Genomic DNA, 54914 nt, shown 5'->3' with positions numbered 1-54914 from the left:
CCGGCGGCCGAGGCCAACTGAGGGTCCGGATCGTGGAATTACCGGTGTAGATGGCACGCACCTTCTCTAGGGTGGCCGGATCCAGAGCCGAAGAGCCGTAGGAGAGCCGCGCCATGACCGTCACCGAGCCAGCCCCGACCCTCGCCGACAGAGCCTCCGTCCCGCCGCTCGCCGCGCGCGCCCGCAGCGTGGGCGGTTCGCCGGTGCGGGACATCCTCGCGGTCACCGCGCGCCCCGAGGTGATCAACTTCGCGGGCGGGCTGCCGGCGCCGGAGCTCTTCGACCGCGAGGGCATAGCGGCGGCCTTCGAGGAGGTCCTGGCGCAGAGCCCGGAGCGGGCGCTGCAGTACTCCACGACGGAGGGCGAGCCGACGCTCCGCGCCGCCCTGGCCGCGCGCGTCACCGGCCGGGGCCTGCCCACCGACCCCGACGACCTGCTGATCACCACCGGTTCCCAGCAGGCCCTGTCCCTCCTCGCCACCGCGCTGCTCGAACCCGGTGACACGGTCCTCGTCGAAGACCCCTGTTATCTGGCGGCACTTCAGGTCTTCGGCCTCGCGGGCGCGCGCGTGGTCGCCGTGCCGGGGGACGCGGACGGGGTGGATCCGGCCGCGCTGGAGGAGGCGGTGCGCCGCGAGCGCCCGAAGCTGCTCTACCTCGTCCCCACCTTCCAGAACCCCACCGGCCGCACGATGCCCGCGCCGCGCCGCGCGGAGATCGCCGCCGTGGCCGCCCGCGCGGGCCTGTGGATCGTCGAGGACGACCCGTACGGCGAACTGCGCTACGACGGCGAGCACGCCCCCTGGATCGCCTCCCTCCCCGGAGCCGAGGACCGCACGGTCCTGCTCGGCTCCCTCTCCAAGGTCATGGCACCCGGCCTGCGCCTCGGCTGGCTGCGCGCCCCGGCCGGGCTGCGCCGGGCGTGCGCGGTCGCCAAGCAGGCGGCGGACCTGCACACCCCGACGCTCAACCAGCTCGCCGCCGCCCGCTACCTCGACGTCCTGGACGCGCACGTCGCGCGGGTCCGGTCGGTCTACGGCGCCCGCCGGGACGCCATGCTGGCGGGCCTGCCCGGCGCCCTGCCGGCCGGCTCGCGGTGGAGCCGGCCCGAGGGCGGGATGTTCCTGTGGGTCCGGCTGCCGGAGTCGTACGACACGGTCGCCCTGCTGCCGCGGGTGGTCGAGCAGAACGTGGCGTACGTCCCCGGCGCGCCCTTCTACGCCGGCACCCCCGACCCTGCCACGCTCCGCCTGTGCTTCGTCACCCAGACACCGGAGGAGATCGCGGAGGGGCTGCGGAGGCTGGGGCGGGGACTGGAGCAGGGCCTCAGCGGCTGAGCCCCGTCCGGGGGCAGCCGCACCGGCAGGCCCCGGTGATCAGTCCCACCAGAAGGTCCAGACGGTCTCACCGAGCAGTGCCTTCGCGTACGCGCGCAGGCTGTCGGAGTTGAAGTTGTCCGGGCAGAACGCGTAGTGCTCCGCCGCCACCGCCTCGGCGTCCTCCTGGGTGGCGGGCGGGGCGGCGACGGACACGACCAGGGTGTCGAAGCCGAGTCCCACCACCCGTATGCCGAAGCGGTCCTCCCAGGAGCGCAGGACCGCGCACAGCCGGGCCACGTCGTTGTCGTGGTTCAGCGGGCCGGTCCAGCCGATCGCCGCCGGGATGTCGGCGGACCGGCGGGCCGGGACCAGGGCGAGGTGCGCCTCCCTGAACCATCGGGACGCGTCGTCCGTCAGCACGTCCGCCACCTGGGCGGCCCGGGTGTCCGGCTCGGCGGAGAGGTGCGCCCCGGGCGCGAGCCCGGGCCACTCGTCCCCGAACGGCTCGATCTCGTCCCCCGCCCCCTCCTCGGTCCAGTCCTCCCAGTACTCGGCGAGGACGTCCTCGGCGTCGTGATCGCCCGGGTACGACATCAACTGGGGCGACAACTCCCAGTCCGCGGGCCCGCCCTGGCTGCCGCCGACCTCGACGAGCACCGGCAGCAGACCGACCCGGGCGCCGGGTGCGCCCAGCGCCTTCCAGGTGCCCGGCGCGGCCGGCTTCTCGGCGTGCCACAGCAGGGGTTCGTGCCAGGGGCCGTCGTCCGTCGCGTCGACAAGCCGTCCAGGAGGGAGCTGCAGCCCCAGTGAACGCCCGCTGGGGTCGGTGGCCAGTGTGGGCAGCGGGTTGGGAAGAGTCGCCATGCCTGCGACTGTAGGGGGACCCACTGACAATCCCGTTACCGAATACCGGCACGATGAACCTGTGGCCCCCGTGGCCCCTCTTAAGAGGCGGTGCGGTGACGGGAAGGACGGATACGAAACGTGCGGCTCGGGAATAGCCCGGTGCGGTGGCACATCGTGCTGCTCACGCTGTGGACGGCCGTCTGGTTCGTGGTGGCGGAACGCCACGCGGCCGTGTCCTGGCACTATCTGCGCGAGGGCGAGCAGCTGCTCTTCGGCCAGCGGGGCGGCGGTGGTCTGGCCCTCTACGCCAACCACCCCGAGCTCCAGATCGGTCCCGTCAGCTTCCTGGTGGCTGGGCTCTTCGCACCCTTCCCCGCCGCGATGGGCGAGAAACTCGCGGACGCGTTCATGTCGGGCCTCGGCCTGTACATGCTGGTCCTGATCGGCCGGGCGGCAGCGGACTACAACCGGGGCACGGGCCTGAACCACAAACGCCTCCAGCAACGGGTCCTGGTGGCCGGGGCCGCCTTCATCCCGATGTGGGTGGAGGTCTCGGTCCGCTTCGCCCACCTCGACGACGTCCTCGCCCTGTTCTTCACGACGCTGGCGGTCCGCGCGCTGGTGCGGGGAAACGCGACGGCGGTGGGGGTCTTCCTGGCGCTGGCGGTGGACTCGAAACCCTGGGCCGTGGGATTCCTGCCCCTGCTGCTGGCCCTGCCCCGTCAGTCCCGGCTGCGCTCGGCGGCCTGGGCCTTCGGCCTGGTGGCGGTGGCCTGGCTGCCCTTCTACCTGACCCACCTGAACACGTTCGCCGCGGCCCGCTTCACCATCCCCAACCAGCCGGCGTCCGCCCTGCGCTGGTTCGGCGTGAACGACCCCGCGACCCCGCCGTGGGACCGCCCCGCCCAGATGGCCCTGGGCGTGGCCCTGGGCTCCCTGGCCGTACGCCGCAACCGCTGGCCGGCGGTGGTCTTCCTCGCCGTCGACGCCCGCATCATGCTGGACCCGAGCGTGTACACGTACTACAACGCCTCGGTCCTCCTCGGCACCCTCCTGTGGGACTCGATCGGCCAACGCCGCCTTGTCCCGTGGGTCAGCTGGATCGCCCTCCTCTCCCTGTACGGCAGCGCCCTGGTGATCCCGTCGGATTCGACCCAGGGGTTGATCAGGCTGGCCTTCTGCGTCGGGGCGGCGGCGTATGTGCTGCTGTGGCCCCAACGAACGCCACGGGGGAGACGGGGCCGACGGTCACGCCACCCGGGCGCGGACGGGGACGGGGGGAACGAGATGCGGGAGCGGCCGGTGGGAGGGGCTGTTCTCTGACTTCTCTGAAGGCTGAGGGCTTGTGGGGATTCGTTTCCGGGGGGATCGGGGTGGATCGGGGTGGACCGGCAACGATTGGCAGGTCTGAGCCACTCACCACCCCCTGACCCTGGCGGTCTGCCCCCACCCCTGGCCCAGATCTTCCACTTACCTGGACGATCCGGACGAGGGCGGGCGCGGGCTGTTGCTCGTGTCGGCGCCGGCCGACAAGGGTCACGTCCGCGGGAGTGGTGTATCGACGGCCACTCGGTGATCTCTTCTTTGAGGCTATGCGGTGAGTTCCGTCGGGATGACTGTGTCGTCGGTTTCTGACTCGATCGGGTGGAGGCGGGCCTTGGCCAGCAGGTCGAGTCCCATGTAGCGGCGGGCTTCGGTCCACTCGTCGTTCTGCTCGGCCAGCACCGCGCCGACCAGGCGGATCAGGGCGGTGCGGTCGGGGAAGATGCCGACCACGTCGGTGCGGCGGCGGATCTCCTTGTTGAGCCGTTCCTGCGGATTGTTCGACCAGATCTGCCGCCAGATCTCGCGCGGGAACGCGGTGAACGCCAGCACATCGCCCTGAGCGGCGTCCAAGTGGGCTGCCGCCTTGGGGAACTTGGCCTCCAATGCGTCCAGGACGTGCCGCATCTGGGACTGGACTGCATCGATGTCGGGTTGTTCGAAGACGGTCCGCAGCAGCGTGGCCACCCACGGCTGGGCCGACTTGGGCACCTGGCTCAGCAACGCGCGGGCGTAGTGAGTACGACATCGCTGCCAGCTCGCGCCGGGCAGGGTGGCCCCGATCGCGTTGACCAGGCCCATGTGCGCGTCTGAGATGACCAGTTGGACGCCCGATAGGCCGCGGGCGATCAGGGAGCGCAGGAAGGCCAGCCAGCCGGCGCCGTCCTCGGCAGTGGCCACGTCCAGGCCGAGAATCTCACGGTGCCCATCGGCGTTGACGCCGACCGCGATCAGCGCGTGGACGTTGATGATGCGGCCGCCCTCGCGAACCTTCTGCGTGAGCGCGTCCACCCAGACGAACGCGTAGGGGCCGGCGTCCAGGGGCCGGTTGCGGAACGCGGCGACCTGTTCGTCGAGATGCTTGGCCATGGCGCTGACCTGGGACTTCGACAGCTGGGTGACGCCCAGGCTCTCGGCGAGCTTCTCCACTCGGCGGGTGGAGACGCCGAGCAGATAGGCGGTGGCGACCACGCTGATGAGGGCCTGCTCAGCCCGGCGGCGACGCTCCAGCAGCCAGTGCGGGAAGTAACTGCCCTGACGCAGCTTGGGAACGGCGAGTTCGACGGTGCCCGCGCGGGTGTCCCACTCGCGAAGGCGATACCCGTTGCGATGGTTGACTCGCTCGTCGCTGACCTGCCCGTATTCAGCATTGCAGAGGGCATCGGCCTCGGCGGACATGAGCGCGTCCGCGAACGTCTTGACCATCGCGCGCAGCAGATCGGGACTCGCCGCTGCGAGGTTGTCCTCCGCGAGGGCGTGCAGGGGCAGACTGTCGGGTGCGGTCATCGTGCTGATCTCCTTCGTGACTCGACATCTCGAAGATCAGCCGGTGGCCGTTCATCTATGCGGGCGTCACCCCGACGCGGGAGCAAACCCCCGGATCAGGTCGAACCCGTACACCACTTCCCAGGACGCAACCGCCGACAAGTGGGGCGTCGGGGAACGGCACCCCGGCAAGCTGGTGTGGTGCGAGTTCGTCGTATCCCAGGCCGCTAGACCAGCGTCGTGATGCAGAACGGGTGACCGGCCGGGTCCAGCAGCACCCGCCACCGCTCCGGCTGCGGCTGGAACTCGGGCTTGATCGCGCCCAGTTCGAGCAACCGCTTCTCGGCGAGGTCCAGGTCGTCCACGCCCAACTCGATGTGCGCCTGCTTCTCCTGCGCCGGGTCCGGCCAGGTCGGCCGGCGGTAGTCGGCGAGGCGGTTGAAGCCGAGGCCGGCGGCGCCCTCCTTGCCGAGCAGGACGAAGTCGTCGGTGGAGTACAGGACCGGGAAGCCGAGCAACTCGCCGTAGAAGCGGGCCATTTCGGAGGGGTCGGCGCAGTCGAAGGTCACGGCGGCGTAGCGGAAGGCGGGGGCGGAAGTGGTGTCGTTCGTCGTCATGGGGAGCACGCTAGGACATGACCAGGACAGTTACGGTCCTGGTTGTGCGAGACTCCTGATGTGATCGGCGCCTCCGCCCGCCTCCTGCGACTGCTGTCCCTCCTCTCCGCCCGCCCGTCCTGGACCTGCGCCGAACTGGCGGACCGCATGGAGGTCACGGATCGGACGGTCCGCCGGGATGTCGCGCGGCTCCGGGAACTCGGTTACACGGTGGACTCCGAGGTCGGCCCCTGGGGCGGTTACCGGCTGCGTGCCGGCTCCCGCCTGCCGCCGCTGATCCTGGACGACGAGGAGGCGCTGGCCGTGGCGGTGGGGCTGAGTGAGGCGGCGCTGGGCGGCGATCAGGCGGCCCTTTCCGCGATGCTGAAGCTGCGCCAGGTCCTGCCCCGGCGCATCGCGGACCGCCTCGGCGAGCTGGACGACACCTTCGTACGACTCCCGGGCGCCGAGGGCCCGCAGATCAGCCCCGGCCTGCTGCTGGAGCTGGCGGCAGCGTGCCGGAGCGGGGAGCGGGCCCGGCTGTCGTACACGGACGGGGAGGGCCGGACGACGGTCCGGGACATCGACCCGTACCGTCTGGTCCACACCGGCCGGCGCTGGTACTTCGTCGCGCGGGACGTGGCCCGGGGCCAGTGGCGCACCTTTCGCGCCGACCGCGTCGACCGCCTCCAGCTCACCGGCCAACCGGCGGACCTCACCGACGCCCCTGACCCGGCCCACCTGGTCTCCCGCAACATCGCCAACGGCCCCTATCCGCTGACGGCCACCATCCGCCTCCCCGTCCCCCTGGGGGAGGCCCTCCGTCTCATCCCCGCCACGATCGGCACCCACCATCCCGACGGCCCGGACGCGACGACGGTCGACGTCGGCGGCCCGGACGCGGACGGCCTGGCCCGCTATCTACTGGGCTTGGGGACGCCGTTGCGGGTCCTCGGCCCGGACGCCGTACGGCAGGCCCTGGTGCGACGGGCCCGGGAGCTTGTCGTGGCCAACGAGCGAGACGGGGACGAGCCCTCCGGCTAGCCGTTGTCAGATGGCGTACGCCCCTGTGGCCGGCCTTCCGTGTTCCCGCGCGTACGGGGTCAAGGCCACGATCCCGGTTCCGCGCACTATGGTGCCCGCCCCCAAGCCGAAGGGCTTACGCCCAGTTGCCGTGCCAGCTCCGGCGCGAGGTAGGGGGCGAGGTCCGCCCATTCCTCCTCGTTGTCCGGCGTGATGCCTTCCTCGATGCAGGCGGCGTGCTCTTCCGGCAGGGGTGCCCCCAGTGTGTACTGCGCGTCGGCCTCCTCCCAGGAGCCGCTGCAGCGGCGCACGACGTCGCCGTTCTCCGCGACGAGCCAGCCCGAACCGCCGCCCTGTTCACCGAAGTAGTACGCCTGGGCCTTGCCGTAGCGGCGGCTCAGTTCCGTGACGACGCGCAGCACGTCCTCCGCGCGCTCCTGGTCGACGGGGTTGCACCAGGGGCCGAGGACCAGGGTCCACCCATCGACTTCCGGGGTGACGTAGACCCTGCCGTACTCGAAGCCTTCGTCGCTGTCCTGAGCCCCTACGCTCTGCCCCAGCGCGAACGTGGCCGGCCGCGCCTCGAAGAGGTCGAGCAGTTCCACGATTCCCTGCTGATCGCCGCCAGGGACGGCGATCCAGGAAGTGAAGCAGACGTCCAGGGGCCGGGCCCGGTCGTCCAGCAGTTTGATGCGGATCAGCCGCTCCACGACGGCACGGTCCGCCGCCGACAGCGCCTCCTCGCCGCCGACCGCGGCGAGCACCGACAGCGCGCGTGCCCGCAGCTTTCCCGGACCGCGCTCGCGCAGCTGCCGCAGCGGCTCCACGACACCCGGCCCCAGCATGCTCAGTACCCACGTCGCTCGTTGGAGCACGTCCCGGTCCGGGTCAGCGAGCAGCGGAATCAATGCGTTGATCACCAGCCCGTAGTCCACGTCGGGATTCGGCTTCCTGCCGTAGGCGACCGAGCAGGCGGACTGGATGCCGTAGGCGGCGGACTCCCGTACGGAGGCGGAGGGATGGTTCAGTGCCTCGATGTAGCGGTCGACCGTGCCGAACGACGAGAAGACGCGGCTGAGGCGACGGCGCGGCTCCTCAGCCGATGCTGAGGCCAGGGCTGTCAGCACCTCGTCATAGGCATGCTGCGGAAGCACGTTCCTACCAAATGCCGTCGAGGACCTCTTCGAGTACCAGGTTCCACTGGGACTCGTCATCCTGAAAAGGCAAGGCATCGAATTCGGAGATCCGAGACCGGAGGCTCTCTGCTCGCGCTTCCAGTTCGGTTTCTTCGCCCCGTTCATCCCGTTCGTGCTGGAGGAACTGCTGGAACAGATGTAGGGAGTAGACCAGTGACTCGACATCCGTGTGGAGTTCGGCGTAGGAGTCCAGGGGTTCACCTTCGCCGAATGCGTAGACCTTGCCGGTTTCGGGGTCCAATGCAATGAGAGAGGCTGCGAAATAAGCCAGTACGAGCCAGTTTCGGCATTCCTCGGGCAACGGTCCGTCTTCAGGGCTGAACCACTCGGTCAGGCTGATCGATTCGTCCTGGCCGACGCTGGCCTTCGACTTGAACCAGTTGGTGTGCGGCAACCCCACCTGGCTGAGAAACAGCGCGGTCCGCTCGTCGAGCAGGTTGTCTGCCGAGTCAAACCGAGGGAAGTAGACGACTCCCGTCAGCCCGAATGATTCCAGCACTTCATTCGATGAGACGGCGAAACTCATGCGAGCACCTTCCAGGTCACGTCAGTTGGGGAGGTTTTTTCTAGCGTCCGTGATGTAGTCTCAGCTCTTCCATGTATGCCTTGTGTTCCTTGTCTCGGACATGACGTGGAAGTGACTGGTCGTACCTGTTGTAGTGATGCACTGTCGTGGTGGCAGGGAACCGTAGATTCAACCAGCGGTCGCAACTGGGCTTCTTCTGGCATGGCTCACGCTCGGTGAAAACCTCTTGGAGCCCGGACTGGGTCTTCCTATGCAGCAGCGGATACCCGATGGAGCGCTCGGAATGCATACCGTCCTCGCTGTATCCGACGAGGATGCTTGTACCTCGGCCGTCGGGGTCAATATACCGGCCTGCGGCATAGTTGTTTCCGTCGTAGTCGTTCCTGGCGTACCGGGCAAGCTGCGTTGCCTGGCCGAGCTCATCGGTATAAGGGTCGACCTTTGTCGAACGAACCTTCCCTGCATGGGAGTTCGGTACCTTCGTTTCATCCTGGTCTCGTCGGGTCTGGGGACGCCAGGCCCGTCCGTTGGCATCGAGAACCCCGTGCAGCCGGTGCCGGTCTGTGCTGTCGAGGGGATGGAGGTTGCCGTCGGAATGCAGACGCTGCACGCTGCCGTCGGTGTGCAGCAGGTAAGTGCGGACGTCTTTGGCCTGCTCTCCTACCTCGTGGTCGATGTCCTTGTGCAGCTGCGAGACTGCCTTCGCGCGCTTCGGGACCGTCTCCGTGAGGTGCTTTCCGATCTTTTTGAGGGCCTGCTCGCAACCCTCCAGCGCGCCGTGCGCCACCGAGTCGATGGTCTGGGTGAAAGGGTCCTTACCCTTGGTGCGCCCGAACAGGCCCTTGGCCCGACCGAGCGGGGCCGCGCTGCTCAGGTGGAGTTCGCTGCCGTGGAAGGCGAGTTTGCCGGCGCCCTTCTCGAACTCCTCGTGATCGATGAAGAGGTCGGCTCCCGCGCCCGGACCGCCGGCACCACCTGAGGCGGAGGCCAGTTCCATATTGCCGCCGCCCCCTGCCGAGGCCAGCTTCATGCCGCCGTGCCCGTGGCCGTGCCCGCCGTCGGCGCCGCCGCTTGTGCCACCGCCCGCGCCGGTCGGGGAGGGCGGCAAGGTGAACGCATCCTCCGCCAGATTCAGGACCGCGTCCTGGATCATCGCCTCCAGCTTGGCGTTGACCGGTTCGGTGACCTTGGCCATCAGCTCGTTCACGATCTGGTTGGCCGCGTCGTCGATGATGCGTTTCACCAGCTGCCGCATGGCGGTGATCTCGGCCGCACCGAGGAGTGCGGACAGGCCTCCGGTGATGAACGCCGCGCCGAGCGAGAGGCCCACCGACCCGGCCATGACGGCGAGTTCGGCCTCGGCCTTCGTCTTCATGCCGAAGATGACGTCCGCGACCACGTCCAGGGCGTCGGCGAACAGTCGGGCCAGCTCCGGGATCTTGTCCAGGTGGCCGGCCTTGACCTGGTTCCAGTGGGTCTGCATGGAGTGGACGGCCCAGCCGTGCGAGGAGGCGAGGATGGCCTCCACCGTCTTGTGCGCGTCCGCTCCGCGGCCCTCGAACTTGTCGGCGAACTCCCGCATGGCGTCGGCCATGTGGCGGTAGTCGTCCTCGTCGACGTTCGGGAAGTGGATGCCGATGTAGTCCAGAACCTGGTCCAGCCAGCCCGGGATCGTGTAGCCCATCCCCCGTGACGCCCCCTCGTTCTCGTGATCATCATACGAGTACGAAAACCATAACGGGGGCTGGGAGTTGACAGGCAAGGGTGACTGACGGGTCTATGGCATGACTGTGACAACCGCAGTCGTCTTCAGACGGGACGCAGGCACGCCAGCATCTCGTCCGTGCCGACCAGAAGTGCGCCGGTGCCGGTCAGCGCCAGTGAGTGCACCGGGGCTCCGGGCCAGTAGCTGCGGACCATGCCGTTCTCGTCCAAGGCGTGGTGTTCGACCAGGCCGTCCGCCCAGCCGATGGCCAGCACCGGCGGACCGTCTGCGCCTGTGGTTCCGGCCGCCGCCAGCGCCGTCACCGGGCACGGCCGTGACCGGACGGGGGAGGCGAGCGGCTCGGCGCCCGGGCCCCACGCCCGTACCGTTCCGTCGTAGCCGCCGCTGTAGACCAGTGGGATGCCCGGTCCGTCCTCGGGTACGGTGAGGCGCAGGGCTGCCACACCTGTGACCTCTCCCTCGTGCAGTCGGACCGTGAAAGATCTTGGCTCCGCTTTGACTTCTGCGTCGACTTGCGAGTCGACTTCCACGAAGGCGTGTACTCGGCCTGCCCTATCTCCGACGGCAAGCAATTGTTCACAGGCCGCCAATGCCGTGGCTTGACTGCCCAGTTGCGCTCGCGCGGCCTGCGCCAGCCGGTCCAGAGGCGTCGGGTCGTCGTCCAGCAGTGCCGACAAGCCCGTGGCCCTCGGCGCGGAGGGGCTGCGCCGGCTGTGCAGCCGGCCCTGTGCGTCCAGGACGAGGACGTCGCCCTCGTGCGTGGCGGCGATAGCGCGCACCTGTCGCACCGGCTCCGGCAGCCTGCCGACCGGCCCGGTGTCCCCCTCGTCCACCAGGCGGACCGTGCCCTGGTGATCGGCCACGAACAGGTGCCCACGACCGCACGCAAGCGCATGTGCCGGTCCAGGCCATGGCGGTCGCACATCGCCGCGCACCCTGCTCCAGACAACCTGCCACGCCGCGCTCTCGGCCAGCGCGGCGATCGCCTGCGGCAGCCTCGGGTCGGCCCCGTCGCCCAGTGCCGCCAGAAGTACGACGGCCCGGTCCGCGGACGTCTGCTCACGGGTCAGGGACACCCCTGCTCGCAACCACGCCGCGCGCAGACCGCCGTAGCTCTCGTCGGAGCGTTCGTACAGGCGAGTCACCTGCCACGGGTCCGCAGCACAGACCGCGGCGGGGTCGTACAAGTCGACGGCCGGCAGCTCGGGCGGGGCTTCGTCATGCACCGGATCCGCCGGGCCGCGAGAGTCCTGCTCCCTGGCCCACACCGCATGCCGCTCCGGGTCGGTCCACTGCCTCTCGTCGAGGTCCATCACCGCGGGACGCGTGGCGAGGAGGCCGCCTGCCGCATCACTGTCGCCACGCAGTTCCACGATGAGTCGGACGTGCCCCAACTGCACCAGGCGAAGGGCCAGTTCCACGACCATTTCGGGATCGTCGGCCGCGTGCAGGTCCGGCAGCACGATCACAGTACGGCGTCCGTCGGCTGCCAGCGCAGTCACCAGATCCCCCGGGGTGCGTACGGCGATTGCCAACTGCTGGGCCAGGGTCCAGGTGGCCGTGAGGGCGCTTTCCCCTGCCATCGGGACGAATCCGTGCACCCGGCGCTCCGCGCGGACCCCCTCCCGCGTCCCATGCCCGATGAGCCACGCCAGTAGTGTCGATTTGCCGCACCCCTCGCCCCCGGTGACCACACACAGGCGCGGGGCGTCCGGATCGGTCAGCCAGGACAGCAGGGCGGCGGCGGCCGGTTCGCGGCCCGCTGCCGGGCGGGACCACTTCGGCTCGGGCACGGGAGACTCCCCCTTCCGTGACGACGTCACCGGCCCCCTGCCTGCTGGGCCGCGTGCGTGATGAGCTCCTTCAGGCCCTCTTCCCGCAACTCCGCCGTGTCGCCGTAGTCGAAGCTGTGCGTGAACTCCGCGTGCGGGAAGGTGGCCTGGAGCCATACGGCGCAGTAGTGGCCCGGCATCATGCAGGGCTCCAGCTCGCAGTAGACGCGGCGTACCTGCTCCGGGGAGATCCCTTGCGCGTGCAGGCGCTGCCAGATCAGTTCCTCGGGGTGCGGGCGGCCGGGGCCCGTCGCGTCGGTGACGATCTGCTTGGCGCCCGTCGCGTCGACGTACTCGAACGCCGACGAGAAGGGGAAGTTGAGGGTGTGCCGTACGTCGTCCAGGACCCTCGGCCACCAGCTCTCGCGGTCCTCGAAGGCGGCGGCGTCGATCTGCCGCAGTTCGGCGTTGAGCTCACGGAACGCGGCCGCCGCCACCGGGAGGCTGGTCGAGGCGGCGATCACCGGCAGCCGGCGGTCCAGTGCGGCCAGCGAGGCGGTGAAGGCGGGGAGGTCCGAGCTGACGAACATGTCGTCCTCGCCGACCCCCAGGAACACCGCCTGCACCGCCCCGTCGGGCCGTACGCACAGGTGAGCCAGCGGGTCCGTGCCGATCCGCAGCCACGTCTCCTGGCCCGCGGGCACGGGCAGGCCGTGGTGGCCGGCCGTCATGCCCAGGGTCGGTCCGTCCGTCTCGGCCGCCGCCGTGAAGTACGGCGTCACATGCAGCGGGACCCCGGTGTTCGCCAGAGCGTCGCGGGCCGCGCCGGGCAGCTGGACGCCGTAGGCGGCCGGCACCGTGAAGCGGCGCATGCCGTCCGCGCCGAAATGGGCCGTGGACGGGTCGGGGACTCGGTCGGACATCGGGCTCCCTCAGAGTCTGCGGAGACGGGTCTGCACAGACTCTAAGGGCTGCCCGTCAGGGGGCCACAGCCTTCCCCGGGGGCAGAGTCTTCCCCCGGGGGCACAGCCTTCCCCAGGGGCCACAGCTTTCCCCAGGGGCCACAGCCTTCCCCGAGTCAGAGCTTCTCAGGCGTCCTGATGCCCAGCAGGGCCATGCCCTGGTGCAGGGTGCGGGCCGTGACGTCGCAGAGGAAGAGGCGGTTCTCCACCTGCTCCGGCGTCTCGGCCTTCAGGACCGGGCACTTGTCGTAGAAGGTCGTGTAGAGGGACGCCAGCTGGTAGAGGTACGCCGCCAGCTTGTGCGGCGCGTACTCCCGTGCCGCTTCCGCGACCGTCTCCGCGAACGCGTCCGCGTGGAGGCCCAGGGCGCGCTCCGCCGGCGCCAGCTCCAGCTCCGGGTGCGCGACGGGGCGGACCTCGCCGGCCTTGCGGAGGATGGACTGGATACGGGCGTAGGCGTACTGGAGGTACACGCTCGTGTCGCCGTTCAGCGAGACCATCTGGTCCAGGTCGAACTTGTAGTCCCGGTTCGCCGACGTCGACAGGTCCGCGTACTTCACCGCGCCGATGCCCACCTGGGCGCCCCGCTCGGCGATCTCCGCCTGGGACAGGTCCTGGGCCTTCTCCCGGACCACGGCCGAGGCACGGTCGATCGCCTCGTCCAGCAGGTCGACCAGGCGGACCGTCTCGCCCTCACGCGTCTTGAACGGCTTGCCGTCCTTGCCGAGGACCGTGCCGAAGGCCAGCTGGAAGGCGGTGACGTCCTCGTTCAGCCAGCCGGCCCGGCGCGCCGTCTCGAAGACCATCTTGAAGTGCAGGGCCTGGCGGGCGTCCACCACGTAGACGAGCGTGTTCGCCTTGAGGCCGAAGACACGGTCGCGGATCGCCGAGAGGTCGGTCGCCGCGTAGCCGTAGCCGCCGTCCGACTTCTGCACGATCAGCGGGACCAGGCTGCCGTCCGGGCCCTTGATGTCGTCGAAGAAGACACACAGGGCGCCTTCCGAGCGGACGGCCACACCCGACTCCTCCAGGAGGCGGCAGGTCTCGGCCAGCATGTCGTTGTAGCCCGACTCGCCGACGATGTCCGGGTCCTGGATCTCCATGTCCAGCTTCTCGAAGACGGAGAAGAAGTAGATCTTCGACTCGTCGACGAACTTCTGCCACGTGGCCAGGGTCTGCGGGTCGCCCGCCTGGAGGTCCACCACACGGCGGCGGGCCCGCGTCTTGAACTCCTCGTCCGCGTCGAACTTCTTCCGCGCCGCCTTGTAGAGGCGGTCCAGGTTCGACATCGCCTCCTCGCCGGACGCGGCCGTGTCCTCGGCGGACGCCTTGTGGTCCAGCTCGTGCGGGTGCTCCTCCAGGTACTGGATGAGCATGCCGAACTGGGTGCCCCAGTCGCCGATGTGGTGACGGCGGATCACGTTCTCGCCGGTGAACTCCAGGAGCTGGACGACCGAGTCGCCGATCACCGCGGACCGCAGATGGCCTACGTGCATCTCCTTCGCCACGTTCGGCTGCGCGTAGTCGACCACCGTCGTACCCGGCTCGGCCGCGACCGGCACGCCGAGGCGGCCCGTCTCGTCCGCGTACCGCGCGGCCAGGTTCCCGGTGATCGCCCGGTCCGCGATCGTGATGTTCAGGAAGCCGGGGCCGGATACCTCGACGTCCTCGATCAGCTCGTCACCCGTCACCACCTGGGCGACGACCTGCGTCGCCAGCTCCCGCGGGTTCGCCTTCGCCTTCTTGGCCAGGGCCAGGATCCCGTTGGCCTGGAAGTCGGCCCGGTCGCTTCGTCGCAGCAGCGGGTCCGCGCCGGCAGCCTCCGGCAGGGTGGCCGAGAGGGCGGACGCGAGGCGCTGCTGGACGGAATCGCTGAGGGACGTGACCGAGGCCATAGGAATGGGTGCCGTTCTCCTCGTGGGGATGGATAGACCCAGCCAGTATCCCATGGTGGGTAAAGCGGTTTTCGCGGGCGCGATCCGGTCTGTGAGAATGAGGCGTCACCCCGATCAGATGGAGTGCCTCCCCGTTCCAGAAAGAAGGACGTGCCGATCGTGGCTCAGAGCACCGAGACCACCGACTGGGTCTCCCGTTTCGCGGATGAGGTCATCGAGGAGTCGGAGCGCCGGGCCCCGGGTAAACCCGTCGTCGTCGCGTCCGGACTCTCCCCCTCCGGACCCGTCCACCTGGGCAATCTCCGTGAGGTCATGACCCCGCACCTGGTCGCGGACGAGATCCGCCGCCGCGGGCACGAGGTCCGGCACCTGATCTCCTGGGACGACTACGACCGGTACCGGAAGGTGCCGAAGGGCATCGCCGGGGTCGACGAGGAGGCCTGGGCCGAGCACATCGGCAAGCCGCTGACCTCGGTCCCGGCGCCGAAGGGGTCGTCGTACCCGAACTGGGCCGAGCACTTCAAGGCCGCCATGATCGCCTCGCTCGCCGAGCTGGGCGTCGAGTTCGACGGGATCAGCCAGACCGCGCAGTACACCTCCGGTGTCTACCGCGAGCAGATCCTGCACGCCATGAAGCACCGGGGCGACATCGACGCGGTCCTCGCCCAGTACCGCACCAAGAAGGCCCCGAAGAAGCAGCAGCAGAAGGCCGTCGACGAGGCCGAGCTGGAGGCCGAGGAGGGCTCCGGCGCGGCGAGCGAGGACGACGGCTCGTCCGGCTCCGCCGGCTACTTCCCGTACAAGCCGTACTGCGGCAACTGCGAGAAGGACCTGACGACCGTCACCTCCTACGACGACGACACCACCGAGCTCGCCTACACCTGCACCGCGTGCGGCTTCTCCGAGACCGTCCGGCTCAGCGAGTTCAACCGCGGCAAGCTGGTCTGGAAGGTCGACTGGCCGATGCGCTGGGCGTACGAGGGCGTGATCTTCGAGCCCAGCGGTGTCGACCACTCGTCTCCCGGGTCGTCCTTCCAGGTCGGCGGGCAGATCGTCGGGATCTTCGGCGGCAAGCAGCCGATCGGCCCCATGTACGCCTTCGTCGGCATCTCCGGCATGGCGAAGATGTCGTCGTCCCGTGGCGGCGTGCCCACCCCCGCCGACGCGCTGAAGATCATGGAGCCGCAGATCCTGCGCTGGCTCTACGCCCGCCGCAGGCCCAACCAGTCCTTCAAGATCGCCTTCGACCAGGAGATCCAGCGGCTCTACGACGAGTGGGACAAGCTCGCGGGCAAGGTCGCCGACGGATCCGCCCTCCCGGCCGACGTGGCCGCGTACACGCGCGCCGTCGGCACCGCCGCCGGCGAGCTGCCGAAGACGACGCGCCCGCTGCCGTACCGCACCCTCGCCTCCGTCGCCGACATCACCGCCGGACACGAGGACCAGGCGCTGCGCATCCTCTCCGAGCTCGACCCGGAGCAGCCGCTGGCCTCACTGGCCGAAGCCCGGCCGCGCTACGACAAGGCCGAGGCCTGGATCAACACCCACGTCCCGGCGGACCAGCGGACCATCGTCCGGGACGAGCCCGACGCCGAACTGCTGAAGTCCCTCGACGAGGCCTCCCAGCAGTCCGTACGCCTGCTGCTCGACGGACTCGCCGAGCACTGGTCGCTCGACGGGCTGACCCACCTCGTCTACGGCGTGCCCAAGGTGCAGGCAGGCTTCCCCGCCGACGCCACGCCCAAGGAACTGCCGCCGGAGATCAAGACCGCCCAGCGCACCTTCTTCGCCCTGCTCTACCACCTGCTCGTCGGACGGGACACCGGGCCGCGCCTGCCCACCCTGCTCCTCGCCGTCGGACAGGAGCGGGTGCGGCGCCTGCTCGGCGAGTAAGACCGCGGAAGTAATCGCGTAAGGAAAAAGGGGCCCTCCGAAAGCGAGGGCCCCTTTTTCCTGTGCGTTCCCATGCGATTCTTCTTATGCGATGTGGTCTTCCTGCAGCTCCGCCGTGTGACGGTTGGTGAAGCGGTTGACCATGCGCTGGGCGTCGTTCAGCGGAAGCACGATGCCGAAGGTCGCCTCGATGTCGTCCTTGAGCTGGGCAGCGGTCGGATAGCTGCCGTCGATCGACTTACGGAAGACCTGGTAGAAGTCCTCCTCGGCCGGCTCCAGCCCCGGAGTGCCGCCGCCCTCGCCCAGCTCGCGAGTGCGGTTCGGACCCACCGGAATGGGGAAGCTGCCGGTCTCCTCCGGGGACGGCTGCTGGAAGTCCTCGGGCTGCTGCTCCTCGTACCACCCCTCGTACTCCTCCTCCGGGACGTACTGAGGTTCCTGAGGCGGGTCGTAAGTGGGGTCGTAGCCGCCGTGGTACTCGATCTGCTGCTGAGCCTGGAACCAAGGGCTCTGCTCGTCCACAGCCGCCGGAGGTTCGGGGGTTTCCAGCTGCCCGGGGTGGTGGCCGGGCAGCTCGGGGCGCTGCTCGCCAGGAGGCGCCGCCTGCATCGGGACGGGCGCCGCCCCAACGGCACGACTGTCCACGACGGCGGCAGGAATCAGCGTCGGCTCGATGCCCGCCGCCGCCAGACCCGCCGGAGCCGTGTCCGACAAGGGCACGCCGTAACGCGCCAGACGCAGCGGCATCAGGGACTCCACCGGAGCCTTCCTGCGCCACGCGCGGCCGAAGCGGGAGTGCAGGCGCGCCTGGTAGACGAGACGTTCCTGCTCCAGCTTGATCACCTGGTCGTAGGAGCGCAGCTCCCACAACTTCATCCGGCGCCACAACAGGAACGTCGGCACCGGGGAGAGCAGCCAGCGCGTGAGGCGGACACCCTCCATGTGCTTGTCCGCCGTGATGTCCGCGATCCGGCCGACCGCGTGCCGGGCCGCCTCGACCGCGACCACGAACAGGATCGGAATCACCGCGTGCATGCCCACACCCAGCGGGTCCGGCCAGGCAGCGGCACCGTTGAACGCGATCGTCGCCGCCGTGAGCAGCCAGGCCGTCTGCCTGAGCAGCGGGAAGGGGATACGGATCCAGGTCAGCAGCAGGTCCAGGGCCAGCAGCACACAGATACCTGCGTCGATGCCCACCGGGAACACGTACGAGAAGTTCCCGAAACCCTTCTTGATGGCCAGCTCACGGACGGCCGCGTACGAGCCGGCGAAGCCGATACCGGCGATGATCAAGGCGCCGGTCACGACCACGCCGATGAGTACGCGGTGCATCCGAGTCAGCTGCGGTGGCGCGGCCACTCGTACTCCCCTCCCATTGCCTGATGTTGCGCGCAACAGGGTGGCACACGCATACGGCGAACGTGGCATCGGTCGGAAGTTCGCCGATGCCACGCCCGCCGGAACGGCACCGGGATCAGCCCTTGCCGCTCGCCGACTTGGACGGAGAAGCGCTGGAAGAGGGGGACGCGGACGCCGTCTTGGACGGGGACGCGGAAGGCGCGGAAGAGGACGACGAACCCGACCCCGAACCCGACGCCGAGGAGTTGCCGTTGGCGGCGGAGACCGCGGCCACCGCCTCCTTGACCGCCTTCTCCGCCGACTGCGTCAGCTCGTCCGCGTCCGGGGTCTTGTCACCCGCGAGGCCGGCACCGTTGTAGTCGAGCGTGACCACCACGTTCTCGACCCGGGCCACCACCGTCTGCTGCTTGAAGAGACCTTCCTTCTTCTGCAGGTCGTAGCGCACCGCCGTCGCCTCCGACCCCACGCCGGACAGCGGCACCTCCTTGCTGTTCTTCGCCCCGTCCACCGCCTCGGCGTCCTTGACCTGCCGCGTGAAGTACGTGTGCGCCTGCGCCTCACCCGTGCCCCGCGTGGTGTCCGAGTCGAAACGCAGCAACGAGACGTTCAGCCAGCGGAACTGCGAACCCTTCACACCGTTGTTGTCCAGGCTGCTCCACGAGCAGGAGGCACGGGACGACGGGTCGTCCGAACTGCCCTTCTTGCCCGAAGTGCCCTTCGGTACCAGGTCGGAGAGGGTGTTCTTCGACAGCACCCCGCACGCATCAGGAAGCTTCTGATACGCCGCCGCCTGCACGGTCGGGGACGCACTCGCCGACGACGACGCACCCGATCCGCCCGCGGACGCCTGCGCGCTGCTGCCGCCGCCCTTGCTCTTGGAGTCGCCCGAGTCCGACGAACAGGCGGCGGTGATCAGCATCGCGGGAACGGCTGCCGCGCAGACAAGCACACGGCTCAGGCGCTTGCCACGCCTTACTTCCTGGGCACGGTCGTCTCGCTGGGCTGCTCGCTGCATGGTTCCTTCACTACGCTCGGTGTTCGTGCGGGTTCCTGCGGGGCCACGGTACGCGGTGAAGGAGCTGTGCGGTTTCCGTTCGCGTTCTTCGCGAGCGGGGCGGCGGCGAGGCGCGGCGGACGTCAGCCGCCCAGCGCGTCGTCCAGCTTGGCGGCCAGATTACGGGCCCTGTCCTGCATTTCCTTGCTGTCCGGGACCGTTCCCGTCGCCGTCGGCTGCTCCTCGTACTCGATGGTGACGAGGACGTTGGACGTGCGGAACACCACAGTCACCGTCCGCTGTTCGGCCGTCGAACCGGACGCGGCGAGCTGGTCGTCCAGATACGCGTCGTCACCGAGATCGGTCAGCACGCGCGGCTGCAGATCGGCGGAGGAGGAAGAGGAAGGGGAGCCGCTCGGCGAGCCCGACGGGGAACCAGAGGGAGAGCCTGACGGAGAGCCGGAAGGAGAACCTGACGGAGAGCCCGAGGGAGAACCGCTGGACGACGACGCGGACGGGGACCCGGTCGGCGACCCGCTCGGCGCCGGCAGATCGGCCGCCGCCTCCTTGTCCGCGAACAGCTTCTTCGCCTGGTCGTCGTCGCTGACGCTGTTGTCGTACGACACCACGCGCTCGAAGTCGATCGACAGACGGTCGGTGGCGTCGTCGGAATCGACCTTCCAACGGCAGCCGACCTTGCGATCGGTGTCGTACGTCAACTCGGCGTCGCCCTGGTAGGCCTTGTCCCGCTGGTCGGGGTCGGCGAGTTGCCTGATACCGGGCAGCAGCGTGTCGAGCGTGTCGTGGGTGACCGCGCCACATGGTTCGGGCAGCGTGCGGTACTTGCCCGGCTGAGCGGCGGCCGCCGTCGTACCGGCGTCGCCCGGGTTGGCGTTGTCCGTCGAGCCGTCACCGCCGGAGCCGCTCGTGCAGCCGGCCAGCAGCGCCGCGAGGAGGGCGGCGGTGCCGGGTACGTACGCCTTCCGCTGCACGGACGGGCTCCTCTCGGGTGGGTCTGCGCTCGCTCGGTGCTCCAGTGTCCCCGCTGGTTAATCGCTTGCCGCAGCGGGGCGTCCCCTGGAGACAATGTGTATCGCACGCACTGCGGTGGACGCCGGTCCCGTGTCCCTTTTCGCCGCCCCTGGCGCTGTTTTGCGCTTTGTCGTGTTTGTTGCTTCTAAGTCTTTTGTTGTCGTCACCGGGGGAACGAGGAACGTATGTCGTACGTGGAGATGCCGGGCGCGAAGGTACCGATCCGGATGTGGACGGACCCCGCGACGGTCGAGGACGTGGCCCTGCGCCAGCTGCAGAACGTGGCGACCCTGCCCTGGATCAAGGGCCTCGCCGTCATGCCGGACGTGCACTACGGCAAGGGTGCGACGGTCGGCTCGGTCATCGCGATGCAGGGTGCCGTGTGCCCGGCGGCGGTCGGGGTGGACATCGGCTGCGGGATGTCGGCGGTGAAGACGTCGCTGACGGCCAATGACCTGCCGGGGGATCTGTCGCGGCTGCGGTCGAGGATCGAGCAGGCGATTCCGGTGGGGCGGGGGATGCATGAGGATCCGGTGGAGCCGGGGGATTTTCATGGGCTGGCTACCGGTGGGTGGGATGACTTCTGGGGGCGGTTCGACGGGGTTGCGGAAGCGGTGCATTTCCGTAAGGGGCGAGCGGCCGGACAAATAGGGACACTTGGGTCGGGCAACCACTTCATTGAATTGTGTACGAGTGAAGATGGTTCGGTTTGGCTCATGCTCCACTCCGGCTCCCGGAACATCGGCAAGGAACTCGCCGAGCACCACATCGGCGTGGCCCAGAAGCTCCCGCACAACCAGGGCCTGGTCGACCGGGACTTGGCGGTCTTCGTCTCGGACACCCCGCAGATGGCGGCCTACCGCAACGACCTGTTCTGGGCGCAGGAATACGCCAAGTACAACCGCACGCTGATGATGGCGCTCCTGAAGGACGTGATCCGCAAGGAGTTCAAGAAGGCCAAGCCGACCTTCGAGCCGGAGATCTCCTGCCACCACAACTACGTTTCGGAAGAGCGGTACGACGGCATGGACCTGCTCGTCACCCGCAAGGGAGCGATCCGAGCCGGCTCCGGCGAGTACGGGATCATCCCGGGCTCCATGGGCACGGGGTCGTACATCGTGAAGGGCCTCGGGAACGAGAAGGCCTTCAACTCGGCCTCGCACGGCGCGGGTCGGAAGATGAGCCGGAACGCGGCGAAGAAGCGTTTCACGACGAAGGACCTGGAGGACCAGACCCGGGGCGTGGAGTGCCGCAAGGACTCCGGCGTCGTCGACGAGATCCCGGGCGCCTACAAGTCCATCGACCAGGTCATCGACCAGCAGCGGGACTTGGTGCAGGTCGTGGCCAAGCTGAAGCAGGTCGTCTGCGTGAAGGGCTGACCTCCGTCAGTGGCCGTGGCGGACGGCGTAGATCATGACGAAGGCCACGACGTGGATGCCGAAGAGGAAGTAGCCCAGGAACCACCAGACCCTGCGTTCGTCGTGGGTTTCCTGGGCCAGGCGGGCCTTTTCGAGGGATTTTTCCAGGGAGTCGAGGGAGTTGTCGGGCCCTGGGGCTTCGTCCGGCATCACGGCTCCCGGTGGACCTTGGTGTTGGAGGCCTGGGCGCGGGGGCGGAGGATGAGGAGGTCGACGTTGACGTGGCTGGGGCGGGTGACCGCCCAGGTGATGGTTTCCGCCACGTCGTCCGCCGTGAGGGGGGCGGCGACGCCCTCGTAGACCTTCGCCGCCTTCGCCTCGTCTCCGCCGAAGCGGGTCAGGGCGAACTCGTCGGTCTTGACCATGCCGGGGGCGATCTCGATCACCCGGACCGGCTTGCCCACGATCTCCAGGCGGAGGGTCTCCGCGAGGACGTGGGTGCCGTGCTTGGCGGCGACGTAGCCGGCGCCGCCCTCGTACGTGCCGTGGCCCGCCGTGGAGGACACGACCACGATCACGCCGTCGCCGCTCGCCTCCAGCTTCGGCAGCAGGGCCTGGGTGACGTTCAGGGTGCCGATGACGTTCGTCTCGTACATCGTGCGCCAGTCCGCCGGGTCGCCGGTGGCCACCGGGTCCGCGCCGAGGGCGCCGCCCGCGTTGTTCACCAGCACGCCGATCGTCTGGAACGCCGTGGCGAACTCGTCCACCGCCGCGCGGTCCGTCACGTCCAGCGGGTACGCCGTCGCCGAGTGGCCCGCCCTGGTCAGTTCCTCGGCCAGTTCCTCGATGCGGTCCTTGCGGCGCGCGGTGAGGACGACGCGGTAGCCGACCGCGGCGAGCTGTCGGGCCGTGGCGGCTCCGATGCCGCTGCTCGCACCGGTGACGACGGCGATGCGGGAGGCGGGGGCCGGGGCCATGGGCAGCTCCTGGGGTCTGGTCGTGGCGGGTCTGCGTCCAGCGTAAGTGAGGCTCAGGCGCCGTTCCTCGGCGCCCACATGATCACGGCCATTCCGGCGAGGCAGATCAGCATCCCGGTCACGTCCCAGCGGTCGGGGCGGTAGCCGTCGGCGACCATGCCCCACAGGATCGAGCCCGCCACGAAGATCCCGCCGTACGCCGCCAGGATGCGGCCGAAGTGGGCGTCGGGCTGGAAGGTGGCGACGAAGCCGTAGGCGCCGAGGGCCAGGACTCCGCCGGTCATCCACAGCCAGCCCCGGTGCTCGCGTACGCCCTGCCAGATCAGCCAGGCGCCGCCGATCTCGAAGAACGCGGCGACGACGAACAGGGCGGCGGAGCGGAGGATCGGCATGGGCGTCAGCTTCTCATCCGGGGCCGGCGGCTGAGCCTGTCACCTGTTCGAGGGCGCCTGGGTGGCCGGGCTCGGTGGCATGCATGCGACGTCGGGTCTTTCGTGAGTGCGGGGAGTGCGGGTGAGTGGCGTGCGGGTGCGAGCGTGGGTGGCGGGGGTGGTGGCGGGGGTGTGTGCCGGGTTCGTTCTGGTGCCGGGGGTTGCGTCGGCCGCTCCTGTGCCCGAGGCCGAGGCCGAGGCCGATCTGGCCTTTCACGGGACCGCGCTGATGGCCGGGGACACGGTGGACGTGCGGCTGACTCCCCGGAACAACGGGCCCGCCGCCGTGCCGGACGCGACCGTGCGGCTGCGCTGGTCGGTGCCGCTGGCCGTGGCGCAGCAGCTGCCTGCCCGGTGTGTGCGGGAGGACGAGCGGACGGTGGTGTGCTCGACGGGCGCGCTGGCCGTGAACGGGGTGGGGGAGCAGGTGGAGGTGCCGGTGCGGCTGGAGGAGAAGGCGTCGGAGGTCACGCTGGAGATCGGCACGGTGTGGGGCGGCGGTGCGGTGGACAGGGATCACACGAACGACGAGTTGAAGGTGCTGGTGCTGGACACCGGGGACGCCTACGCCTTCTGAGGTGCTGGTGGGTCAGGCGGGGTTCTCGGCGTCGTAGCGCTCGCGGGCGTCCCGTACTTCCTCGAAGTGGGTCTCGGCCCAGTCCTTCACGGCGGTGAGGAGGGCGGCGAGGCTGGTGCCGAGGGGGGTGAGGGCGTAGTCGACGCGGACCGGGACGGACGGGGTGACCGTGCGGGTGATGATGCCGTCGCGTTCGAGGGTGCGCAGGGTCTGGGTGAGCATCTTGGGGCTGACGCCGGCGATCTTGCGGCCGATGTCGCTGTAGCGCTTGGGGCCCTGGGTGAGGGCGGCGACGACGAGGCTGACCCATTTGTCGCTGAGCCGGCCGAGGAGCTGGTTGGTGGGGCATTCGCGCAGGAAGGCGTCGTAGTCGGCGCGGGCCTGTTCGCGTCGCTGGGCGGCGGTCGTGGTCGCCATGGGCCCTCTCCTTCGGGTCGGCTACGCACTCTGAGGTAACTACTTACCAATAGATAGTAGCTCTCCTACGGTGGGTTGTGCGGCCGGGAAGTGCCGGGCGATCGAATCATCAAATTCCTTGTTTTCAGGGAGAGTTGTCATGCGTGCTGCTGTGGTGAGGACGTTCGGCGGTCCGGAGGCCGTGGAGATCGCGGAGGTGCCGGTGCCGGAGCCGGGGGCGGGGCAGGTGCGGATCAAGGTGGCCGCGGGTGCGCTGAACCCGGTGGACGCGGGCGTGCGCGCCGGCTTCTTCGGCGGGGCGGGCAAGACGATCGGGCTCGGCTGGGACGTGGCCGGCACGGTGGACGCGGCGGGGGTGGCCGCCGCCTGGCAGGTCGGGGATCCGGTGGTGGCGCTGGTGGCGGGCGTGGCCGAGCCGCTCGGGGCGCACGCGGAGTACGTCGTGATCGACGCGGACGCGGTGGCGCTGGCGCCCGCCTCGGTGGACGCGGTGCACGCGGGCACCCTGCCGTTGAACGGGCTGACCGCGGTCCAGGCCCTGGATCTGCTGGATCTCGCGCCGGGTTCCTCGCTGCTGGTGACCGGGGCGGCGGGCGCGGTCGGCGGGTTCGCGGTGCAGCTGGCCGCGAGCCGGGGGATCGAGGTGACCGGGCATGCGCGGGCGGGTGACGAGGAGCTGGTGCGGTCGCTGGGGGCCGCGCGTTTCACGGCCGGCGGGGGAGAGCCGGGCGGTGTGGACGCGGTGCTGGACGCGGCGGTGCTCGGTGAGACGGCGCTGGCGTGGGTGCGGGACGGCGGTGTGTATGTCGGGGTGCGGCCCGGTGGGCAGCCCGGTTCGGTGCGCGGGGTGCGTACGGACGCGGTGGCGGTACGGCCGGACGGGGCGCGGCTCGCGGAGCTGGGCCGGCTGGTGGACGAGGGGGTGCTGACGCTGCGGGTGGCCGAGACGTACCCCTTGGCGGAGGCGGCGAAGGCGCATGCGCGGCTGGCGGAGGGCGGGCTGCGGGGACGGGTGGTGCTGGTGCCGTAGAGGTCGGCCGTAGGGGTCGGAATACCCGGGGTGGGGTGGCCGTTGCCGGGGTATAGTTGAACGGTCAACAACCTGGAGGGTGAGCGGCCATGCAGTTCGGGATCTTCACGGTCGGCGACGTCACGCCGGACCCCACCACGGGGCGTACGCCGACCGAGGCGGAGCGCATCAAGGCCATGGTCGCCATCGCGCTGAAGGCCGAGGAGGTCGGCCTGGACGTCTTCGCGACCGGCGAGCACCACAACCCGCCGTTCGTGCCGTCGTCGCCGACCACGATGCTCGGCTACATCGCGGCGAAGACGGACAAGCTGGTCCTGTCCACCTCCACCACCCTGATCACCACCAACGACCCGGTGAAGATCGCGGAGGACTTCGCGATGCTCCAGCACCTGGCCGACGGCCGGGTGGACCTGATGATGGGCCGCGGCAACACCGGGCCGGTGTATCCGTGGTTCGGGCAGGACATCCGGAAGGGCATCGACCTCGCCATCGAGAACTACGCCCTGCTGCGCCGGCTGTGGCGCGAGGACGTCGTGGACTGGGAGGGGAAGTTCCGCACCCCGCTGCAGGGCTTCACCGCCACGCCGCGGCCGCTGGACGGGGTGCCGCCGTTCGTCTGGCACGGTTCGATCCGCTCACCGGAGATCGCCGAGCAGGCGGCCTTCTACGGCGACGGCTTCTTCCACAACAACATCTTCTGGCCCGCCGACCACACCAAGCGGATGGTCGAGCTGTACCGGACCCGCTTCGCCCACTACGGCCACGGCACGCCCGAGCAGGCGATCGTCGGGCTGGGCGGCCAGGTGTTCATGCGGAGGAACTCGCAGGACGCGGTGCGCGAGTTCCGGCCGTACTTCGACAATGCGCCGGTCTACGGCCACGGGCCCTCGCTGGAGGACTTCACCGAGCAGACGCCGCTGACGGTCGGCTCGCCGCAGCAGGTGATCGAGAAGACGCTGGCGTTCCGGGAGTACGCCGGCGACTACCAGCGCCAGCTGTTCCTCATGGACCACGCGGGGCTGCCGCTGAAGACCGTGCTGGAGCAGCTCGACCTGCTCGGCGAGGAGGTCGTACCCGTGCTGCGCAAGGAGTTCGCCGTCGGCCGCCCGGCGGATGTGCCCGAGGCGCCGACCCACGAGTCGCTGCTCGCCGGGACGGTGAGAGGACGGTAGGGGGCGGGGGTGGGTTCCCTTGGGACAGTGAGAGGGCGGTAAAAAGGGTGATCGTAGACCCGCCCGGTTCCGTCGAACCACCGGAGGGCTTGGCAGACTGGGTGCGTGCCCCAGACTGTGCTGCTCGCTGAAGACGACCGTGCCATCCGTCATGCCCTGGAGCGTGCCCTGACGCTGGAAGGCTACGCGGTGACGGCGGTCGCCGACGGCGTCGAGGCGCTGGCACAGGCCCACAAGACGCCGCCGGACGTGCTGGTGCTCGATGTGATGATGCCGGGGATCGACGGGCTTCAGGTCTGTCGGGTGCTGCGTGCCGAGGGCAACCGCACCCCGATCCTCATGCTCACCGCCCTCGTGGAGACCGCCGACCGCATCGCCGGTCTGGACGCGGGCGCCGATGACTACGTCGTCAAGCCCTTCGACGTGGAGGAGGTCTTCGCGCGGCTGCGTGCGCTGCTGCGCCGTACCAGCCCCGTGCCCGCCACGACCGGCGCCGGCGGCGGTGCCGGCGGCAGTGACGCGCCGCGCGCCGACGTGCAGATCTCCGACCGGCAGGTCGAGGCCGCCGGCATCCGTATGGACCTCCAGGCCCGGCGCGCCTGGCGCGGCAAGCGGGAGCTGGAGCTGACCCGCACCGAGTTCGAGCTGCTCGAACTGCTGGTGCGCAATGCCGGGATCGTGCTCGACCACTCCACCATCTACGACCGGATCTGGGGGTACGACTTCGGGCCCGGCTCCAAGAACCTCGCCGTGTACGTCGGCTACCTGCGCCGCAAGCTCGACGAGCCCGGCGCGCCGCAGCTGATCCACACGGTGCGGGGCGTGGGTTACGTGCTCCGGGAGGACTGAGTGGGCCGCCTCCAGCGGCTCCGGCGGCTGCTGGCCCGGCGCCGGCCCAAGCTCGTCTCCCTGCGGACCACGTTCGTCGTCTCCTTCGCGGCCGTCACCGCGGCGGTCACGATCCTGGTCGGCATCCTGTCGTACAGCTCCGCCGCCCGGCTCGTCCGTGTCGACCAGCAGACGGTGTTCTCGCAGGTCGTGCAGGACGTGCGGGACGAGGTGCGGCAGCACGAGATGGTCCCCGAGGACTTCTCCTCCTCCCGGCCCGGACATGATCTGGTGCGGCCCGCCCGTACCGATGTGCAGGTGCTGGGCGCGCAGGGGCAGATCGTGGACCGCGGCGATCCGCGCCTGCCCGTCTCCTCCCGCGACAAGGCGATGGCCCTCGCGCAGACCGCCGGGAAGGTGGTCCAGCACAAGGACGTGCCGGTGGACTCGGACCTGTACCGCATCGCCACCATCTCGCTCGGTGACGGGCGGGGCGCGGTGCAGGTCGCGCAGGAGTTCAGCGACACCGAGGATCTGCTGCGCACGCTGCAGCGGCGCACGCTGGTGCTGATGGTGGTGGTCGTGCTGGCGGCCGGGCTGTTCGGCTGGTGGCTGGCCCGGCGGATCACGCGGCGGCTGGTGATGCTGACCACCGCCGCCGAGGACGTCGCCCGCACCCGCCGGCTCGGCATCCAGGTGCCGGTCGCCGGACTGGACGAGGTCGGCCGGCTCGGGCGCGCCTTCGACCGGATGCTGGGGCGGCTCGCCCAGTCCGAGGAGGACCAGCGGCGGCTGGTGCAGGACGCCGGTCATGAGCTGCGGACGCCGCTGACGTCCCTGCGCACCAACATCTCCCTGCTGCGGCGGATCGACGAGCTGCCCCCGGCCACCCGCGAGGAACTCGTCGCCGACCTCACCCAGGAGGCCCGGGAGCTGACCGACCTGGTCAACGAGCTGGTCGACCTCGCCGCCGGGCAGTCGGACACCGAGCCGCCGCAGCGCGTGGACCTCGCCGACATCGCCGAGGAGGTCGTGGGGCTGGCCAAGCGCCGTACAGGCCGCAGGATCGTGCTGCGCACCAGCGGCGACACGACCACCGACGGGCGGCCCGGGATGCTGCAGCGGGCCATGTCCAACCTGGTCGAGAACGCGGCCAAGTTCGACCGGGGCGGCGACGCGCCCATCGAGGTCAACATCACCGGGCCCGCGCGGCCGGGGACGGTGCGGGTGGAGGTCCTGGACCGGGGGCCGGGGATCGCCGAGGGCGACCTCATCCGCATCTTCGACCGCTTCTACCGTGCCGCCGACGCCCGCTCGCTGCCCGGCTCGGGCCTCGGGCTGTCCATCGTCCGCGAGGTCGCGCTGGCCCACGGCGGAGCACCGTTCGCCTTCCGGCGCGAGGGCGGCGGCGCGGTCATCGGGTTCACCGTGGGCGGCGAGACAGTGCAGAGCGGCGGCGGCAGCTGACCTTCCCCGGGTGAGTACGGATACCCAGGCCGGAGCGGGTAGCCGCCCCCATCCGCCGGGCCCGGCCGGCGGCCTACGGTCCCGGTATGCCCGAGCAGATCACACCCACGCACACCCGCGCCCTCGGCTTCGGATGCGGAGCCGTCGCGCTCGCCGTCCTCATCTCCCTGGCCTCCTGGATCGTCCACAACGCCCAGTCGACGGACTACGCGACGGTCGCGCCCGAGAAGCGGGCGCGCCAGGTCTTCCGGTTCTCCCAGGAGGCCTACGACGCCCTGGGGTTCGGGGCCGGCGCGGGGAGCACGTTCAGCGCCGGCTTCTGCTACGACAACGGCCCGCTGGGGGTGGAGGACAAGACCGTCGACGGTGCCTACCGGCTCAGCCATGAGTGGGCGCTGGACCACGTGCCCGAGAGCCAGGCCGTTCCCGGGCTGCGGCGGCTGAGCCGACGGCTGGCGGAGGAGGGCTGGAAGATCAGCGACTACCGCGCCGGCGGGGCGGGCGCGGACGCGGAGCTGTTCGTCCAGCGGGACGGCGGGGACGAGCGGATGTGGTTCACCTGGTACGCGGACCGGGAGTATTTCGACGGTGGTGCGTCCGTGCCCTGTGCGTACGTCCCCGGGCCGCGGACCGATTCCGTCGGGTCCTGGGACCCCGACTCCGCCCTCGCCTCCCTGCCGGAGCCCGTCCTCGGCCCGTCGCCGGCCCGCTGACCGCCCTCTGTTCCCGGCGCCCGGCGCGGGTGATGATCGGGGCAGGGACCGACCGGATCGACGAGGGGGCCGTGAGGATGCTCAGCCGTACGGAGGCCGCCGCGGTCGCGTGTGTGGACGAGGAGGCGCTCGGGCGGACGCTGCTGGAGCTGATCTCCGTGCCGAGCGTGACCGGGAGCGCGGCCGAGTCGGAGTTGCAGCAGCTGCTCGCCGGGCGGCTGGAGCGGCTCGGGCTGGACGTCGACCTGTGGTCGATGGACCTGCCCGCGCTGCGCGCCGACCCGGGGTTTCCGGGGACGGAGGCGGCCCGGGACGAGGCGTGGGGGCTGGTGGGGTGCACGGCGGGCGGCGGGGACGGGCCGACGCTGATCCTGCAGGGGCACGTGGACGTCGTACCGCCCGGGGATCCTCAGGCGTGGGACGGGGATCCGTTCGTGCCGCGGGTCGTGGGCGATGTCGTGTACGGGCGCGGGGCGTGCGACATGAAGGCCGGGCTGGCGGCGCATCTCGCGGCGCTGGCGGCGATCCGGGCGTCCGGGGTGCGGCTGCGCGGGCGGCTCGCCGTGCATTTCGTCGTCGGGGAGGAGGACGGCGGGCTCGGGGCGTTCGGGACGCTGCGGCGCGGGCACACGGGGGACGCGTGCGTGATCGCCGAGCCGACCGCGGGCACCCTCGTCACCGCCAACGCCGGCGCCCTCACCTTCCGCCTCACCGTGCCCGGCCGGGCCGCCCACGCCGGCTCCCGGGACGCCGGGGTCAGTGCCGTGGACGCGTATCTGCCGCTGCACCGGGCGCTGGCGGAACTGGAGACCGAGCGCAACCGGAACCCCTCGCCGCTGATGGCCGAGTACCCGATCCCGTACGCCCTCTCCGTCGGCACGCTGCACGCCGGCGACTGGGCCAGCAGTGTGCCGGACCTGCTGGTCGCGGAGGGGCGGCTCGGGGTGCGGCTGGGCGAGGAACCGGCGGCGGCGCGGGCCGAGTTCGAGCGGTGCGTGGCGCGGGCGTGCGCCCGGGACGCGTGGCTGCGCGAGCATCCGGCCCAGGTGAGCTGGCCGGGCGGGCAGTTCGCCAGCGGCCGGCTGCCGCAGGGGCATCCGCTGCGGGACGAGGTGCGTGACGCCTGCGCCGACGTGGGCGGCTGGGCCGCCCGGCCCCGGGAGCGCGGGGCGCCGTACGGCAGCGATCTGCGCTTGTACGCCGGTGCCGGGATCCCCACCCTGCAGTACGGGCCCGGCGATGTGCGGGTGGCGCACAGCGCCGGTGAGCACGTCTCGTTGGGTGAAGCGGCGGCCGTCGCGCGGGCCTTGGTGGTCACGGCGCTGCGGACGGCCGGGGTGAAGTAGAGCGCGTCACGGCGCCGGAGGCTGGCTCATCCCCGGCAGCGTGAGGAACCCTTCCGCACGGGCACTCGCCAGCCCGATCCGCGGGATGTCGCGGGACTTGGCGAAGAGCAGGAAGCGCGGTTCCCAGACCGGGCGGTACTTGGCGTTGGCCCGGTACAGGGACTCGATCTGCCACCAGCGGGAGAAGAAGGTGAGGATGGAGCGCCACAGGCGCAGCACGGGGCCGGCGCCGAGGCGGGTGCCGCGTTCGAACACCGAGCGGAACATGGCGAAGTTCAGCGAGACCCGCTGCACTCCCAACTCCTTGGCCTGGAGCAGGAGTTCCACGACCATGTACTCCATCAGGCCGTTCTCGCTGTCGCGGTCGCGGCGCATCAGGTCCAGGGAGAGGCCGTGCTCGCCCCAGGGCACGAAGCTGAGCAGGGCGCGGGGTTCGTCGTTCGCGTCGCGGCACTCCAGCATCACGCAGCGGCCGTCCGCCTGGTCGCCGAGCCGGCCGAGGGCCATGGAGAAGCCGCGTTCGGTGGCGCCGTCGCGCCAGTCGTCGGCGCGCTGGACGAGGACGGCCATCTCCTCGGCGGGGATGTCCTCGTGGCGGCGGACCCGGACCGTGTAGCCGGCCCGCTTGACCCGGTTGTGGGCCTGGCGGACCACGCGCATCGCCCGGCCCTCCAGGGTGAAGTCGGCGATGTCGACGATGGCCTCGTCGCCGAGTTCCAGCGCGTCCAGGCCGTGGCGGCGGTAGATCGTGCCCGCCTCCTCGCTCGCGCCCATGACGGCGGGGATCCAGGCGTGGCGGCGGGCCTCGGTCAGCCAGGCGTCGATGGCGCCGGGCCAGGCCTCGGGGTCGCCGATCGGGTCGCCGGAGGCGAGGGAGACGGCGCCGACGACGCGGTAGGTGATGGCGGCCTTGCCGGTGGGGGAGAACATGACGGCCTTGTCGCGGCGCAGCGCGAAGTAGCCGAGGGAGTCGCGGGCACCGTGCTTGTCGAGCAGCGCGCGCAGCTTCTGCTCGTCCTCGTCGGTGAGCAGCTTCCGGCCGCGCGGGGAGCGGAAGCAGGCGTACAGGACCAGGCAGAAGGCGGCGGCCAGCAGGATGTTGAGGATGATGTCGACCCAGCGGGGCGCGTGCACGGAGTCGACCCGGTCGGCGAGCGGGCCGACGCTGACGCCGCGCAGCAGGCTGTAGGCCAGCTCTTCCAGCAGGGGGGCGTGGGTCAGCTTGTTGGTGGCGTGCACGAGCAGGGTGCCGAGACCGCCGGTCACCAGGACGCCGCCGGCGCCGACGGCCAGCGCCAGCTTGGGGTTGGAGGGGTCGCCGACGGCGTTGAACTCACGGCGGCCGATCAGCAGCGCGGCGACGAAGAGGCCGGTGAGGGCGGTGGAGACCCAGTTGAAGGCGTGGTCGCGGAACGGGTGCTGGGTGAGCGCGAGGACGTAGAGCACGAACAGGGGGCCCGCGAACAGCAGGTTGACGAGCCACGCGGCCCGCTTCCCGCGCCGCATCACCAGCGCCAGGAAGATCGCCGCCGCGGCCGAGGCCAGGCCCGCGGTGGCCAGGTACGGGGTGAAGAACTGGCCGGCGTGGTGCGTGTGCGCGTGGACGTGCCGGGCGGTGAAGAGCTTGCCGTCGTTGTGTTCCTGCACCTCTTTGCGGAACGGCAGCGACATGACCGCGATGATGTTGAAGACGGCGATCAGCCGCAGGTACCACACGGTGGCCGCGGCCGCTCTCGCCCGCAGCTTCGGGCCGGGCGTGGGCAACGGGAACTCGCGACGGCTGCCGCGCTGGTTCGGGACCTGCGCGTCGATCACGGTCGACTGCTGTGCGGGCATGGTGACTGGTCACCTTGAGGGGGAGGAGGGGACGGGGCAGACGCTGACCCTACAGTCCGTAAGGTAAGCGCCTGGTATCCGGAGCGTACCGGCATCCGCTCTTACCTGGAGCTCCTCGTGCGCGCGTTCCTGAGAACTCCCTGTGCTCGCCTTACCCGGATTTACTTACCCGGGCTCAGGGACTTACCTGCCCGCGCCGCGGCGGGAGGCCGTCAGATGCCAGGCCAGATTGCCCACCGCGGCGCCGGCCGCCACCGCGGCGACGATCACTCCGCCGGTCGCGAGGCCGTCGCTGAACAGATGGGGGCGCCGGTCGAGGCTGTGCAGGCCGAAGCCGCACAGCTCGTACACGCCCACGGCGGCGATGATCAGGCTGACGACCAGCAGGGTCACCGTCGGCGCGAGGCTGTGCGCGCAGACCTCCCCGCCGGCTTTCGTCTCGGTGTCCTGCATGGGTCCCCCGTTGAACAGACGTGGCCGCTGCCGGTTGGGAACCTACAATACGTAGGGTTTCCGGGTGGTGCCGCCGGGTCCGCAGATCTCCGGGGCGTTCGCGATTCTCACGTTATCCCTTGCCGCTATCCGTGAGTGGGGCTACTGTTCCTCACGGATGACATTCCTTCAAAACGTGAGGTGAGTAAGATGACCGTCGAGCCCTCCGCGTCCGGCGAGCGGATCCCCGTCCGTGTCCTCGGCGGTCCCACCGTCCTCATCGAGTACGGCGGCCTCCGCCTTCTCACCGACCCGACCTTCGACGACCCCGGCGACTACCCCTCGCCCACCGGCCGGACCCTGGTCAAGACCGCCCCGCCGCGCATGAGCGCCGCCGAGCTGGGTCCCGTGGACGTCGTCCTGCTCTCCCACGACCAGCACGCCGACAACCTCGACCACTCCGGCCGCGCCCTGCTCGCCGCCACCCCCCGCACCTTCACCACGCCGGCGGCGGCCGAGCGGCTCGGCGGCGCCACCGTGCCGCTCACCCCCTGGCAGTCCGCCGAGCTGCCCCGCCCCGACGGCGGTACGGTCACCGTGACCGCCACTCCCGCCCTGCACGGCCCCAAGGGCTCCGAGCCCCTCGTCGGCGAGGTCACCGGCTTTCTGCTGACCTCCGCCGACCTGCCCAGCGTGTACGTCAGCGGTGACAATGCCTCCCTGGAGCTGGTCCAGGAGATCGCCGACCGGCACGGCCCCGTCGACACGGCCGTCCTCTTCGCCGGCGCGCCCCGCCTGAAGGTCCTGGACGACGCCCTCCTCGTCCTCGACGGCGAGGGCGCGGCCACCGCCGCCGGCCTGCTCGGCGCCCGCCGGGTGGTGGCGGCCCACTGCGACAGCTGGGCGCACTTCACGGAGGGCCGCGCGGAGGTCGTGACGGCGTTCACGAAGGCGGGACTGGCGGACCGGCTCCAGCTGGACTGACGTACCGCCGGCGCGGGCTCCTCGGCGCCCCGGCCCGTCCGGCCGGGACCGGCTCCGGGTCCGTCCGGCCGGGACCGGCTCCGGGTCCGTCCGGCCGGGACCGGCTCCGGGGCCGGCGGCGCGTGGGTGGTCATCGCGTGACCACCCGCACGGCTCCCGTCCGCCCGGCCCGGCGGGCATGATGGACGAAAGGCCGCCACGACGGACGATCTTCGGGAGGCATGGATGGACGCCCCGTCCGAGCTGGGAGACTTCCTCAAGACCCGCCGGGCCGCCGTACGGCCCGAGGACGTCGGGCTCGCCACCGCGCCGAACCAGCGCCGGGTCGCCGGACTGCGTCGCGAGGAGCTGGCCCTGCTCGCCGGCGTCAGCGTCACCCACTACACCCGGCTCGAACAGGGCCGCGCGGCCGGTGTCTCGGACTCCGTGCTGGAGGCGATCGCCCGCACCCTGCGGCTCACCGCGGACGAGACCGCCCACCTCAAGGACCTGGCCCGCCCCGCCGCCGGGCGCCGCCCCGCCGCACCCCGTACGGAACAGGCGACCGCGTCCGCCCGCCAGCTGCTCGCCGCCATGACCGACGTACCGGCGCTGGTCCTGGACCGGTGCTCCGACGTGCTCGCCTGGAACCGGCTCGGACACGCGCTGCTCGCCGCCCATCTGCCGTGGGAGGCCCCGCAGACGCCCGAAGCCCGGCCCAACCTGATCCGCATGCTGTTCCTGGACGAGCGCTACCGGGACCTGTACGCCGACCGCACGGAGGAGGCTCTGCTCGCGGTCGCGTCCCTGCGGCTGGTCGCGGGCCGGCACCCCGAAGACCGCGCCCTGGCCGAGCTCGTCGGGGAACTCTCCATCCAGAGCGGCGAGTTCGGCGCACTGTGGGCCCGGCATCCGGTGCGCACCTGCACCTCGGGCGCCAAGACGCTGCGTCACCCAGCGGTCGGTACACTGGAGTTGAGCTTCGAGAACCTGTGCATCCCCGGCCCCTCCGGCCAGCGCCTCATCGCCTACACCGCCGAGCCCGGCTCCCCGTCCGACGCGGGCCTGCGGCTGCTGGCGAGTACGACGGGCCCGGCGGAGGCCCACCCGGTCACCGGGGAACCGGCAGGCGACCCGCGCTGAATCGTGGACAGCGAGCGAAGGCGTCGGCCGGGCCACTGCGGTACGCGGGCGCGGTGCCGGACGAACTCGAACTCGCCGGCACCGACCACCACTTCACGCTCGCCGAGGCGGACCGCTAAGCGGTCCTGGCGAAGTCGGCTGCGGTTCGGCAGCGCCCCGAAGGGGCGCGGGGAACTGCGCGACCAGCTACGACGGGCCCGCAGACGATCGACGGCCCATCGTGGCACTTCGCGCGGAGCGCTTAGTCGACGTTCACCGGCCCGTCGTCCGACGTGCCTCCCTTGTTGCCCGAGTGCAGCTGGAGCAGGCCCTTGTCGGTGTCGGCCTTGCCGTCCTGGCCGCCGTTCAGGTTCTGGCGGACCGAGTCGAGGATCGTCAGGCCCTGGGAGACCAGGCCGGCGGCGATCTCGCCGAGGCCGTCCGCGCCGTTCAGGACGTTGACGTTGGCACCGGCCAGACCGCCCGCGGCCTCCTTCACGATCTGCGGGAGCTGGTCGATGAGCATCCGGTCGAGCGCGACCCGGTCGTAGGAGGCCGCCGCCTCCGCCTGGATCTTCATGCGCTGGGCCTCGGCGGCGGCCAGGATCCGCACCCGCTCGGCCTCGGCCTGGGCGGGCTTGACCACCTCGGCCACCAGCTGCTGCTGGCGCAACTCGGCCTGCTTCTGGGCCAGTTCCGTCTGCGCCGCCAGCACCTCCTGCTGGGCGTGGGCCTGCGCCAGCGGACCGGCCTGGGCGGCCTGGGCCTGGGCGCGGTCGACCTCGGCCGAGTACTCGGCCTTGACGATGGCGGTCTGCCGGGCGTACTCCGCCTGCTTGCGGGCCGCCGCCTGCTCCGCCTCGACCGAGGCCTGGGTGGCCTGCGCCTGGGCGATCTGGGCCTGGCGCTGGATGGCCGCCTTGTGCGGGGCGGACATCGCGGCGATGTAACCGGTGTCGCCGTCGTCGATCGACTGGATCTGCAGCGAGTCCACGATCAGGCCGATCTTGGCCATCTCCACCTTCGAGGTGTCCAGCACCTCGGCGGCGAGCTTCTGCCGCTCGGTGACGATCTCCTCGACCGTCATCGAGCCGATGATGGCCCGCAGGTGGCCGGCGAAGATCCGGCCGGTGAGCACCGACATCTGCTCCTGGTCGGACAGGAAGCGCTGGCCGGCGTTGATGATGCTCTCCTGGTCGTTGCCGACCTTGAAGGCGATGACCGCGCGGACGTGCAACGAGATGCCCTGCTTGGTCACGCAGGTCTCGGTGACCTCGGCCTCACACATCGACAGTGTGAGGAACCGGACCTTCCGGAAGACCGGGAGCACGAACTTGCCGTGGCCCGTGACCACGCGGAACGGAGCGCCCCCCAGTCCCCGCCTGCCACCCGAGATCAGCATCGCCTCGTCGGGCGCGGGAACGCGGTATCCGAACATTCCTGTACTCCTCAGCTTGCGCCGGCGGTGTCTCCGCCGAGCGCGTCCAGTGGATCAACCCACTCGATGACCGCGACCTCGCGGCATCCCCGTGATTCGATCACGAGGACCGTCGCGCCCGCGGGCAGGGGATCCTCGGACCAGGCCAGGAACGTCTCGGAGCCGCCTCTGACCCGTACCAGGACCTCCCCGGGGCCGGCGGAGCCGCGCGTCCCGATGAGCACCTTGCCCGTACAGCCGACCACGGCCTCGTCCTGCGGCATCACCGGCCGTCCTCCTCGTCCTGACCTCAGGAATCCGACGATAGCCCCAGTCGGGCCAGGACCCAACGGGCAGGGCGGCGCGGCGTACCGGCGGGTACGGGGGAAGTGGTACGGCGGCCGGAGCGCGCCTCAGCGAGGGCCGCTGCCGAAGCGCAGCCGCCACGGTGTGAGCGCGGATTCGACCTGCACGGCCAGGCTCATCTTGGAGGCGCCCGTGACCCGCTCCGCGAACCGGATCGGCACCTCCAGAACGGTCAACCCCCGGGTGATCGTGCGGTAGTTCATCTCGACCTGGAAGGAGTAGCCGTTGCTGCGCACCGTCGGCAGGTCGATCGCCCGCAGTGTCCCGGCCCGCCAGGCCTTGAAACCGGCGGTGGCGTCCTTGACGCCGAGCCGCAGGATCGCGTCGACGTAGCGATTGGCCCAGACGGACAGGGCCTTGCGGTGCCACGGCCAGTCCGCGGCCGTGGAGCCGCCCGGGGCGTACCGGGAGCCGAGGACGACGGCGGCGTCCCGCGTCAGCAGTGTGTCGAGCATCGCCGGGATCGCCTCGACCGGGTGCGAGAGATCGGCGTCCATCTGGATCACCACGTCGGCGCCCTCGTCCAGCGCGCGGGTCATGCCGGCGAGGTAGGCGCGGCCGAGCCCGTCCTTCGCGGTGCGGTGCAGCACGCCGACGGTGCCCGGCGACGCGGCGGCGAGCCGGTCGGCGACCTCACCGGTGCCGTCGGGGGAGTTGTCGTCGACGACGAGCAACCGCAGGTCCGCCACCGGCAGTTCGGCGAGGAGGTGCGCCAGCACGGGCAGGTTCTCCCGCTCGTTGTAGGTCGGTACGACGACAACGACAGCCGGAGATACCGGGGTTGAGGCGGCTGTCATCGTCCCCGGCCCTTCTTCCGGCGCAGATCACGGCCGGCGCTCAGGGCGGTGGCGGCCAGGAGGCCCAGCGCCAGGGTCTCGGTGGCGGAGAGCGGGCCCGGGGGTGCGGCGAGGAGATTCCGGACGGCGGCGAGGGCGAGTCCCGTGCCGATGTACAGCAGGGCCGCGGACAGCCGGCGGGTCGACGGCAGGGCGGCCGTACGGGCGATCCGGGCGACCAGGACGCACAGGCGGACGGCGACGAAGCCGAGGGTGAGCCAGTAGGCGGCGACCATGGCGGCGGCCGTGAGGCCGGTGGGCCGGGCGGGTGTCCCGCTCCACGCCAGCAGGCACAGGTCCAGGAGCGCGGCCACCGGAGCCGCCAGGGTGCGGACCGCAGCCCCTGCCAGTCGGCGCAGTGCCGGGCCGCGCAGCGGGGGCAGGGGTGCGGCGAGGGCGAGGCCGAGCAGCAGCGGGGCGAGCCACAGGCCGCCGGCCGGGTGCCGGGGGCCGACGGCCAGGGCGTCGGACGGCTCGAAGGAGCGCAGCAGCAGCCCGGCGGCCGCGGTCAGCGCGAACAGGGCGACCGTCGTCACCCGGCGGGTCTGGCCGGCGAACGTCTCGGGCCAGTCGCCGGGGTGCAGCCACAGCCGGACGGCCCCCGCGACGGTGTCGGGCCAGGACCGGACACCCGACGCCGACACCTCGCTGCGGATGTCGGCGCCCCAGCGCTCGCGTACGGCCGGCGGATACAGGCCGGTCAGCAGCGTGGCCGCGCTCATGCCGGGCCGGCCCCGAGGGCGCGCAGACCGGCCGCGGAGATCCGGGCCATCTGCTGCAGTTCCACCCGCAGTTGCTCCCGCCCGGCATCGGTGATCCGCATGGTCCGATGCCGCGCCTCGGCCTCACCGGCCTCGTCCGCGGCCCGGACCAGCTCCCGTGCCTCCAGCCGGGCCAGCGCACCGTAGAGACTGCCGGGGCCGAGCCGATGCCCGGTCAGCTCCTCGATCGCGGTGTTGATGGCGTACCCGTGCCGCGGCCCGCCCGCGAGGACGGTGAGCACCAGCATCTGGGCGTCGTTGCTGTGCATGCGTCGTCTCCTTGCCTTCGGGACGACATGGTACGAGGCTCGATAGTACTTGTCACGTAGTACGGGGCACGTACTGTGGGTGCGTATGCGGGACGTGTTCTGCGGGACGTGTACTGCGGTGCTGTGGTGCCGCTGGCGCAACGCGGCCGGCGGCCCGCCCGGGGAAGATCCTCGGGCGGGCCGCCGGTGTGAGTCGCCGGTGTGGCGGTGGTGGGGCCGTCGGGCCTCAGCTGACGGCGTACGCGTTGTACACCGTCGTGGTCGAGCTGTCGCCGTGGGTGTCGGTGACCGTCGAGCGCAGGCCGACGCGGCCGGAGGACGGGTTGTGGACGGCGATGGTCCACCTGCCGCCGGACAGCTTCGCGGCGGTGGCGTGCCAGGTCGTGCCGTTGTCCGTGGTGTACCAGGCCCGCACGGACTTCACACTGTCCGACAGCTGCTGGATCGTGCCGTCGCCCGTGCCGGTGCGCTGCATGCCCAGGGCGACGGTCGTGGTCGAACCGGGGGCCGCCTGGTTCCTGGAGTTCAGCGCGTAGGGCCAGAACCGGGTGATGTAGTCCCGGATCTGCTGGTTCTTGCCGGGGTCCGCGTAGAAGGTCAGGCTCAGGCTGGCCGTGGTCGACAGCGAACCGGACGGCAGGCTGCGCCGACCGTTTTCGTACAGCGTGTACCAGCCCGCACCGGGGAGCACCGGCTGCCCGTCGATCTCCTGCCCGCGGCCGTACGATTGCGAGTAGAGCGTCTTGCCCGCGTGGGTCAGCCGCACGCTGCCGCTCGCCAGTGTCCCGCCGGCGGACAGGGCCGGGTCGGCGAACATGTTGATGGACCCGAGATACAGCTGCTTGTACCAGGTGTAGGGCAGCCGCCCGCCGGGTCCCCAGACCGCGTGACCGAGGGTCAGCGAGGTCGTCGTGCCCGCCGCGTAGCTGTGGAACCCGTCGAAGATGAAGTCGTTGGCATCCTGGCCCACCTGCCACTGCCCGGCCGGGAGGTGGGCGGTGAAGGAGTTGGGCAGCTCACGCTGGAACTGGAGCGAGTTCGTGGACATCGAGCAGCTGTCGGTGCTCGTCGTCGCCTGGTAGTCGAACATGAATCGCGCCTGTCCGCTGTCAGGGCCCGAACGGGCGGACACCTTGAGGGCGGCCAGCCCGGACTGCTTGAGCGTCGCAGACACTCCGGACGGCACACCGCCCGTGTGCGTCGCGGACGCCACCCAGAAGTCCCCGCCGGTCGCCGACCGCGGCTGGTACGTGGTGCCGTAGGACAGCTCGTACGCCTTGCTGCTCGACGGGATGACGTACATCTCGCCCGCCGGCGCCGACGTGCCCATGTTGGCGGGCCCGTTGTCGGAGGCGCAGACGTACGCGCTGACCGTCTGGTCGTATCCGCTGCCCGGGTTCGGGCTGAGCGAGACCTTGACCGCGCGGCCCTGCCGGGCGTCGAACGTGGTCTTCGTGGTCCCGGAGACGGTCACATTGTGCCCGCCGACCGTGGCGCCCTCGTCCTGGGCGTCGCGGATGGACGTGACGAGCTCGTAGCTGCCGGCGGGCAGTGACGTCGCCTTGTTGCTGTCGATGAAGCGGAAGTCGTTCGTCTTCGTGTTGTAGACCGCCACCTGGGCGTACACCGGCTTGCCGGCCCGGTCCAACGTCGTGACGGTGAGTGATCCGCCCGCGGCCGACGCCGTTGGAGCACCGGCCAGAAGAAGCGGCCCGAGCGCGATGACGACACTCGCTGCCGCTGTGGTTCGCCGCATCAAACCCCCCAATAGGTACGCGACAAAAGCGAGTCACCGTAGCGCACGGGCGACGCGTACACATCACCGGCCCCTCACGGGGCCTTCACCGGCAGCTCATCGACCCCTCACCGGCTCCCCACCGGCCCTTCAGGGCAGCAGCCGGCCCTCCGCCGCGGAGGCGGCCCAGGAGGCGAGGAGTCGCAGGGCGTCGTGCCCGGGTGTGCCGGGGGCGGCGCTGTAGGCGGTGAGGGTCAGGCCGGGCTGGGCGGGCAGTTCCATGGCGTCGAAGTCGAGGGTGAGGACGCCGACGGCCGGGTGATGGAAGGATTTGCGGCCGGTGTGGTGCAGGCGCACGTTGTGCTTGCCCCAGGTGATGCGGAACTCCTCGCTACGGGTGACGAGTTCGCCGATGAGTCCGGTCAGCTCGCTGTCGTGCGGGGCGCGGCCGGCCTCGGTGCGCAGCAGCGAGACGGTGGTGTTCACGGACTCCTCCCAGTCGGGGAAGAAGTCACGGCCGCGCGGATCGAGGAACTGGAAGCGGGCGATGTTGGCCGTCTTCGTGGTGCCGTCGGCGAAGAGGGGCGAGTACAGGGCGCGGCCGAGGTGATTGGTGGCCAGGATGTCCAGGCGGCCGTTGCGGATGAAGGCGGGGGAGTCGGTCATGGACCGCAGGACGCGCAGGACGCTGTCGGGCAGGGGGCCGCGGCGTCTGGCCCGGCGGGCGGGACGCTTGGCGGCGGCGCGCGCCAGGTCGAAGAGGTGGGCGCGTTCCGCTTCGTCGAGCTGGAGGGCGTTCGCCACGGCGTCGAGGACTTCCTCGGAGGCTCCGGCGAGGTGTCCGCGCTCCAGGCGGACGTAGTAGTCGATGCTGACGCCGGCGAGGAGGGCGACTTCTTCGCGGCGCAGGCCCGGCACGCGCCGGTTGCCGCCGTAGGCGGGCAGGCCGGCCTGCTGTGGTGTGATCTTGGCGCGTCGGGAGGCCAGGAACTCGCGGATGTCGCTCTCGGTGCTCACGATGTCGAGGCTAGGCCGGACGGCGTACGTATGGGGGGTTCTGTCAGTACCTGTAATGGCAGAACCTTCTCCAGCCCCTTGGCCTGCGGTTTCCTCTACGCAGAGCGTTACGGGCCGGTTCCCGGCACTCCCCCCCCGCACTTCACTGCCCCCGCACTTCTGAGAGAGACACCATGGAATTCGTCAAGCAGCAGGCCACCACCAAGGCTCCCGCGGACTGGTTCACCGGCGACGTCTGGTTCGACGTGATCTTCGCAGGCCAGGAGCCGTCCCGGATGCGTGCCAACATGGTCCGCTTCTCCCCCGGCGCCCGCACCAACTGGCACATCCACGCGCTGGGCCAGGCCCTGCACGTCGTCTCCGGCATCGCCCTGATCGGCACCCGCGACGGCACCGTGTTCGAAGCCCACCCCGGCGAGACCGTCGCCTGCCCTCCGAACGAGGAGCACTGGCACGGCGCCACCCCCGGCCGCTTCATGGAGCACATCGCCCTGTGGGAGGGCGACGAAACCACCTGGAACGAGCCGGTCACCGACGAGCAGTACAACCGCCCCCGCAGCCGCTGACCACACAGGACTTTCGATGACCACCCAGCCCCAGCAGATCGGCGGCGGACGCCGCATGCTCGGCGACTTCGCTCCGAAGCTCGCCGAGCTCACCGACGACGTCCTGTTCGAGGACGTATGGAATCGCACCGAACTGGCCGCCCGCGACCGCAGCCTGATCACCGTCGCCGTCCTCGTCGCCGGTGGTGACGCCGACCAGCTCCGCTTCCACCTCGGACGGGCGAAGGAGAACGGTGTCACCGAGACCGAGCTGATCGAGGCGATCACCCACCTCGCCTTCTACGCCGGCTGGCCCAAGGCCATGACGGCGATCACGACCGCGCAGCAGGTCTTCTCGGCCTGAGCACCTGAGGAGGTGGTGCGATCGTGAGGCGGATCCTGGTGACCGGTTCCGCGGACGGTCTTGGACGTGCCTCGGCGGATTCGCTGTTGTCCGCGGGACACGATGTGGTGGTGCACGCCCGGAACCGGAAGCGCGCGGCGGGCCTTGCCGCGCTGGTCGACCGTGGGGCGCACCTCGTGGTGGCCGACTTCACGGACCGTGACGCCGTACGGCGCGTCGCCGCCGAACTGAACGCCGCCCAACCGCTCGACGCGGTCATCCACAACGCCGGCGTGTGGAGCGGGCCGGCGGTCATGCCGGTCAACATCATCGCGCCGTACCTGCTCACGGCCCTGCTGCGCGACCCGCACCGGCTGGTGTACCTGAGCAGCAGCTCCCACTTCGGTGGGCGTCCCTCGCTCGCCGGGGTCGACTGGCGGGGCGACAGCGCGGGCTCGCACGCCGACAGCAAGCTGTTCGTCACGACCCTCGCCGCTGCGGTGGCCCGCCTGCGCCCCGGGGTGTTCAGCAACGCCGTGGATCCGGGCTGGGTGCCGACCAAGATGGGCGGCCCGGGCGCACCGGACGATCTCGAACTCGGCCATCGGACCCAGGAGTGGCTCGTCTCCAGCGACGACCCCGAGGCCCTGACGACCGGCGGGTACTGGTACCACCACCAGCGGCAGCAGCCGCACCGCGCCGTCCACGACGAGACGTTCCAGGACCGCCTCCTGCAGACGCTGGCCGAGGAGACGGGCACGGCTTTCTGATGCGATGTCCGGCTTGCAACGGATCCCCGGTGAGATCGTGCCCGCTGACTGTCGGACCACGTGACCGCCGTCCACGGTTGGGCGGCTCTGGATGCCGGTGTCGTTGCAGGCCATGTCGAGGCGGCCGAATGTCTCCACGGTCCGGTCGACCGCGGCGGCGACCTGCCGTTCGTCACTGATGTCGCAGGTGGGGTTCATCCGTGTGCTCCCCTCGGGCGGTGCGGTGGGGTGGGCCTTTCAGAAGGTGAGCACCAAGCGTCCCCGGAGGCCGCCCGCCTCCAGGAGCCGGTGTGCTTCGGCGGCGTGTTCGGCAGGCAGGGTGCGGGCGACCCGCGGGGTGAGCCTGCCGTCCTCGGCCAGCTGCCGGAGGCGGTCGAGCTTGGCCTGCTCGCGTGCGTACTGCGGCACGAACGTGTGCCGGGTCACGATGCCGCGGTCTTCGGGCACCTGGACGCCGCCGGCCGACGACGCCACCCGGCCGCCGTCGCGCACCGCGCGGACGGCGACCCCGGCGACGCCCGCGGTGTCGACGAGTCCGTCGACCCCCTCGGGCAGCTCCCCCCGCACCAGCTCCGGGAACGCGGTTCCGCGAGGCAGTACGACGTCGGCGCCCAGGGCCTTCACCAGGTGCTCGTCCTTCGGTGCCGCGTCGGCGATCACCCGGAAGCCGTCCGCCTTGGCCAGCTGGACGGCGTAGCCGCCGACCGCACCGGCCGCCCCGGTGACCGCCACGGTGGCACCCGTGGAGAGTTCGAGCAGGTCCAGTGCCATAAGGGCGGTCAGGCCGTTCATGGGCAGCGTGGCGGCTTCGACGCCGGTGGTGCCTGCCGGGACGCGGACCACCGACTCGGCGGGGACGACCAGGTGCTCCGCGTACGCTCCGCGCGTTCCGGAGACGACCGCGACGGCCATGACGTGATCGCCGACGCTGAGACCGGTGCCGGCTCCCTCACCGATCTGCTCGACCACACCGGCCGCGTCCATCCCCGGAACGTAGGGCGGCTCGGCGTCGGAGACGAAGGCGATTCCCCGGCGGACCAGCGTGTCGACCGGGTTGACCGCCGCCGCGTGCACCCGGATGCGGACCTCGCCCGGCCCGGCCTCGGGAAGCGGAAGGTCCAGGACACGGAGCACTTCGGGCCCGCCGAATTCCGTCAGTCCCACGGCTTTCATGGAAAGGCTCACTCCTGAGATGTCTGGCGCGGCCGGCTTTCGCCCGCGCCGCGATGGGTTCACTCCACCGTCACGACTCCGGACAGGCGGACCTCGTCGTTGCCGAGGGCGGCCTGCAGACGGGGCAGTACGGTGTCGTCGATCCGGCGTTGGTCACGGAGGCGGACGACGGTGGTGCGGTGGGGCCCCCGGCTTCGAGCGAAGCCGAGAGCTGGGGGAGGGCGGGCGGCAGCTTCGCCCAGCGCGCCGCTGCCGGCAGCAGGAGTCCTTGCGCCATCAGTGTCACGAGGATGACGCCCGAGGTGACGAAGACGATGAAGCCGCGGTCGGGGAACGGCTCGCCCGAGTCGAGTGTCTGCGGCCCCGAGAGCGCCGCCGCGAGGGAGACCGCGCCCCGGAACCCTGCCAGTCCGCTGACCACACGGGCCCGGTGACCGACCCGGAGCAGCCGCTGCCGGGGACGGCGGTCGAGCGGGCGGACCAGGTACGGATCTCCCGCAGGGAGGTGGTCAGGCTCTCCCAGTACAGCAGGACCGGCAGGAAGAGCAGCAGCACGACCTCCGGCGGCAGTTGGGCCTGCCGTACCGCCGGGACGAACCCCAGGATCACACCCGTCACGAGCAGGACGACGGGCGGGGCGATGCCGAAGCGCTGTCCGACGGCGTTGCCCACCAGCACCGCCACGCCCAGGACCACGACGAGTTCAAGACCGGGCATGCGGTACAAGCTTCAGAGTCGTGTTCCGCGACGCCACCATGGGGTCGACGTAACCGGCGCCGTAGCGGCCGTACTTGGTGCGGTAGGCGGCGTCGATACGGTCGTTGATGCCGGGGTCGGTGACCTCGGCGAAGGTGACGTCCTTGTCGACGCCGCCCGAGCGGATGTGGCCCGCGTGGCCGGCCCGGGCCGCGCGGTACCAGGAGCCGGCGCTGCCTCGGTAGGAGCGGACGTAGAGGTCGTCGCCGTCGCGGACGACCCAGATCGGCACCGGTTCACGCGGAGTCCCGTCGCGTCGCAGAGGCGCCATCTGCAGTTCGTCGGCGTGCTCGATCCGGGTCAGTTCGTCGTTCGTCCAGGTCGTCATCCGTTGTACGTCTCCTCCGAGGCGCGCCCACACGGGGCTTGGCGTGGCAGGGTCAGGGCTTCAGGAGGGTCTTGATGGCGCGACGCTCGTCCATGGCCCGGTAGCCCTCGGCGACCTGCTCCAGGGGCAGGGTGAGGTCGAAGACCTTGCCCGGGTTGATGCGGCCGTCGAGGACCCGGCCGATGAGGTCGGGCAGGTAGGCGCGCACCGGGGCCGGGCCGCCGCGCAGGCCGACGTGGGAGAAGAACAGCTCCTGGCCGTCGATCGCGACACCGTGCGGGACACCGACGAAGCCGACGTTGCCGCCGGGACGGGTGGAGTGCAGGGCCTGCTGCATGGCCTCGGGGGTGCCGACGCACTCCAGCACGCTGTCGGCGCCGACACCGTCGGTCAGTTCCTTGACGCGGGCGATGCCCTCGTCGCCGCGCGCGGTGACGATGTCGGTGGCGCCGAACTCCAGGGCGAGCTTCTGACGGTTCTCGTGCCGGCTCATCGCGATGATCCGCTCGGCGCCGAGTTCCTTGGCGGCGATCACACCGCACAGGCCGACCGCTCCGTCACCGACGACCACGGCCGTGGAGCCGGGCCTGACCTCGGCGGCCTTCGCGGCGTACCAGCCGGTTCCCATGACGTCGGAGAGCGTCAGCAGGCTGGGCAGGAGCTCATCGGCCGGGTGCTCGGCGGTGGCGACAAGTGTGCCCTGGGCGTTGGGGATGCGGACGTACTCGGCCTGGCAGGTGCCCATGAACTCGCGGTGCACACAGTTGGACGGGTAGCCCGCCAGGCAGTTCGGGCACGTGTTGTCGGAGGTGGCGAAGGAACCGATGACGAACTGGCCCGGCTTGACCGAGGTGACCTCGCTGCCGACCTCCTCGACGATGCCGACGTACTCGTGCCCCATCGGGTGCGGCTCGTCGACGGGCTCCAGACCGCGGTAGGCCCACAGGTCGGAACCGCACACGCAGGTGACGACGGTCCGGATGATCGCGTCCGTCGGCTTGATGATCTCCGGCTCGGGGACGTCCTCCACCCGGATGTCGCCGGGGGCGTGAATCACAGTTGCTCGCATCTCTCTGTTCCTGACCTGTTCTATCGGTGGGGGTGGGATATGGAATTTCCGGTGGAGGCGGCGCAGGGAATTCCGGGCAGCCGGCACACGCGACAGGGAATGCAGCCGGCACACGAGAGGGTGATATCGATGACGTACATTCAGTCGACCGGCTCCCGCTGCCCGTCTTCGCTTCGACTCTGTCACTGCTCGCAGGGTCCGTACAGAGGAGAATTCCATCCCAGGCAGGGACGTATCCAGGGACAAAATTGTCCTACCCTGTCGACTTGCCGACGGGGGCAGACTGGCCACCATGACCAGCAGTGCGCATCTCAGCGAGCTGGGTGAATTCCTCAAGGCCCGCCGGGCGGAGCTCAGCCCCCATGCGGTCGGTCTGCCCGACACCGGCGGACGCCGGCGGGTGGCCGGCCTGCGCCGGGAAGAGGTCGCCGCGCTCGCCGCCATCAGTACCGGCCACTACGCCCGCGTGGAGCGGGGCCACGTCTCTCCCTCGGCGTCCGTACTGTCGGCCCTCGTCAGGGTCCTGCGTCTGGGCGACGACCAGCGGGACCACCTGTTCGAGCTGGCCGGGCGGGACAACAGCCGGCCGCGGCGGCGGGCTCCGCAGAAGGCGGACCCGATGCTGCGCACGGTCCTGAACGAGCTCAGCCTGACCCCGGGCCTGATCCTGGGCCGGTACCTGGACATCCTGGCGTGGAACCCGATGGCCGCCGCCCTGTTCGGCACCGACTTCACGAAGGTCCCCGACACGCGGCGCAACTACATCCGGCAGCTCTTCACCGACCCGGCCATGAAGTCGCTGTACGCGGACTGGGAGAACTCCGCCCGCAACGCTGTGGCCGTGTTGCGCCTGCGGGCCGCCGCCCGTCCCGAGGACTCGGGGCTGATGGCCCTCGTGGGCGAGCTGTCGGTGCGGGACGACCAGTTCTGCCGGTGGTGGGGCGGCCGCCCTGCGGCACCTCGTACCGGTGGCGTCAAGGTGTTCGACCACCCGGTCGCCGGCGAGCTCACCCTCGACTGGGACGCCCTCACCTGCGGGGCCGACCCCGACCAGCAGCTGATCATCTGGATCGCCGAACCCGGCTCGCGTTCTCACGAAGGGCTGCGTTTCCTCTCCTCCTGGATCGCACAGTAAATAGGCATGAGATTCCGAGCATGCGCAAGGGATTGTCGACAACAGCCTGCCGCTCTGAATGCCCGCAGCCAGGGGCAAATCTTTCCTACCTTCGCACCGGAAATCCGTGCCACGCTTCAAGAGCACGATCCGCACCATCCTTTTCGAGGAGCAATACCCCCATGTCCTCCACTCCCCGCCCCACCGTCGCCGTCGCGTTCCATTCCGGCTACGGCCACACCGCTGTCATAGCCGAGGCCGTGGCCCGCGGTGCCGCGGCAGCCGGCGCCGATCTGGTGTCCGTCCCCGTGGACACGATCACCGACGAGCAGTGGGCGCAGCTGGACGCCGCCGACGCGATCATCTTCGGTGCCCCCACCTACATGGGCACCGCCTCCGCCGCCTTCCACACCTTCGCCGAGGCCAGCAGCAAGCGCTGGTACACCCAGACCTGGGCCGACAAGATCGCCGCCGGCTTCACCAACTCCGGTGCCAAGAACGGCGACAAGTCCTCCACCCTCGGCTACTTCTTCACCATGGCCGCCCAGCACGGCATGCACTGGGTCAGCCTCGGCATCCAGCCGGGCTGGGCATCGACGACCGGCAGCGAGAACGACATCAACCGCCTGGGCTACTTCGTCGGTGCCGGCGCCCAGACCCCGGTCGACGCCGGCCCGGACGCGGTCCACAAGTCGGACATCGCCACCGCCGAGAGCCTCGGCGCCCGCGTCGCGCGCCACACCGCCTTCTTCCTCGCCGGCCGCGCCGCCCTCGCGGCCTGAGGCAGCCGCCCGCGCGGCCTGAGACAAGCCCCCTTCCAGACTCTCAAGGAGCACTTCATGTCCGCATCCGACAACGTCGCCCTCGTCCGCCGGCTCTACGACTCCGGCATGGACCCGGCCGTAGCCGCCGAGGTCATCGCCCCCGACATCGTGTGGGACATCACCCCCGGCTTCCCCTACGGCGGCGTCTACAACGGCTGGGCGAGCGTCGGCAGCGACTTCTTCGGCCGGCTCGCGCCCGAGTTCGCCTCCTTCGGCGGGGTGGCCGAGGAGTTCTACGGCGCCGGCGGCCACGTGTTCGTCCGCGGCCACTACCACGCCGTGTCCAAGTCCGGTCAGGAGTCGGACGCGCGGTTCATCCACCTGTGGACGGTCCGCGACGGCAAGCTCACCCACTTGGTGCAGGCCGCCGACAGCCACGTCGTCCAGCAGGCCCTGATCGGCTGACCGCACTCACCCCCAGGGAGAAACCCATGGCGAAGATCCTCTTCCTCATCACCGCCGCCACCCACTGGACCCTGGCGGACGGGCACCGGCAGCCGGCCGGCTTCTGGGCCGAGGAGGCCATCGGCCCCTACGGCGTCTTCAAGGAGGCCGGCCACGAGATCGCCGCGGCCACTCCGGGCGGCGTCCCGCCGACCGCCGACGCGCTCAGCCTGACGCCGGAGTTCAACGGCGGCCCCGAGGGCGCCGAGCGGATGAAGACCGCCCTGCGCGAGGCGACCGAGCTGGCGCACCCGATGCGCATCGAGGACGTCGACATCGACGACTACGACGCCGTCTTCGTCCCCGGTGGCTGGGGCCCGATGGAGGACCTGTCCGACGACCCCGCGGCCGGCAAGCTGCTCAGCGACTGGCTCGCCTCCGGCAAGGTCGTGTCGCTGGTGTGCCACGGCCCGGCCGCGCTGCTGTCCACCGTGGACGCCGACGGCACGTCCCCGTTCGCCGGCTACCGCCTGACCGGGCTGTCCAACTCCGAGGAGATCCAGAACGGCCTCGCCGACCGGGCGAAGTGGCTGCTGCAGGACCGTCTCGTCTCGGACGTGGGCGCGGACTACCGCAAGGGCGAGGAGAACTTCGCCCCTCACACCGAGGTGGACCGCAACCTCATCACCGGCCAGAACCCCGCCTCGGCCGTCCCGCTCGCCCGGGAAGTCGTCAACGCGCTGAGCTGACCGAGGCCGGCTTCGAGGTGACGGGCCGTGCCAGGGAGGAATCTCTCCTCCTGACAACGCCGATGCCCGATGTCAGGCTGAGGGCATGAACCGTGATCCTCACCGCCACGACCTGGGGGAATTCCTCAAGGCGCGCCGCGCCGAGCTCAGCCCGGCCGCCGTCGGCCTGCCCGACGGCGGCCCGCGGCGCGTCGCGGGTCTGCGCCGTGAGGAGGTCGCCGTACTGGCGGCCATCAGCACCGACTACTACGTCCGCCTCGAACAGGGCCGTATCCAGCCGTCGCCGTCCGTGCTGGAGTCCCTGGCCCAGGTACTGCGCCTGGACGACGATCAGCGCGCGTACCTGTACGAACTCGCGGCCAAGGACGACTACCGCCCACCCCGCCGACGGCCGCGCCCCAAGGTCCAGCCGCAGTTGCAGCGCATGCTCGACGACATGGCGCACACCCCCGCGTTCGTGATCGGGCCGCGCACCGAGATCGTCGCCTGGAACGCCATGGGAGCCGCGCTGATCACCGACTTCGGGAAGATCCCCGAGAAGCAGCGGTATTACATCAGGCTGCTCATCACCGACCCCGCGATGCGCGAGCTGTACGCGGACTGGGAGGGCGTCACCCGGCTGTCCATCGCCCAGATGCGGATGCACAACGCGAACAACCCGGGAGACGCGCAGCTCGCCGCGCTGGTGGGCGAACTCTCGGTCCGGGACGACCAGTTCCGCCAGTGGTGGGCCGCCCACAACGTCGCCGTCAGGGACACCGGGACCAAGCACCTGCGCCACCCCGTCGTCGGGGACCTGTATCTCGACTGGAACGCCGTCACCTGGGCCGCCGACCCGAACCTGCAGATCATCGTCTGGACGGCCGAACCCGGCACCCCGTCCCACGACAGCCTGCGCCTCCTGGCGTCCTGGGCGGCGGACCCCAGCCACACGACCAGCAGCTCCGCCTGACCGGCCGACGGTATTCCCCTCAAAGGGGCCTTAAAGGGGGCCTCGAAGGGGCCTCGAAGGGGGGAGCCTGTTCTCCTACGCAGCCCGCACCTGGGAAAAGGCTCTCCCTTCTCCGCGTGTGGCCGCGCCTGGCACCCTCGATACGAAGCCAGCCGCGCACCCCGCCCCCTGCCGGCCGATCTCAGGTGAGGCAGCGAAACCCCTGAAGCGAGAGGTGCTCCTTCGACGGTCGGGCTCCTCCCGGCCGGTTCCTCAGCTCCGAGGCGTCCGACCTGCCTGCTCACATCAGATGCCTCGGGCTGCCGTCCCCGCCTCCTCCGCGACGGAGGCGGCCAGCACGGCCGACAGCAGGCCGGGAAACCGCTGTTCCACCTCGTCGGTGCGCAGCGTGTTCATCTTCGTCGTGCCGACGTAGTACTGCCGGATCACACCTGCGTCGCGCAGCACGTTGAAGTGGTGCGTGAGCGTCGAGAGCGACACCGGCGCGTCGAAGGTGCCGCAGCTCTTGTCCTCACCCGCCCGGGCCAGCTGCGACACCACCATGCGCCGCACCGGATCCACCAGAGCCTCCAGGACCTCCTGCAGCGAAACCTCCGACAGGTCGGGGTGCTCCACTGTCCGGGCGGCGGTGCGGGGGCGGGCCACGGTGACTCCTTGGGACGGCATCGATGCGGTCAGGCCATAGTACGACCGCCATCGAAACCGGGCTGGCCTCCAAGATCCATCGCGTCGGTGTGCCTGCCCTCAAGTACCTCACCGGGTCGGGTTGGGGCGGCGCGCGTCGAGCCTCGCCGGTGCAGGTGATCAGGGTGGGGCCGAGTCGGACGTTGTAGCTGTTGGGGTTGGCCTGGTCGGCGGCGAAGGGAGAGATGCGGAGGGGCCGTCATGAGCGGCTGCCGCGATCTCGGGGCCGGTGAAGGTCTTGCCCGCCGCCCACGGCACATCCGTGCCCCCAGCGAAACCAATGTGCCCTGGCCGCCTGACGGCCCCTCTCCGGCACTGAAAAGGGCGAGGCCCGAAGACCCCGCCCGATCCGCAAGAAACCTCACCTCACGGCCACACCAAGCAATAAGGCTGATGCCCCGCCTCATGCAACCGATGGCTGAAGTCCTGCCACTCGTGCAGCAACTGGTACACATTGAACGCATCCCGCGGACCCCCCCGGTCCGGGACCGTCGACCAGATGAAAGCCGCCGCGCCGACCGCTTCCTCGCCGATGCCGCGCAGGGGGTCGACGACGGTCATGGGGAGTTTGACGACCGCGTAGTCGGGGTGCAGGACGACCAGTTCGAGGGGTGGCACCTTGTGCAGGGGGACGCCCTCGATGCCGGTCAGGACCATCGCGGCCATCGTCTCCGGCTTGATCTTGGTGAACATGCCGTTCATGCCCAGCTCGTCGCCGCCGAGTTCCTCGGGACGCATCGAGATGGGAACGCGGGCCGCGGTCGCGCCGTCCGGCGCGCCGAAGTATTTGTACGTCACCCCCACCCGACCACCATTCCTGCTCCCCGCCCTGAGGCGGTCGGCCCGCCGGTCGTGCCGCTCGGGCTCGCCCGGTCCACCCTGTGTCCGATGTGCTTCGGTCGCTTCCTCCGCCTCGCGCCGGTGCCTTCCCCGCCGGGCACGTCGAGGACCCAGGTCATCAGTCCCCTCGCCCAGTCCGCCACCGCGATGCATATCTCCACCCGACTGCTTTTCTAGGACGCGTGGCCCCCGCCGCGCAACCCGATCATCGTGTCAGTGACCTCCCCCACGGCCGCCCGCCGAAACGTGCGGTGAAACACCAGTCCGCAGGATCTTCAACAGCTCATGACCACTACCACTACTACGTGCCCATGAGCTGTGTGTATCAGGTCTCAGTCTCGCAGATGCCCCGGGTCCGATCACGGTTCCGATCCGAGGCGGGCCACTCGCGGGGCGAGCCGCGGCCTACCCTGAGGAGGTCACCACGCAACCGGAGTCAGAGAAGCCGGAGAAGCCGCACGTCATGAGTGCCCTGAGCGAAACGCCCTATCCCTACGACGCGCCCGCCTCCCAGGCGCTCTTCGACCGCGCCTGCGCCGTCACGCCCGGCGGTGTGAACTCCCCGGTGCGCGCCTTCCGTGCCGTCGGCGGCACGCCCCGCTTCATGGCGTCGGGCAAGGGGGCCTACCTCACCGACGCCGACGGGCGTGAGTACGTCGACCTCGTGTGCTCCTGGGGGCCGATGATCCTCGGGCACTCGCACCCCGAGGTCCTCGCCGCCGTCCAGGAGGCCGTCGCGCGCGGTACGTCCTTCGGTACGCCCGGTGAGGGCGAGGTCGCGCTCGCCGAGGAGATCGTCGCCCGGGTCGAGCCCGTGGAGCAGGTCCGGCTGGTGAGCAGCGGGACCGAGGCGACCATGAGCGCCATCAGGCTCGCCCGCGGGTTCACCCGGCGGTCCAAGGTGATCAAGTTCGCCGGCTGTTATCACGGGCACGTGGACAGCCTTCTCGCTGCCGCCGGGTCCGGCGTCGCCACGTTCGCGCTGCCCGACACGCCCGGTGTCACCGGCGCCCAGGCCGGCGACACGATCGTGCTGCCGTACAACGATCTCGAAGCCGTGCAGGAGGCCTTCCACCGGCACCCCGGGGAGATCGCCTGCGTCATCACCGAGGCCTCGCCGGGGAACATGGGTGTCGTGCCGCCGGACCCCGGGTTCAACCAGGGGCTCCGGGACGCCTGCCACAAGAACGGCGCCCTCTACATCTCCGACGAGGTCATGACCGGCTTCCGGACCAGCCGGGCCGGGTGGTACGGGATCGACGGGGTCAAGCCCGACCTGATGACCTTCGGGAAGGTGATGGGAGGCGGATTCCCGGCCGCCGCCTTCGGGGGGCGCGCCGATGTGATGGCTCACCTCGCGCCTGCCGGGCCCGTGTACCAGGCGGGCACGCTGTCCGGTAACCCCGTCGCCACCGCCGCCGGTCTCGCCCAGCTGCGGCTGCTCGACGACGCGGCGTACGACAAGGTCAACGCCGTGTCCGCGCAGATCCAGGGTCTGGTCAGCGAGGCGCTGAGCAAGGAGGGCGTCGCGCACCGGGTGCAGAACGCCTCCAACATGTTCACCGTCTTCTTCACCGACCGTCAGGTGCGGACGTACGAGGACGCCAAGCGGCAGGAGGCCTTCCGCTTCACCGCGTTCTTCCACTCCCTCCTCGCGAACGGCGTCTACCTGCCGCCGTCCTGCTTCGAGTCCTGGTTCGTGTCCACGGCCCACGACGAGCGGGCCGTCCAGATCATCGCCGACGCCCTCCCGGCGGCGGCCCGAGCCGCTGCGGAGGCCACCGCGTGAGCACCCCCATCGACGGCAGCAAGGACGTCACCGTCGTCCACCTCATGCGGCACGGTGAGGTCGAGAACCCGACCGGGATCCTGTACGGGCGGCTGGCCGGGTACCACCTGTCCGAGCTGGGGCGGCAGATGGCCGACCGGGTCGCCGAGCATCTCGCGCCCCGCGACGTCACCTACGTCTGCGCCTCGCCGCTGGAGCGGGCCCAGGAGACGGCCACCCCGATCGCCAAGGCGCACGGGCTGGACCTGGACACCGACGAGCGGCTGATCGAGGCCGACAATGTCTTTCAAGGCAAGACGTTCGGGGTCGGGGACGGCGCGCTGCAGCGGCCCGGGAACTGGAAGCACCTCGTCAACCCGTTCCGGCCGTCCTGGGGCGAGCCGTACGTCGACCAGGTCGTGCGGATGATGGGCGCGCTGAACGCGGCCAAGGACAAGGCGCGCGGGCACGAGGCGGTGCTGGTCAGCCATCAGCTGCCGATCTGGATCGTCCGGTCCTATGTGGAGCGGCGCCGGCTGTGGCACGATCCGCGCAAGCGGCAGTGCACCCTCGCCTCCCTGACGACGTTCACCTACCTCGGCGACAAGATCGTGTCGGTCGGCTACAGCGAGCCCGCCATCGATCTGGTCCCGGCCCATCTGCGGGCCGGCGCCAAGCCGCAGAAGGGCAAGAACGCCGCTCAGGGCAAGGCCTTCGGGGCCTGACCATTTTCTGACGGTCCGTTTGACCGGGCTTGGATCGCTTTTGCCGTAACTATTGCGAAAAACATAAGAATTATCGGAACCTCCCCGATCGCTGTGCCCTCTCTGTGGGTGACCCACACCGAAGGCGCGACGAATCGGGGATCTTCCATGCGCACCGTCTCCCGGACCCTCTCCCGCCGGGGCATACTCGGCCTCGGCGCAGGCGCGGCGGCCGCCGCCACCCTTTCCGGCTGCGGGAGCAACACGTCATCCGACGGTGCCGGCGGCTCGGGCGGTTCCGACGGCGGCAAGTCCGGGCAGGGCGGCGACGCGAGCAGCGCGCCCCAGGGCAAGCTCATCGGCGACGGCTCCACGTCGTACACCGGCAAGCAGCCGCACCAGCCGGACGCTCCCCGGCCGCTGGAGGCGGGCGAGACCCCGCCGCAGTTCGTCGTCTTCTCCTGGGACGGTGCCGGCGAGGTCGGCAACGGCCTCTTCCCGCGCTTCCTGGACCTGGCCAAGGAGCACGGCGCGTCCATGACCTTCTTCCTCTCGGGGCTGTACCTGCTGCCCGAGTCGAAGCGGCGCATGTACGAGCCGCCGAACAACAAGATCGGCGCCTCCGACATCGGCTACCTCAACGACGAGCACGTCAAGGCGACGCTGACCAACATCCGCCGGGCCTGGCTCGAAGGCCACGAGATCGGCACCCACTTCAACGGGCACTTCTGCGGCGACGCCCACACCTCGGTCAAGTGGTGGACGCCCGCGCAGTGGCACAGCGAGATCAAGCAGGCCAAGTCCTTCGTCAAGAACTGGAAGACCAACACCGGCTTCACCGACATGCCGGCCCTGCCGTTCGACTACGAGAAGGAACTCGTCGGCAGCCGCACG

General features: G+C 70.5%; 57 protein-coding genes and 2 pseudogenes (2 of these 59 running past the window's edge). 26 read left to right on the top strand and 33 right to left on the bottom strand.

Features of this window, described 5'->3' with window-relative positions; all coding sequences use genetic code 11:
- Together O1G22_RS18215 and O1G22_RS18210 are read left to right on the top strand one after the other, a co-directional pair.
- On the top strand, window positions 1-21 hold the end of the coding sequence (locus O1G22_RS18215; RefSeq protein WP_270082312.1) for a helix-turn-helix domain-containing protein. It extends 1419 nt beyond the left edge of the window; the window shows 21 of its 1440 coding nt (coding positions 1420-1440); its start codon lies off the left edge, out of view; it ends in the stop codon at window positions 19-21.
- Window positions 22-113: 92 nt separating this feature from the next.
- On the top strand, window positions 114-1337 hold the full coding sequence (locus O1G22_RS18210) for an aminotransferase-like domain-containing protein (protein WP_270082311.1): 1224 nt from the start codon (window positions 114-116) through the stop codon (window positions 1335-1337).
- Between the two features lie 39 nt (window positions 1338-1376).
- Here O1G22_RS18210 and O1G22_RS18205 read toward each other — a convergent pair whose 3' ends face one another.
- Complete coding sequence (locus O1G22_RS18205) at window positions 1377-2183, bottom strand: DUF4253 domain-containing protein (RefSeq protein ID WP_270082310.1); 807 nt, start codon at window positions 2181-2183, stop codon at window positions 1377-1379.
- Between the two features lie 120 nt (window positions 2184-2303).
- Here O1G22_RS18205 and O1G22_RS18200 point away from each other — a divergent pair, with 120 nt between their 5' ends.
- Window positions 2304-3488, top strand: a complete 1185-nt coding sequence (locus tag O1G22_RS18200) for a hypothetical protein (protein ID WP_270082309.1) — start codon at window positions 2304-2306, stop codon at window positions 3486-3488.
- Window positions 3489-3755: 267 nt separating this feature from the next.
- Here O1G22_RS18200 and O1G22_RS18195 read toward each other — a convergent pair whose 3' ends face one another.
- On the bottom strand, window positions 3756-4994 hold the full coding sequence (locus O1G22_RS18195; RefSeq protein WP_270079380.1) for an IS256 family transposase: 1239 nt from the start codon (window positions 4992-4994) through the stop codon (window positions 3756-3758).
- A 206-nt stretch (window positions 4995-5200) separates the two neighbouring features.
- Entirely contained in the window at window positions 5201-5590 is a 390-nt protein-coding gene (locus O1G22_RS18190; protein ID WP_270082308.1) for a VOC family protein, read from the bottom strand.
- Between the two features lie 60 nt (window positions 5591-5650).
- Here O1G22_RS18190 and O1G22_RS18185 point away from each other — a divergent pair, with 60 nt between their 5' ends.
- Complete coding sequence (locus O1G22_RS18185) at window positions 5651-6613, top strand: helix-turn-helix transcriptional regulator (RefSeq protein WP_270082307.1); 963 nt, start codon at window positions 5651-5653, stop codon at window positions 6611-6613.
- 86 nt (window positions 6614-6699) lie between these two features.
- Here the strand turns inward: O1G22_RS18185 and O1G22_RS18180 are convergent, their stop codons facing one another.
- The 6 genes from O1G22_RS18180 to argS all read right to left on the bottom strand — a co-directional run bounded on the left by O1G22_RS18180 (window position 6700) and on the right by argS (window position 14669).
- Window positions 6700-7746, bottom strand: coding sequence for a HEAT repeat domain-containing protein (locus O1G22_RS18180; RefSeq protein WP_270082306.1), 1047 nt, complete (start codon window positions 7744-7746; stop codon window positions 6700-6702).
- A 4-nt stretch (window positions 7747-7750) separates the two neighbouring features.
- Window positions 7751-8314 (bottom strand): SUKH-4 family immunity protein, encoded by a 564-nt coding sequence (locus O1G22_RS18175; protein WP_270082305.1) that lies wholly within the window; start codon window positions 8312-8314, stop codon window positions 7751-7753.
- A 40-nt stretch (window positions 8315-8354) separates the two neighbouring features.
- The gene (locus tag O1G22_RS44550) at window positions 8355-9998 is read right to left on the bottom strand and encodes a nucleic acid/nucleotide deaminase domain-containing protein (protein ID WP_333492295.1); all 1644 of its coding nucleotides are present in this window, start codon (window positions 9996-9998) and stop codon (window positions 8355-8357) included.
- Window positions 9999-10123: 125 nt separating this feature from the next.
- The gene (locus tag O1G22_RS18160) at window positions 10124-11833 is read right to left on the bottom strand and encodes a hypothetical protein (RefSeq protein WP_270082304.1); all 1710 of its coding nucleotides are present in this window, start codon (window positions 11831-11833) and stop codon (window positions 10124-10126) included.
- 26 nt (window positions 11834-11859) lie between these two features.
- The gene (locus tag O1G22_RS18155; RefSeq protein ID WP_270082303.1) at window positions 11860-12735 is read right to left on the bottom strand and encodes an SUKH-4 family immunity protein; all 876 of its coding nucleotides are present in this window, start codon (window positions 12733-12735) and stop codon (window positions 11860-11862) included.
- A 155-nt stretch (window positions 12736-12890) separates the two neighbouring features.
- The gene (gene argS / locus O1G22_RS18150; protein ID WP_270082302.1) at window positions 12891-14669 is read right to left on the bottom strand and encodes an arginine--tRNA ligase; all 1779 of its coding nucleotides are present in this window, start codon (window positions 14667-14669) and stop codon (window positions 12891-12893) included.
- A 150-nt stretch (window positions 14670-14819) separates the two neighbouring features.
- On the opposite strand from argS, the gene lysS reads away from it, so the two are divergent.
- On the top strand, window positions 14820-16562 hold the full coding sequence (lysS, locus tag O1G22_RS18145) for a lysine--tRNA ligase (RefSeq protein WP_270082301.1): 1743 nt from the start codon (window positions 14820-14822) through the stop codon (window positions 16560-16562).
- A gap of 84 nt (window positions 16563-16646) precedes the next feature.
- Here lysS and O1G22_RS18140 read toward each other — a convergent pair whose 3' ends face one another.
- From O1G22_RS18140 to O1G22_RS18130, 3 genes are all read right to left on the bottom strand, one after another.
- Entirely contained in the window at window positions 16647-17894 is a 1248-nt protein-coding gene (locus O1G22_RS18140) for a DUF2637 domain-containing protein (RefSeq protein WP_270082300.1), read from the bottom strand.
- Between the two features lie 142 nt (window positions 17895-18036).
- Complete coding sequence (locus O1G22_RS18135; RefSeq protein ID WP_270082299.1) at window positions 18037-18840, bottom strand: DUF3558 family protein; 804 nt, start codon at window positions 18838-18840, stop codon at window positions 18037-18039.
- A 218-nt stretch (window positions 18841-19058) separates the two neighbouring features.
- Window positions 19059-19907, bottom strand: a complete 849-nt coding sequence (locus O1G22_RS18130) for a DUF3558 domain-containing protein (RefSeq protein WP_270082298.1) — start codon at window positions 19905-19907, stop codon at window positions 19059-19061.
- A 225-nt stretch (window positions 19908-20132) separates the two neighbouring features.
- On the opposite strand from O1G22_RS18130, the gene O1G22_RS18125 reads away from it, so the two are divergent.
- Window positions 20133-21326: an RtcB family protein gene (locus tag O1G22_RS18125; RefSeq protein ID WP_270082297.1), complete on the top strand. Its 1194-nt coding sequence runs from the start codon at window positions 20133-20135 to the stop codon at window positions 21324-21326.
- 6 nt (window positions 21327-21332) lie between these two features.
- On the opposite strand, the gene O1G22_RS18120 is transcribed toward O1G22_RS18125, so the two are convergent.
- Genes O1G22_RS18120 through O1G22_RS18110 form a run of 3 tightly spaced genes read right to left on the bottom strand, consistent with a single transcriptional unit; the run spans window position 21333 to window position 22674 of the window.
- A complete protein-coding gene (locus O1G22_RS18120) occupies window positions 21333-21515 on the bottom strand; it encodes a hypothetical protein (protein ID WP_270082296.1) in 183 nt (60 codons plus the stop codon).
- The gene (locus tag O1G22_RS18115) at window positions 21515-22282 is read right to left on the bottom strand and encodes an SDR family NAD(P)-dependent oxidoreductase (protein WP_270082295.1); all 768 of its coding nucleotides are present in this window, start codon (window positions 22280-22282) and stop codon (window positions 21515-21517) included. The genes O1G22_RS18120 and O1G22_RS18115 overlap by 1 nt, the downstream gene beginning before the upstream one ends.
- Before the next feature lie 53 nt (window positions 22283-22335).
- Window positions 22336-22674 (bottom strand): YnfA family protein, encoded by a 339-nt coding sequence (locus tag O1G22_RS18110; RefSeq protein WP_270082294.1) that lies wholly within the window; start codon window positions 22672-22674, stop codon window positions 22336-22338.
- Between the two features lie 130 nt (window positions 22675-22804).
- Between O1G22_RS18110 and O1G22_RS18105 the strand changes: the two genes are divergently transcribed.
- Window positions 22805-23290: a hypothetical protein gene (locus O1G22_RS18105; protein WP_333492294.1), complete on the top strand. Its 486-nt coding sequence runs from the start codon at window positions 22805-22807 to the stop codon at window positions 23288-23290.
- Window positions 23291-23302: 12 nt separating this feature from the next.
- Here the strand turns inward: O1G22_RS18105 and O1G22_RS18100 are convergent, their stop codons facing one another.
- The gene (locus O1G22_RS18100) at window positions 23303-23707 is read right to left on the bottom strand and encodes a winged helix-turn-helix transcriptional regulator (RefSeq protein ID WP_270082293.1); all 405 of its coding nucleotides are present in this window, start codon (window positions 23705-23707) and stop codon (window positions 23303-23305) included.
- A 139-nt stretch (window positions 23708-23846) separates the two neighbouring features.
- Between O1G22_RS18100 and O1G22_RS18095 the strand changes: the two genes are divergently transcribed.
- From O1G22_RS18095 to O1G22_RS18070, 6 genes are all read left to right on the top strand, one after another.
- Window positions 23847-24737 carry an NADP-dependent oxidoreductase gene (locus O1G22_RS18095; RefSeq protein WP_270082292.1) on the top strand — a complete coding sequence of 297 codons (891 nt, stop codon included), beginning with the start codon at window positions 23847-23849 and terminating at the stop codon, window positions 24735-24737.
- Window positions 24738-24826: 89 nt separating this feature from the next.
- Complete coding sequence (locus O1G22_RS18090; RefSeq protein ID WP_270082291.1) at window positions 24827-25909, top strand: LLM class flavin-dependent oxidoreductase; 1083 nt, start codon at window positions 24827-24829, stop codon at window positions 25907-25909.
- 105 nt (window positions 25910-26014) lie between these two features.
- Window positions 26015-26758: a response regulator transcription factor gene (locus tag O1G22_RS18085; RefSeq protein WP_270082290.1), complete on the top strand. Its 744-nt coding sequence runs from the start codon at window positions 26015-26017 to the stop codon at window positions 26756-26758.
- The gene (locus O1G22_RS18080) at window positions 26759-28204 is read left to right on the top strand and encodes a sensor histidine kinase (RefSeq protein WP_270082289.1); all 1446 of its coding nucleotides are present in this window, start codon (window positions 26759-26761) and stop codon (window positions 28202-28204) included.
- A gap of 86 nt (window positions 28205-28290) precedes the next feature.
- The gene (locus O1G22_RS18075; protein WP_270082288.1) at window positions 28291-28917 is read left to right on the top strand and encodes a hypothetical protein; all 627 of its coding nucleotides are present in this window, start codon (window positions 28291-28293) and stop codon (window positions 28915-28917) included.
- Between the two features lie 77 nt (window positions 28918-28994).
- Window positions 28995-30263 carry an ArgE/DapE family deacylase gene (locus O1G22_RS18070; RefSeq protein WP_270082287.1) on the top strand — a complete coding sequence of 423 codons (1269 nt, stop codon included), beginning with the start codon at window positions 28995-28997 and terminating at the stop codon, window positions 30261-30263.
- Window positions 30264-30269: 6 nt separating this feature from the next.
- On the opposite strand, the gene O1G22_RS18065 is transcribed toward O1G22_RS18070, so the two are convergent.
- Both O1G22_RS18065 and O1G22_RS18060 read right to left on the bottom strand, forming a co-directional pair.
- Window positions 30270-32099, bottom strand: coding sequence for a phosphatidylglycerol lysyltransferase domain-containing protein (locus O1G22_RS18065; protein ID WP_270082286.1), 1830 nt, complete (start codon window positions 32097-32099; stop codon window positions 30270-30272).
- 183 nt (window positions 32100-32282) lie between these two features.
- The gene (locus O1G22_RS18060) at window positions 32283-32552 is read right to left on the bottom strand and encodes a hypothetical protein (RefSeq protein WP_270082285.1); all 270 of its coding nucleotides are present in this window, start codon (window positions 32550-32552) and stop codon (window positions 32283-32285) included.
- 189 nt (window positions 32553-32741) lie between these two features.
- On the opposite strand from O1G22_RS18060, the gene O1G22_RS18055 reads away from it, so the two are divergent.
- Together O1G22_RS18055 and O1G22_RS18050 are read left to right on the top strand one after the other, a co-directional pair.
- Entirely contained in the window at window positions 32742-33515 is a 774-nt protein-coding gene (locus tag O1G22_RS18055; RefSeq protein WP_270082284.1) for an MBL fold metallo-hydrolase, read from the top strand.
- A gap of 225 nt (window positions 33516-33740) precedes the next feature.
- Complete coding sequence (locus tag O1G22_RS18050) at window positions 33741-34637, top strand: helix-turn-helix domain-containing protein (protein ID WP_270082283.1); 897 nt, start codon at window positions 33741-33743, stop codon at window positions 34635-34637.
- A 241-nt stretch (window positions 34638-34878) separates the two neighbouring features.
- On the opposite strand, the gene O1G22_RS18045 is transcribed toward O1G22_RS18050, so the two are convergent.
- From O1G22_RS18045 to O1G22_RS18015, 7 genes are all read right to left on the bottom strand, one after another.
- On the bottom strand, window positions 34879-36054 hold the full coding sequence (locus tag O1G22_RS18045) for an SPFH domain-containing protein (RefSeq protein WP_225101504.1): 1176 nt from the start codon (window positions 36052-36054) through the stop codon (window positions 34879-34881).
- Window positions 36055-36065: 11 nt separating this feature from the next.
- Window positions 36066-36317, bottom strand: a complete 252-nt coding sequence (locus O1G22_RS18040) for a hypothetical protein (RefSeq protein ID WP_225101503.1) — start codon at window positions 36315-36317, stop codon at window positions 36066-36068.
- Window positions 36318-36446: 129 nt separating this feature from the next.
- A complete protein-coding gene (locus O1G22_RS18035; RefSeq protein WP_270082282.1) occupies window positions 36447-37196 on the bottom strand; it encodes a polyprenol monophosphomannose synthase in 750 nt (249 codons plus the stop codon).
- On the bottom strand, window positions 37193-37957 hold the full coding sequence (locus tag O1G22_RS18030; protein ID WP_270082281.1) for a hypothetical protein: 765 nt from the start codon (window positions 37955-37957) through the stop codon (window positions 37193-37195). Before O1G22_RS18030 ends, O1G22_RS18035 begins: the two co-directional genes overlap by 4 nt.
- Window positions 37954-38265, bottom strand: coding sequence for a PadR family transcriptional regulator (locus O1G22_RS18025; RefSeq protein ID WP_270082280.1), 312 nt, complete (start codon window positions 38263-38265; stop codon window positions 37954-37956). The genes O1G22_RS18030 and O1G22_RS18025 overlap by 4 nt, the downstream gene beginning before the upstream one ends.
- 226 nt (window positions 38266-38491) lie before the next feature.
- A complete protein-coding gene (locus tag O1G22_RS18020) occupies window positions 38492-39913 on the bottom strand; it encodes a hypothetical protein (RefSeq protein WP_270082279.1) in 1422 nt (473 codons plus the stop codon).
- Between the two features lie 237 nt (window positions 39914-40150).
- The gene (locus O1G22_RS18015) at window positions 40151-41017 is read right to left on the bottom strand and encodes a helix-turn-helix transcriptional regulator (protein ID WP_270082278.1); all 867 of its coding nucleotides are present in this window, start codon (window positions 41015-41017) and stop codon (window positions 40151-40153) included.
- A gap of 173 nt (window positions 41018-41190) precedes the next feature.
- Between O1G22_RS18015 and O1G22_RS18010 the strand changes: the two genes are divergently transcribed.
- Genes O1G22_RS18010 through O1G22_RS18000 form a run of 3 tightly spaced genes read left to right on the top strand, consistent with a single transcriptional unit; the run spans window position 41191 to window position 42675 of the window.
- Entirely contained in the window at window positions 41191-41583 is a 393-nt protein-coding gene (locus tag O1G22_RS18010) for a (R)-mandelonitrile lyase (RefSeq protein WP_270082277.1), read from the top strand.
- Between the two features lie 16 nt (window positions 41584-41599).
- On the top strand, window positions 41600-41926 hold the full coding sequence (locus O1G22_RS18005) for a carboxymuconolactone decarboxylase family protein (RefSeq protein ID WP_270082276.1): 327 nt from the start codon (window positions 41600-41602) through the stop codon (window positions 41924-41926).
- A gap of 23 nt (window positions 41927-41949) precedes the next feature.
- Window positions 41950-42675 carry an SDR family NAD(P)-dependent oxidoreductase gene (locus O1G22_RS18000; protein ID WP_270082275.1) on the top strand — a complete coding sequence of 242 codons (726 nt, stop codon included), beginning with the start codon at window positions 41950-41952 and terminating at the stop codon, window positions 42673-42675.
- Between the two features lie 237 nt (window positions 42676-42912).
- Here the strand turns inward: O1G22_RS18000 and O1G22_RS17990 are convergent, their stop codons facing one another.
- From O1G22_RS17990 to O1G22_RS17970, 5 genes and pseudogenes are all read right to left on the bottom strand, one after another.
- Window positions 42913-43848: an NADP-dependent oxidoreductase gene (locus O1G22_RS17990; RefSeq protein WP_270082274.1), complete on the bottom strand. Its 936-nt coding sequence runs from the start codon at window positions 43846-43848 to the stop codon at window positions 42913-42915.
- Between the two features lie 70 nt (window positions 43849-43918).
- The gene (locus O1G22_RS17985) at window positions 43919-44269 is read right to left on the bottom strand and encodes a hypothetical protein (RefSeq protein ID WP_270082273.1); all 351 of its coding nucleotides are present in this window, start codon (window positions 44267-44269) and stop codon (window positions 43919-43921) included.
- Window positions 44270-44391: 122 nt separating this feature from the next.
- A pseudogene (locus O1G22_RS17980) lies at window positions 44392-44565 on the bottom strand (Na+/H+ antiporter); the annotation flags it as partial.
- The gene (locus O1G22_RS17975) at window positions 44552-44932 is read right to left on the bottom strand and encodes a DUF2255 family protein (protein ID WP_270082272.1); all 381 of its coding nucleotides are present in this window, start codon (window positions 44930-44932) and stop codon (window positions 44552-44554) included. The gene O1G22_RS17975 and the pseudogene O1G22_RS17980, both read right to left, overlap by 14 nt.
- Before the next feature lie 52 nt (window positions 44933-44984).
- Window positions 44985-46001, bottom strand: a complete 1017-nt coding sequence (locus tag O1G22_RS17970; protein WP_270082271.1) for a zinc-dependent alcohol dehydrogenase family protein — start codon at window positions 45999-46001, stop codon at window positions 44985-44987.
- A gap of 292 nt (window positions 46002-46293) precedes the next feature.
- Here O1G22_RS17970 and O1G22_RS17965 point away from each other — a divergent pair, with 292 nt between their 5' ends.
- The 5 genes from O1G22_RS17965 to O1G22_RS17945 all read left to right on the top strand — a co-directional run bounded on the left by O1G22_RS17965 (window position 46294) and on the right by O1G22_RS17945 (window position 50024).
- Window positions 46294-47136, top strand: a complete 843-nt coding sequence (locus O1G22_RS17965) for a helix-turn-helix domain-containing protein (RefSeq protein ID WP_270082270.1) — start codon at window positions 46294-46296, stop codon at window positions 47134-47136.
- Between the two features lie 161 nt (window positions 47137-47297).
- On the top strand, window positions 47298-47897 hold the full coding sequence (locus O1G22_RS17960) for a flavodoxin family protein (protein WP_270082269.1): 600 nt from the start codon (window positions 47298-47300) through the stop codon (window positions 47895-47897).
- Window positions 47898-47954: 57 nt separating this feature from the next.
- Complete coding sequence (locus O1G22_RS17955) at window positions 47955-48344, top strand: nuclear transport factor 2 family protein (protein ID WP_270082268.1); 390 nt, start codon at window positions 47955-47957, stop codon at window positions 48342-48344.
- A gap of 26 nt (window positions 48345-48370) precedes the next feature.
- The gene (locus tag O1G22_RS17950) at window positions 48371-49072 is read left to right on the top strand and encodes a type 1 glutamine amidotransferase domain-containing protein (protein ID WP_270082267.1); all 702 of its coding nucleotides are present in this window, start codon (window positions 48371-48373) and stop codon (window positions 49070-49072) included.
- Window positions 49073-49157: 85 nt separating this feature from the next.
- Window positions 49158-50024, top strand: coding sequence for a helix-turn-helix transcriptional regulator (locus O1G22_RS17945; protein WP_270082266.1), 867 nt, complete (start codon window positions 49158-49160; stop codon window positions 50022-50024).
- Window positions 50025-50309: 285 nt separating this feature from the next.
- Here O1G22_RS17945 and O1G22_RS17940 read toward each other — a convergent pair whose 3' ends face one another.
- From O1G22_RS17940 to O1G22_RS17935, 3 genes and pseudogenes are all read right to left on the bottom strand, one after another.
- Complete coding sequence (locus O1G22_RS17940; RefSeq protein ID WP_428986374.1) at window positions 50310-50669, bottom strand: ArsR/SmtB family transcription factor; 360 nt, start codon at window positions 50667-50669, stop codon at window positions 50310-50312.
- A gap of 114 nt (window positions 50670-50783) precedes the next feature.
- Window positions 50784-50966: pseudogene (locus O1G22_RS44890) on the bottom strand (hypothetical protein); the annotation flags it as partial.
- A 108-nt stretch (window positions 50967-51074) separates the two neighbouring features.
- The gene (locus O1G22_RS17935) at window positions 51075-51701 is read right to left on the bottom strand and encodes a hypothetical protein (protein ID WP_225100566.1); all 627 of its coding nucleotides are present in this window, start codon (window positions 51699-51701) and stop codon (window positions 51075-51077) included.
- Window positions 51702-52020: 319 nt separating this feature from the next.
- Between O1G22_RS17935 and hemL the strand changes: the two genes are divergently transcribed.
- The 3 genes from hemL to O1G22_RS17920 form a co-directional block, all read left to right on the top strand.
- A complete protein-coding gene (hemL, locus tag O1G22_RS17930; protein WP_270086449.1) occupies window positions 52021-53337 on the top strand; it encodes a glutamate-1-semialdehyde 2,1-aminomutase in 1317 nt (438 codons plus the stop codon).
- Between the two features lie 44 nt (window positions 53338-53381).
- Window positions 53382-54041, top strand: coding sequence for a histidine phosphatase family protein (locus O1G22_RS17925; RefSeq protein ID WP_225100586.1), 660 nt, complete (start codon window positions 53382-53384; stop codon window positions 54039-54041).
- A gap of 147 nt (window positions 54042-54188) precedes the next feature.
- On the top strand, window positions 54189-54914 hold the 5' portion of the coding sequence (locus tag O1G22_RS17920) for a polysaccharide deacetylase family protein (RefSeq protein ID WP_270082264.1). Its footprint extends 543 nt past the window's final position; the window shows 726 of its 1269 coding nt (coding positions 1-726); it begins with the start codon at window positions 54189-54191; its stop codon lies beyond the right edge, outside the window.

Origin of the sequence: Streptomyces camelliae (assembly GCF_027625935.1) — a bacterium.
GTDB classification, from domain to species: Bacteria; Actinomycetota; Actinomycetes; order Streptomycetales; family Streptomycetaceae; genus Streptomyces; species Streptomyces camelliae.
The sequence above is the reverse complement of the archived record's forward strand: the minus strand, read 5'-3'. Positions and strand labels throughout refer to the sequence as shown.

Coding starts and splice junctions, on each gene's coding strand:
- O1G22_RS18210 (WP_270082311.1), top strand. CDS start 114: ATGACCGTCACCGAGCCAGCCCCGACCCTCGCCGACAGAGCCTCCGTC.
- O1G22_RS18205 (WP_270082310.1), bottom strand. CDS start 2,183: ATGGCGACTCTTCCCAACCCGCTGCCCACACTGGCCACCGACCCCAGC.
- O1G22_RS18195 (WP_270079380.1), bottom strand. CDS start 4,994: ATGACCGCACCCGACAGTCTGCCCCTGCACGCCCTCGCGGAGGACAAC.
- O1G22_RS18190 (WP_270082308.1), bottom strand. CDS start 5,590: ATGACGACGAACGACACCACTTCCGCCCCCGCCTTCCGCTACGCCGCC.
- O1G22_RS18175 (WP_270082305.1), bottom strand. CDS start 8,314: ATGAGTTTCGCCGTCTCATCGAATGAAGTGCTGGAATCATTCGGGCTG.
- O1G22_RS44550 (WP_333492295.1), bottom strand. CDS start 9,998: ATGGGCTACACGATCCCGGGCTGGCTGGACCAGGTTCTGGACTACATC.
- O1G22_RS18155 (WP_270082303.1), bottom strand. CDS start 12,735: ATGTCCGACCGAGTCCCCGACCCGTCCACGGCCCATTTCGGCGCGGAC.
- argS (WP_270082302.1), bottom strand. CDS start 14,669: ATGGCCTCGGTCACGTCCCTCAGCGATTCCGTCCAGCAGCGCCTCGCG.
- O1G22_RS18140 (WP_270082300.1), bottom strand. CDS start 17,894: ATGCACCGCGTACTCATCGGCGTGGTCGTGACCGGCGCCTTGATCATC.
- O1G22_RS18135 (WP_270082299.1), bottom strand. CDS start 18,840: ATGCTGATCACCGCCGCCTGTTCGTCGGACTCGGGCGACTCCAAGAGC.
- O1G22_RS18125 (WP_270082297.1), top strand. CDS start 20,133: ATGTCGTACGTGGAGATGCCGGGCGCGAAGGTACCGATCCGGATGTGG.
- O1G22_RS18120 (WP_270082296.1), bottom strand. CDS start 21,515: ATGCCGGACGAAGCCCCAGGGCCCGACAACTCCCTCGACTCCCTGGAA.
- O1G22_RS18115 (WP_270082295.1), bottom strand. CDS start 22,282: ATGGCCCCGGCCCCCGCCTCCCGCATCGCCGTCGTCACCGGTGCGAGC.
- O1G22_RS18110 (WP_270082294.1), bottom strand. CDS start 22,674: ATGCCGATCCTCCGCTCCGCCGCCCTGTTCGTCGTCGCCGCGTTCTTC.
- O1G22_RS18100 (WP_270082293.1), bottom strand. CDS start 23,707: ATGGCGACCACGACCGCCGCCCAGCGACGCGAACAGGCCCGCGCCGAC.
- O1G22_RS18095 (WP_270082292.1), top strand. CDS start 23,847: ATGCGTGCTGCTGTGGTGAGGACGTTCGGCGGTCCGGAGGCCGTGGAG.
- O1G22_RS18090 (WP_270082291.1), top strand. CDS start 24,827: ATGCAGTTCGGGATCTTCACGGTCGGCGACGTCACGCCGGACCCCACC.
- O1G22_RS18075 (WP_270082288.1), top strand. CDS start 28,291: ATGCCCGAGCAGATCACACCCACGCACACCCGCGCCCTCGGCTTCGGA.
- O1G22_RS18070 (WP_270082287.1), top strand. CDS start 28,995: ATGCTCAGCCGTACGGAGGCCGCCGCGGTCGCGTGTGTGGACGAGGAG.
- O1G22_RS18065 (WP_270082286.1), bottom strand. CDS start 32,099: ATGCCCGCACAGCAGTCGACCGTGATCGACGCGCAGGTCCCGAACCAG.
- O1G22_RS18060 (WP_270082285.1), bottom strand. CDS start 32,552: ATGCAGGACACCGAGACGAAAGCCGGCGGGGAGGTCTGCGCGCACAGC.
- O1G22_RS18055 (WP_270082284.1), top strand. CDS start 32,742: ATGACCGTCGAGCCCTCCGCGTCCGGCGAGCGGATCCCCGTCCGTGTC.
- O1G22_RS18050 (WP_270082283.1), top strand. CDS start 33,741: ATGGACGCCCCGTCCGAGCTGGGAGACTTCCTCAAGACCCGCCGGGCC.
- O1G22_RS18045 (WP_225101504.1), bottom strand. CDS start 36,054: ATGTTCGGATACCGCGTTCCCGCGCCCGACGAGGCGATGCTGATCTCG.
- O1G22_RS18040 (WP_225101503.1), bottom strand. CDS start 36,317: ATGCCGCAGGACGAGGCCGTGGTCGGCTGTACGGGCAAGGTGCTCATC.
- O1G22_RS18035 (WP_270082282.1), bottom strand. CDS start 37,196: ATGACAGCCGCCTCAACCCCGGTATCTCCGGCTGTCGTTGTCGTCGTA.
- O1G22_RS18030 (WP_270082281.1), bottom strand. CDS start 37,957: ATGAGCGCGGCCACGCTGCTGACCGGCCTGTATCCGCCGGCCGTACGC.
- O1G22_RS18025 (WP_270082280.1), bottom strand. CDS start 38,265: ATGCACAGCAACGACGCCCAGATGCTGGTGCTCACCGTCCTCGCGGGC.
- O1G22_RS18010 (WP_270082277.1), top strand. CDS start 41,191: ATGGAATTCGTCAAGCAGCAGGCCACCACCAAGGCTCCCGCGGACTGG.
- O1G22_RS18005 (WP_270082276.1), top strand. CDS start 41,600: ATGACCACCCAGCCCCAGCAGATCGGCGGCGGACGCCGCATGCTCGGC.
- O1G22_RS17990 (WP_270082274.1), bottom strand. CDS start 43,848: ATGAAAGCCGTGGGACTGACGGAATTCGGCGGGCCCGAAGTGCTCCGT.
- O1G22_RS17975 (WP_270082272.1), bottom strand. CDS start 44,932: ATGACGACCTGGACGAACGACGAACTGACCCGGATCGAGCACGCCGAC.
- O1G22_RS17970 (WP_270082271.1), bottom strand. CDS start 46,001: ATGCGAGCAACTGTGATTCACGCCCCCGGCGACATCCGGGTGGAGGAC.
- O1G22_RS17965 (WP_270082270.1), top strand. CDS start 46,294: ATGACCAGCAGTGCGCATCTCAGCGAGCTGGGTGAATTCCTCAAGGCC.
- O1G22_RS17960 (WP_270082269.1), top strand. CDS start 47,298: ATGTCCTCCACTCCCCGCCCCACCGTCGCCGTCGCGTTCCATTCCGGC.
- O1G22_RS17955 (WP_270082268.1), top strand. CDS start 47,955: ATGTCCGCATCCGACAACGTCGCCCTCGTCCGCCGGCTCTACGACTCC.
- O1G22_RS17950 (WP_270082267.1), top strand. CDS start 48,371: ATGGCGAAGATCCTCTTCCTCATCACCGCCGCCACCCACTGGACCCTG.
- O1G22_RS17945 (WP_270082266.1), top strand. CDS start 49,158: ATGAACCGTGATCCTCACCGCCACGACCTGGGGGAATTCCTCAAGGCG.
- O1G22_RS17935 (WP_225100566.1), bottom strand. CDS start 51,701: ATGCATCGCGGTGGCGGACTGGGCGAGGGGACTGATGACCTGGGTCCT.
- O1G22_RS17925 (WP_225100586.1), top strand. CDS start 53,382: ATGCGGCACGGTGAGGTCGAGAACCCGACCGGGATCCTGTACGGGCGG.